The sequence below is a fragment of the Streptomyces filipinensis genome (assembly GCF_014649495.1).
Taxonomy (GTDB): domain Bacteria; phylum Actinomycetota; class Actinomycetes; order Streptomycetales; family Streptomycetaceae; genus Streptomyces; species Streptomyces filipinensis.
Genome location: NZ_BMTD01000001.1, coordinates 1 through 57,671, shown reverse-complemented (window position 1 = coordinate 57,671; position 57,671 = coordinate 1). Strand labels below are relative to the sequence as shown.

Below are 57,671 nucleotides of genomic sequence, written 5' to 3'. Positions count from 1 at the left end.
CTGTCCGGGCTGACCCGCGCGGTGCTGGCGCAGCTGGCCGCGCTGCACTCCCCCGACCTGCTGGAGATCGTGCTGATCAGTGCCGACCGCGCCCGTCCCGTGGAGGAGCGCACGGCGGAGTGGTCCTGGCTGGGCTGGCTCCCGCACGTCCGGCCGGCCCATGGCCAGGACTGCCGGCTGCTGCTCGCCTACGACCGCGAACAGGCGGCGGCCCGCACGGAGGAGCTGCTGCGCCGGGTGGAGGACCACGCGGCGACCGGCCGAAGCGCGGCCCACCCCGGCCGCGTCCCGGCATCCGGCACCGTGCCGGCCGCCCCCGCTCCCGGCGAGCCGTCCGCCACGCCCGGCCCACGCCCGGCCCCCGCCGCACAGGGCGCTTTCCCGGACAGCCCCGCCCCGTCTCCCGCGGCCGCGCCCCCCATCCGTCCGGGAGCCTCCGCACCAGGCCCCGCCTTGGGCACCCCTGGCGCCCACCCGGCCCCCGCCAACGTCCACGGCACCCCCGCGCCCAGCGACCCGTCCGGTGCGGCCGCGCCCCACATCCGCCCGGGTGCCACCGCACCAGGTCCCTTCCCGGAGGCCCCCGCGCACGCCGGCCCGTCCGGCAGCTCCGGTCACCCCGGCGGCCCGGCGCACCCCTCCGGGGCCCCCGGCGCTCCCACCGACCTCGCCCCCGGCTCCGGCTCCGGTCCCCACGCCGGCCCTCCACACCCCTCCGAAACCCCCGCCGCCCCGGCCCCAGGCCCCCTCTCCGGCCGGCCCGGCACCCCCGCGCCCGTCTCCGCGGAGCTCGGCCCCGGCCACCCGGGGGACCCCGCCCCGCCGCACCACCCCTCGGCCGCGCCCACCGCCCGGACCGGCGACGTCGCCCGTCGCCCTTCCTGGGCCAGGGAGGAGGCGGGGCTCGGCGCGGGCAGCGGGTTCCCCGGGCCCTACACCGTCGTCGTCGTGGACGGAGACCCCGGAGGGACCGCGCTGCGGGAGGCCGTGGCGCGACTCGCCTCCGCCGGGCCGCGGGCCGGCATCCATGTGGTGTGTCTCGCCGAGACCGAGCCCGCCTCGCCCGCCTCCCCGGTGTCCCTGACGTACGAGGCCGCGTGCGCGGTGACGCCGACGTTCCGGCACTGCGGTGCCGTGGCGCTGCTCAGCGGCGATGTCGCGACGGCACTGCAGCTGATGCGGGTGGCGCCGAGCGGGCCGGTCGGACCGGGCTCGCCGGCCACCGTCGACGCCGTGTCCCCCGCGTGGGCGGAGCGGTTCGCGCGGGCGCTGGCACCGCTGCGGCCGGACACCCCGGCCGGCGAGCGGGACACCCGCGTGGCCACGCCGCTGCCGCAGTCGGCGCGGCTGCTGGACGAGTTGGGGCTGGCCCGGGCCACCCCGGCGTCACTGATGGCGCGCTGGGCGGACGCGACGGACGACCCGCAGGCGCTGGGCGGACGGGCCCGGGCGGTGCTCGGTGCCGGACCGCGCGGGCCGCTCACCGCCGATCTGGTGGCCGACGGACCGCATCTGCTGATCGAGGGGCCGGCCGGCAGCGGTCGTACGGAGTTGCTGCGGGCCGTGGTGGCCTCGCTGGCCGCCGCCGAGCGGCCGGACCGGTTGGGCGTGGTGCTGATCGACGGCCGGGACGGCGTCGGGACGGGCGCGGCACACGGTGAGGGCCTGCGGATGTGCACCGACATACCGCATGTCACCACCCACCTCGTGGCCAACGACCCGGTGCGGATGCGGGAGTTCGCCCAGTCGCTGGCCACCGAGCTGAAGCGGCGGGCGGAGCTGCTGGGCCGCTCGGACTTCACCCGGTGGCACACGGGGCGTGAGGTGTCGGGCCGGATCGTGCCGCAGCGCACCCCCTCGAACGGTGACATAGAGGCGCCGCCCAGTTCGACCCTGCGGCTGCGGCCGGGCGCGGCCGCGCGGCAGCATGCCGAGGCCGTACCGCCGCTGCCCCGGCTCGTGGTCGTCGTCGACGACCTGGACGCGCTGGTCTCGCCCCCGCTCGGCTCGCCGGGCCGCCCCGCCGCCGGGTCGGTGATGCGCGCGCTGGAGGCGGTGGCCCGGGACGGCGAGCGGCTGGGTGTGCATCTGGTGGCGGCGGCCGGGACGGGGGGTCGTACGGCGGAGACGGAACCGGCGCGGCGGGCCACGCTGCGGGCCCAGCTCGACGCCCCGCAGCAGGGGCCGGAGGAGCCGGTGCCGGGGCGAGGACGGTTGGTGTACGCCGACGGGCGGGCCGTGGGTTTCCAGGGCGGCCGGGTGACGGGCCGTATCCCGCGCACCGCGACCCAGCGGCCCACGGTCGTCCCGCTGGACTGGCAGCGCATGGGCGACCCGCCGGCCCGCCGGCCCGTACGGGAGCTGGGCAACGGCCCCACCGACCTGGCCCTGCTGGCGAGCGCGGTGCAGCGTGCGGCGCGGGAGGTGTCCGCGGCGGAGGTTCCCTCGCTGCTCTGAGCGGAACCAGCCGCAATCGGTACGCATACCTCCCTGATCACGAGCCGGTCACGATGAGCCGCCGGACGGCGCAGGCGCTCTTGCCGCGCTTGTGCAGCCCGGCGTACACCGGAGCGCACGGACACAGTTCTGACGTTCAACGGAGAACGACGAACGGGGAAGTGATGCGCAGCAAGAGCAGCACCATCCGGACCCACAGGACCGTCACCGCACTCGCCGCGCTGCTCGCGGGAGCCCTCGCGCTCAGCGCCTGCTCCAGCAGTGACAAGGACAGGAAGGGCAGCGGGGAGAAGACCGGCGGGGCCACCGGCTCCACCGTCAGCCTGCCGAAGCTGAACGGCGCCAGTCTGGAGATCGCCGCCGTCTGGACCGGTCAGGAGCAGAAGAACTTCAAGCAGGTCCTGGCGGAGTTCGAGAAGCGCACCGGCGCGAAGGTCACCTTCGTGCCCGCCCAGGACCCGATCATCAACTTCCTCGGCTCGAAGATCGCCGGTGGCCAGCCGCCGGACGTGGCGCTGCTGCCGCAGCCCGGCGCCATCAGGCAGGCCGTACAGCGGGGGTGGGCCAAGCCGCTCGGGCCCGAGGCCCTGAAGGAGCTGCGGAAGAACTACTCGCAGGGCTGGCAGGACATCGGCAAGGTCGACGGCAAGCAGTACGGCGTCTACTACAAGGCCGCCAACAAGTCGCTGATCTGGTACAACGCCAAGGTCTTCGAGGGCGCGGGCGCCAAGGAGCCGAAGACCTGGAAGGACCTGCTGGGCACGGCGCGGGCGGTGTACGACTCCGGTGTCACGCCGTTCTCGGTGGCCGGCGCGGACGGCTGGCCGCTGACGGACTGGTTCGAGAACGTCTATCTGTCCCAGGCGGGCCCGGAGAAGTACGACCAGCTCGCGCAGCACAAGATCAAGTGGACGGATCCCTCGGTCAAGCAGGCGCTGACGACGCTGGCGCAGCTCTGGGGCAAGAAGGAATACCTCGCGGGCGGCCAGGACGGCGCGCTGCAGACGGAGTTCCCGGCCTCGGTCACCCAGACCTTCACCGGCGGTGACCAGCCGAAGTCCGCGATGGTCTACGAGGGTGACTTCGTCCAGGTCAACATCGGGGAGACCAAGGCGAAGGTGGGCACGGACGCGAAGGTGTTCCCGTTCCCGGCGGTCGGCTCCACCGCGCCGGTGGTCTCCGGTGGTGACGCGGCGGTGATCCTGAAGGACTCCAAGGCGGCGCAGGCCCTGGCCACCTTCCTCGCCTCCCCGGACGCGGCGACCATCCAGGCGAAGCTCGGCGGCTATCTCTCGCCGAACAGGAACGTGGCCGTCACGGCGTACCCGAACGCGGTGCAGCAGAAGATCGCCAAGGCGCTGATCGCGTCCGGCGACGACTTCCGTTTCGACATGTCCGACCAGGCCCCGCAGGCCTTCGGCGGTACCCCGGGCAAGGGTGAGTGGAAGGACCTGCAGGACTTCCTGAAGAACCCGGCGGACTTGGCGGGCGCCCAGGCGAAGCTGGAGAAGGACGCGGCGGCCGCGTACGGAAGCGGGAGCTGATCCGGCGATGGCGTCGGCGGCAACGGCGGCGGGGGCCCCACCGGGCCCCGCCGCACCCCGCGGTCGCAAGAGCGTGACCGGCACCCGCAGGACGGTGGCAGCGTTGTTCCTGCTGCCTGCCCTGGTGCTGCTCGGCGCGCTCGTGGTCTACCCGATCGGGTACTCGGTCATCCGCAGCTTCTACGGCGCCTCCGGCGACGGTTTCGCCGGCGTCGACAACTACCGGACGCTCTTCACCGACGACGGCATCCGCACCGCCCTGAAGAACAACGTCATCTGGGTGGTGTTCGCGCCCACGGTCTCCACCGCGCTCGGTCTGGTCTTCGCGGTGCTGACCGAACGGGTGCGTTGGGGGACGGCCTTCAAGCTGGTCGTCTTCATGCCGATGGCGATCTCGATGCTGGCGGCCGGGATCATCTTCCGGCTGGTGTACGACCAGGATCCGCACAAGGGCGTCGCGAACGCGGTGTGGGTGGGCGTGCACGACACCTTCGCGCAGTCGTCCGCGTTCCCCAGGGCCCACCCGGGGCGCGAGTCGCCGCTCGTCGCACAGAACGGCGGCTTCGTCACCCGGGCCACCGTCCGACCCGGGCAGCCGGTGGCCCTGCCCCTCGTGGGCGTCGCCCCCGACCAGATGCCGGACGGCGCGAGGAAGGCCGTGGCCGCGAGGCCGGAGCCGGGGAAGATCACCGGTACCACCTGGCAGGACTTCACGCGCGGCAAGGGCGTGGGGCGGCTCGGCGCACCCGACCCGTCGGAGCTGGGGTACGCGGGGATGCGGATCGAGGCGGTGAAGGACGGCACCGTGGTCGCCTCCACGACAGCGGCCGGCGACGGCACCTTCACGCTGCCCGCGTCCGCCGCCGGCGCCCACCTCAGGCTCCCCGCGAGCAACTTCCGGGAGCCGTACAACGGTGTCGAGTGGCTCGGCCCGGCCCTGGTCACCCCGGCGGTCATCGGGGCGTACGTGTGGATGTGGGCGGGCTTCGCGATGGTGCTGATCGCGGCCGGGCTCGCGGGCGTGCCCCGGGAACTGCTGGAGGCGGCGCGGGTGGACGGCGCCACCGAGTGGCAGGTGTTCCGCAAGGTCACCGTGCCGCTGCTGGCGCCGGTCCTCGCGGTGGTCACCGTCACGCTGATGATCAACGTGCTGAAGGTGTTCGACCTCGTCTACATCATCGCGCCGGGTTCCTCCCAGGACGACGCCGACGTGCTCGCCCTGGAGCTGTACCGCAAGGGCTTCGCGGAGAACCAGCCCGGCGTCGCGAGCGCGATCGCGGTGCTGCTGCTGGTGCTCGTGATTCCGGTGATGGCGTTCAACATCCGTCGGCTGAGGCGGGAGGGGCGGCGATGACCTGGCTGCTGGAGAAGATCAACGGTGGTCTGGTCCGCGTCTTCCTGATCCTGGTGGGCCTGTTCTGGCTGGTGCCGACGATCGGGCTGCTCGCCTCCTCCCTGCGTTCACCGGAGGACATGAGTGCGAGCGGCTGGTGGAAGGTCTTCACCAAGCCGTCCCAGTTGACGTTCGACAGCTACCGGAAGCTCCTTGAGAACGGGGACATCACCCACTCCCTGTGGAACACCGTGCTGATCACCGTCCCGGCGACCGTCCTGGTCGTCGTGATCGGCTCCCTCGCGGGCTACGCGTTCGCGTGGATGGAGTTCCCCGGCCGGGACTGGTGGTTCCTGGGTGTGGTGAGTCTGCTGGTGGTGCCGGTGCAGGTGGCGCTGATCCCGATCGCCGAACTGTTCGGCAGGATAGGACTGTTCGGGTCGACCCTCGGGGTGATCCTGTTCCACACCGGCTTCGGGCTGCCGTTCGCGGTGTTCCTGCTGCGGAACTTCTTCGCGGAGATCCCGCGCGAGCTGCTGGAGGCGGCCCGGCTGGACGGCGCCGGTGAACTGAGGCTGTTCGCACGGGTGGTGATGCCGCTCGGCGGGCCGGCGATCGCGAGCCTCGGCATCTTCCAGTTCCTGTGGGTGTGGAACGACATGCTGGTCGCTCTGGTGTTCACCAAGTCGGGCACCCAGCCGATCACGGTCGCACTGCAGACGCAGGTACGGCAGTTCGGGAACAACATCGACGTGCTGGCGCCGGGCGCGTTCATCTCCATGGTGATCCCGCTGGCGGTGTTCTTCGCGTTCCAGCGGCAGTTCGTGTCCGGGGTGATGGCGGGCGCGGTCAAGTAGTAACAAAAGCGACACTTTTCGGGGGGCGGGCCTTAAGCGGCCCGCTCCTCGACGTTCACCTCATGTCCCCCACATGCCGTACGAACCGTAACCAATTCACTCCATCGGCCGTTTCCGGTCAGAACCCCGCGCCGACCGACGACCCTTGGATGTCCCTTGCCCAGGTTCAGTGTCATTGTCCCCGCGTACAAGGTCCAGGCGTATCTCTCCGAGTGCCTGGACTCGGTGCTCTCGCAGTCGTATCCCGATCTGGAACTGATCGCCGTGGACGACTGTTCACCGGACGCCTGCGGGGCGATCATCGACGAGTACGCGGCCCGTGACACGCGCGTACGGCCCGTGCACCTGGCCGCGAACCAGGGGCTCGGGCGGGCCCGGAACGCGGGGATGGCCGAGGCGAGCGGCGACTACCTGGTCTTCCTGGACAGCGACGACACGCTCACCCCGGACGCGCTGCGCGCGATCGCCGACCGGCTCAAGGAGTCCGGCGAGCCCGACGTCCTGGTGTACGACTACGCGCGCACGTACTGGGACGGCCGGACGGTCCGCAACCAGCTCGCCGCCCCGCTCACCGAGCAGGGCCCCGCGCCGTTCCGGCTGGAGGACCGGCCGGGGCTGCTGAGGGTGCTGATGGTGGCCTGGAACAAGGCCTACCGGCGGGAGTTCGTCGAGGAGAACGGCTTCGGGTTCCCGCCGGGCTACTACGAGGACACCCCCTGGACCTTCCCGGTGCTGATGACGGCGGAGTCGATCGCCACGCTCGACCGGGTGTGCGTGCACTACCGGCAGCGCCGGCAGGGCAGCATCCTCGGCACCACCAGCCGCAGCCACTTCGACCTGTTCGAGCAGTACGACCGGGTGTTCGGCTATGTCGAGGAGCATCCCGAACTGGCGCGGTGGCGCCCGGAGTTGTTCCGCCGCATGATCGACCACTACGCGACGGTGTTCACCAAGCGGGGCCGGCTGCCGCGCGGCAGCCACGGGGAGTTCCTGTGCCGGGCCCGCGCCCACTACCGCCGCTACCGCGTCCCCGGCACCCGGATGCGGCGGCGGAACATCCTGGTCCGCTTCGGCCTGCACCGCACGTTCCGCGCCCTGCAGCTGGCCTCGGTCGTGCGCCGGCGCACACTGAAGGCGGCGGTGAAGCTGGCCCGCGCCCTGCGCACCGGCGCGCTGCGGCTGCACTACCGGATCCAGCTGCGGCTGCCCGTCCGCTCCGACCGGGCGGTGTTCGCCTCCGGTGCGGGCCGCGGCCACGGCGGCGACCCGGGCGCCCTGGAGGAGGCGTTCCGCGCGCACGCCCCGCACGTCCGCACCGCGTGGATCGCCCGGCCCGAGCACCAGCACACGCTCCCGCCGGGCCCGCGCCGGCTGCGGCCCGGCACGGCCGCCTACTGGACGGCGCTGGCCCGCTCCAGGTTCCTGGTCACCGACGACGACCTGGACCGGGGGCTGCGCAAGCGGCCGGGGCAGCTGGTGATCCAGACCCGGCAGGGCACACCGCTCAAGCACATGGGCCTGGACCTCCAGGAGCGCCCGGCGGCCGCCCGCGGCACCGACTTCGCCGGCCTGCTGCGCGGGGTCGACCAGTGGGACCTCGTCCTGTCCGGCAACCGGCACTCGACGCTCGTCTGGGAGCGGGTCCTGCCGGGCCGGTACGACACGCTGGAGTACGGGTCGCCGCGCAACGACGTCTTCCAGCGGGCGACCTCCGCGGACGTGGCCCGGCTGCGCGAGTCCCTGGGCATCCCCGAGGGCGCGGTCGCGATCCTGTACGCACCGACCTTCCGCGATCATCTGCGCACCCAGCGCCCGCTGCTGGACCTGGAGCGGATCGCGCGCCGCCTCGGCCCGCGCTTCGTGATCCTGGCCCGCCCGCACCCCACCCGCGGCGGCCCGCTCGGCACGGGCACCCGGATCATCGACGTCGCCGGCCACCCGAGCGTGCAGTCGCTCTGTCTGGCCTCCGACGCGCTGCTCACCGACTACTCGTCGATCATGTTCGACTACGCGGGCCTGGACCGGCCGATCGTCGTGCACACCGAGGACTGGGAGGCGTACGCGGCGGCCCGCGGCACCTACTTCGACCTGCGCGCCTTCCCACCGGGCGCGGTCGCGCGCAGCGAGGACGAGCTGATCGACATCTTCGCGACCGGTCACTGGCGCGGCTCGCGGTCGGCCCAGCTGCGGGCGGCGTTCCGGGAGCGGTTCTGCCCGTACGACGACGGACGCGCCGCCGAGCGGATCGTCAGGCATGTGGTGCGGGGCGAGACGGACCTGCCGCCGGTGGTCCCGCTCGCGGAGCGCGAGCCGGTGCCGTCGGCCTGCACACACTCCCCGCTGGCCACCGTGCCGCAACCTTCCGGTCCCCTCCCCGTCACCGAGGGGCGCTGAACACCGTTGGTCCCCACGGGAGTTCCCCTGCCCCTCGGCTCGACACGGCCCACCCCGAGCCGGCCGTTCACCTGGCGTCCGGCGGGGCGGCCCGGTCGCGTGGCACGCCTCGCCCGCAGGACGCGCGTCCGTAAGACAAAAGAAAGAGCAGAATGCCCCGCTTCAGCATCATCGTCCCCTCCCATGGGGTCGCCGCCCGGCTGTCCCAGGCGCTGGACTCGGTTCTCGGCCAGTCCTTCGGCGATCTGCAGCTGATCCCGGTCTGCGACGCCCCCGACTCCCCGGCCGCCGCGGTGGCCGACGGACACGCACAGCGGGACTCCCGGGTGACCCCGGTCGAATCGCCGCCGTCCGCCGGTCTGAGCGGGGCGCGCAACGCCGGGATGCGGGCGGCGACCGGCACGTATGTGCTGTTCCTCGACGGCGACGACCTGCTGCTGCCGGGCGCGCTCGCGGCGCTGGACGCCCGGTTGACCAAGACCGCCGACGTGGACGTGCTCTACGTCGAGCACGAGCGCGTCCCCTGGTGGGAGGGGGAGCCGACCAACCCGGCCGCGCCGCTGCTCGCGGGGGCCCCGGAGGGCGCCTTCGCCCCGGACGACCTGCCGGAGCTGACCGGCGTGCAGCTCCCGGCGTGGAGCGCGGTCTACCGCCGCGCCTTCCTCACCGAGCACCGGCTCGCCTTCCCCGACAGCCACTTCACCGACCTCGGCTGGGGCGGGCTGACCACGCTCGCCGCCGGACGGATCGCGGTGCTGCGCCGGGTCGTCGTACGGCACCGGCTGCGCCGGCAGGGCAGCCGGCTCAATCTGCCGGGGCCGCACCAGCACGCCCTGCTCGACCAGGTGGACCTCGTGCTGACCCGGGCAGCCGAGGCCGCGCTGCCCGCCGAGCGGATCCGGCCGCTGTTCGAGCAGCTGTTCTCCCAGGTGCTGAAGACCGCGTCCCGGCCGGAGCGGCTGCCGGCCGGGCACCGGGCGTTCTTCCGTCGCGCGGCCCGTCTCTACCGGCGTCACCGGCCGACCGGCTTCCGGCCGCCGGGCGGCAGCCTGGGCGTGCAGCACCGGCTGCTGGCGACGGGCGCGTACACCGCGTTCCGCGGTCTGCGCGGCGCCAACCAGGTGACGTCCGGGGCCGCCGAGCGGCTGCCGCGCCCGCGCATGCTGCGCACCCGGCTGCGCTACGCCCGCGACCTGCACCGCCCGCTCGACCCGAACCTGGCCGTGTACTGCGCCTACTGGGGCCGGGGTTACGCCTGCAACCCGGCCGCGATCCACGCCAAGGCCCGCGAACTCGCCCCGCACCTGCGCGCGGTGTTCCTGGTCGAGTCCGGCCAGGAGCACGCCCTGCCGAAGGACGTGGACTACGCGGTGATCGGTTCGCGCCGCTACTGGGAGGTGCTGGCCCGCGCGACGTACCTGGTCAACAACGCCAACTTCGCCGAGGGGGTCGTCAAGCGGCCCGGCAGTGTGCACCTGCAGACCCAGCACGGCACCCCGCTGAAGACCATGGGCGTGGACCAGTCGTCGTACCCGGTGGTGGCCGCCCGGACGGGCAGCTTCACCCGGCTGCTGGGCCGGGTGGACCGCTGGGACTTCAACCTCTCCTCCAACCGCCACTCGACCCAGATGTGGGAGCGTGCCTTCCCCGGCTCGTACGAGCATCTGGAGTACGGCTATCCGCGCAACGACGTGTACTACACCGCGACCGCCGAGGACGTGGCGCGGATCAGGCGGCGGCTGGGGGTCCCCGAGGGCAAGACCGCCGTGCTGTACGCGCCGACCCACCGCGACCACCACACCGGTTTCGAGCCCGGGCTGGACCTGGAGGCGTTCTGCGCGGCGGCCGGCGAGGACGTCGTCGTCCTGCTGCGCGCCCACTACTTCTACGACCGGGGCCGCTCCGAGGGCTCGGACCGGATCAGCCGCGTCATCGACGTATCCGCGCACCGCTCCTCGGAGGATGTGTGCCTGGCGGCGGACGCGCTGGTCACCGACTACTCGTCGATCATGTTCGACTACGCCAACCTGGACCGGCCGATCGTCGTGTACGCCGACGACTGGGAGGTCTACCGGGAGACGCGGGGCGTCTACTTCGACCTGATGACCGAGCCGCCCGGCCCGGTCGCGCGCACCCCGCAGGAGCTGGCCGCCGTCTTCCGCGACGGCTCGTACGCGGGCGAGGAGGCGAGGGCCCTGCGGGCCGCGTTCCGGGAGCGGTTCTGCGACTTCGACGACGGGCGGGCCGCCGAACGGGTCGTACGGCGGGTGCTGCTCGGTGAGCCGCCGGAGGCGCTCCCGCCGGTGATCCCGCTCGCGGAGCGCGTTCCCGCCCCCGCCGCCGCGACCCTCGTGAGGAGCTGACCCGCCGTGCCCCGCTTCAGTCTGATCGTGCCCTGTTTCAAGGTGCAGGGCTTTCTGCGCGAGTGCCTGGACTCGGTACTGCTGCAGTCCTTCAACGACTTCGAGCTGATCGCCGTGGACGACCGTTCCCCGGACGGCTGCGGCGCCATCCTCGACGAGTACGCCGCGCGTGACCCGCGGGTGAGGGTGCTGCACCTGCCGGAGAACGTGGGCCTCGGGCGGGCCCGCAACGCGGGGATGCCGCACGCCACCGGCGACTACCTGTTCTTCCTGGACAGCGACGACACCCTCACCCCGGGCGCGCTGCGGGCCATCACCGACCGGCTGGCCGAGGCCGGGGACCCGGACGTGCTGGTCTTCGACTACGCGCGTACCTACTGGTGGGGCGGCACCCGGCGCAACGCCCTCGCCCACCTCCTCGGCGAGGCCGGCCCGGACCCGTTCACCGCCGAGGAGTTCCCGCAGATCCTGGATCTGCTGATGGTGGTGTGGAACAAGGTGTACCGGCGGGAGTTCGTGGAGTCGGAGGGCTTCGCGTTCCCGCCCGGCTACTACGAGGACACCCCCTGGACCTTCCCGGCCATGCTCAGCGCCCGCCGGATCGCCACGCTGGACCGGGTCTGCCTGAACTACCGGCAGCGCCGGCAGGGCAACATCCTGTCCACGACCAGCCGCAAGCACTTCGACATCCACGACCAGTACGAGCGGGTCTTCGCGTTCGTCGGGCAGCGGCCGGAGCTGGCGCGCTGGCGGCCGTATCTGCACCGCAAGATGGGCGAGCACTGCCTGGACATCCTGGCCAAGCCGGACCGGCTGCCGCCCGCGGACAAGGCCGAGTTCTTCCGGCGTACGGCGCGGATGTTCCGCGCGCACAAGCCGGAGGGCGCCCTGGTCGACGGCGAGCTCCGCATGCTGGAGGGCTCCTGGACGGCGTACCGGGTCAGGCGGCAGGTGGCGCGGGCCGGGCGGGAGACGGCTCGGCGGGCGGCCCTGGTCCGCGGCTCGGCCGCCGCGCGGGCCCGCTCCGGCTGGGCGTTTGTGCACACGCACCGCCCGCTGGACCCGCGTCTGGTGGTCTACTCGGCGTCCTCGCACCGGGGGATGCTCGGCGACCCGGCCGCCGTGTACGCCAAGGCCCGCGAGATCGCCCCGCAGCTGCGCGGGGTGTGGGTGGTCCGGGACGCGGAGACCGCCGCGCAGCTGCCGCCCGGCGTGGAGCACGTGCTCGTCGGCTCCCGGCGCTATCTGGAGGTCACCGCGCGGGCGGGGTTCTTCGTCAACGACGTCAACTGGCCCGGCACCCTGGCCAAGCGGCCCGGCAGCGTGCACATCCACACCCACCAGGGCACCCCGCTGAAGTACATGGGCGCCGATCTGCGCGACAAGCCGGGCGCCCGGCTCGGCTTCGACGTGCCGCAGATGCTGCGCCGGGCCGACCGCTGGGACTACAGCCTGGTCGCCAACCGCCACTCCGAGCTGATGTGGGAGCGCGCCTACCCCTGCCACTTCACCTCGCTGCGCACCGGCAGCCCGCGCAACGACGTGCTGGTGAACGGCGGCCCGAGCGGCTTCCGCGCACGGCACGGCATCCCCGCGCACCACACGGTGGTGCTGTACGCGCCGACCCGCCGGGACTACCGGCGCGGCGGGCACGTGGACCGGATCGACCTGGCCCGGTTCGCGGCCGACCTGGGCGAGGGGCGCACCCTCGTGGTGCGGCTGCATCCGTCGCTGGCCAACGGTCCCGCGCGCGGGACGGGCCTCGCGGAGCTGGCCCGGCGCGGGGTGGTGGTCGACGCGACCGAGGAGCCGCGCGTGGAGGACGTCCTGCTCGCGGCGGACGTGCTGGTCACCGACTATTCGGCCGTGATGTTCGACTACGCCAACCTGGACCGGCCGATCGTGGTGCACGCCGACGACTGGCCCGCGTACACGGCGAGCCGGGGTACGTACGTCGACGTCACCGCCGAGCCGCCGGGCCATGTCTCGCGCTCTTACCGGGAGCTGGCCTGGCTGTTCGCCTCGGGGGCCTGGCGGGACGAGGAGTCGGCGCGGCTGCGGGCGGACTTCCGGGCCCGGTTCTGCGAGTTCGACGACGGTCTGGCCGCCGAGCGCGTCGTACGGACGCTGCTGCTGGGCGAGCCGATGACCGGCGCGGGCACGGTGCGGATCCCCGGCCAGGCGACCGGCCGGGACACGCTGACCTCGGCGTAGCAGCGCGTGACGAGGGTGCCGGCCCCCCGTCCGGCACCCTCGTCACGGCTGTCCCGCGGGCTTACTCGATGACGAGGTCGACGTCGATGTTGCCGCGGGTGGCGTTGGAGTACGGGCAGACCTGGTGGGCGGTCTCGACCAGCTTGCGGCCGGTCGCCTCGTCCACGGTGTCGGGCAGCTCGATGCGCAGCGTCACCTTCAGCCCGAAGCCCTCGCCCTGCTTGCCGATGCCGACCTCGGCGGTCACCGCCGCCTGGCTGACGTCCACCTTCGCCTGCCGGCCGACGAGACCGAGGGCGCTGCCGAAGCAGGCGGCGTAACCGGCGGCGAAGAGCTGCTCGGGGTTGGTGCCCTGGCCGTTGCCGCCCAGCTCCACCGGCGGGGCCAGCTGGAGGTCGATCTTGCCGTCGGAGGAGACGGCGCGACCGTCACGGCCGTGGGTGGCGGTGGCGACAGCGGTGTAGAGCGCGTCCATGAAGACCATCCCTTAACGAAATCGGGTTCCGGCGGCCCCTGTCCTGACCGCCTGACGACCACAAGTAGAGCACACAATTAAGTTGTGCACAACTAAATTGGTCGCAAGAGCTACCCTGGAGCCATGACCGACACGGAGTGGCTGCGCCTGGACCGCCAGATCTGCTTTTCGCTGCACGCGGCGTCCCGCGCCTTCAACGGCGTCTACCGGGTGATCCTCAAGGACCTCGGGCTGACCTACCCGCAGTACCTCGTGATGCTCGTCCTGTGGGAGCAGGGCGACCTGCCCGTCAAGGCGCTCGGCGAACATCTGCGGCTCGACTCCGGCACGCTGTCCCCGCTGGTCAAGCGGCTGGAGGGGATCGGCCTGGTGCGCCGGGAGCGCAGCGCGCAGGACGAACGCTCGGTGCGGGTGCGGCTGACCGAGGAGGGCGTGGCACTGCGCGAGCGGGCCCTGGAGGTGCCGCGCCGGATCATGGGCGCGACCGGCTTCGACCTGACGGAGATCGCCGAGCTGCGCGAACGCCTCGACCGGCTCACCACCGCACTGGACGCGGCAGCACTGGCGGAAGGGCGCTAGGCGCGCCGGCCGGCCCGGCCAGGTCCTTCCGGACGTACAGCCGTACGGACGTCCTCCCCCGAAGGACGTCCTCCCGCTCGGTGAAGTCCCTGCGCAACACGGCGAGTTTGGTGCGCTCGACGGGGTTGCGGGGGCTCCAGCGCCCGGCCAGCAGGTCCTGGTCGGCCACGATCCACACCCGGTCCAGCCGGGCCAGCCTGCGCCGCACCTCACGGACTCCGGCCTCCCGCCCGTACAGGGTCCCCGACTCGGCCGCACCCCGCACCAGCGCCACATCCCGCGTTCCCCGGAACGCCCCCGGATAGGCAAGGGCCACGTTGCGGACGCTGACCGGCAGGAACACCACCGGGTCGCCGGGCCGCACCTCCCGCGCCACCACCCGGGAAACGGCCCCCAGATCGTCGGGCCGGGTACCGGGATCGCGATCCGCGCGCAGGAGCGGGAACTGGAGGAGAAAGAGGAGAAAGGCGAGACAGACCCCTAAGGCACCGCCTGGGGCGGCGAGCGGGGACCTCGGCGTGGAAGGCCCTTCCGGCAGCACAGGGCGCCCCGGGCGCCGGCTGCGGGCGTGCAGCCGGCCCACCGCCCCGGCCACCCGCTCGGCCCCGGCGGCGACCAGCAACGGCACCCCGCCCAAGGCGTACAGCACGTACCGGTCGACGTACAGCGGCGAGAGCTGGGACGCCAGCATCAACACCGTCGGCGGTACCACGGTCAACGGCAACGCCACCCCCGGAAGAGTGACGTCCCCCCGCCGCCCCACCAGCCCCGCCACCCCGGCCAGGGCGAGCCCCAGACACACCCAGTACACCGAGTCGGCAGGCCCGAGAAACCCCCGCAGCAGCCCCTGGACCGAAGCCGCCGTGGGCCTGCGCAGCCATGCCACCTGCGCCGCCTGCCCCCGGGACACCACCACCATAGGCAGCAGCGCGAGCAGGATCCCGCCCGCCGCACACCCCCAGCCCCGCCACACCCGCACCCCCGCCCGGGCCAGCGCCAGCGACCCCGCGTGGGCGCACAGCAGCAGCACCGCGAACTCGTGCAGCCAGCAGGTGAGGCCGAGGACGGCCCCGTACGCCCACCAGGAGCCCCCCTGCACCGCCCGCACGAGCAGCAGCGTCGCGCCCGTGGCCCCGGCGGCCACAAGGGCGTAGGAGCGGCCCTCCTGGGAGTAGTGGCCGGCCATCGGCGCGACGGCGTAGAGCAGCCCCGCCCACAGTCCGACGCGCGGCCGGGCCAGCCGGGTGCCGAGCGCCGCCACCAGCGCGGCCGTCGCCGCCGCCGCGCACACCGACGGCAGCCGCAGCAGGACCTCGCCGGGGCGCACGGCGAGGACGGCGTGCACGAGCAGGTAGTACAGACCGTGCACGGCGTCGACGTCGTGCAGCAGCCGCCAGATCTGCGGAACGGTACGCCGCCCGACCTGGAAGCTGACGGCCTCGTCCCGCCACATCCCGCCCCGGTCGAGGCCCCAGAGCCCGACCGCGGACATCACCAGCGCGGGCGTGCACACTGCGGCCCGGCGGCGGTGGTGCGCCCGGTCGCCCTTCGACGCGCGCCCCGTCCCACCGGCCGCTGCGACGGCTGTCGCTGCAGCCGCCTTGCGCGACTGCGGTTCCACAGGAAGCCCGACGTTCACCATGGCCCGATCTTTTGTGATTAGCCAACCTTTTAGCGGTCATGACGGCGTATCGGCATGGATACACCATCCATGCGACTTAGGCTCCCATGTCGATGAACCGTCTCCGTGTCACCCCCGGCCCGGTCCTCGCCGTCCCCGCTCTCTGGCTCACCACGCGCGCGCTGATGCTGTGGCTGCTCGTCCACGACAGCGGCCCGCTGCTCGGCGGGGGTTCGGTGGCACGTGAGGTGTGGCGGCTGTACTTCCGCTGGTACGGCGTGCTGGCGCACGGTTCCTTCCCGGCGCACGACACCCTGTGGCAGTACCCGCCGGGCGCGGGCGGGGTGCTGATGGCGCCGAGCCTGTTGCCCTGGTTGACGTACTTTCAGGCGTTCGTGGTGCTCACGCTGGCCGGGGACGCGCTGGTCACGGTGGCACTGGTCCGCGCGGGCACGCGGGCCGGGCGCAGCCTGCTCGGCGCGGCCCTGTGGACGGGCGGGCTGCCGCTGCTGCTGCACATCCCGCTCGCCCGCTACGACGTCCAGGTCACCGCCCTGGCCGTGCTCTCCCTGCTGGCGCTGGACCGATCCCCCCGCGCGGGCGGGGTGTTGGGGGCACTGGGCGCGCTGGTGAAGGTGTGGCCGGCGCTGGTGCTGCTCGGCACGCCCCGGGGGCGGGTGACGCGCGGGGCGTGGGGGTGGGCGGCCGCCGCCGGCACCCTCGTACTCGGCGTTCTCGCCGTGTTGTTCGACCACCCCCTGTCCTTTCTGCGGCAGCAGGGCGGGCGCGGGGTGCAGATCGAGTCGCTCGGCGGCACGGTGCTGAACCTGGCGCGGCAGGCCGGCTGGCCGGGCCGGACGCGCTACCGGTACGGCGCCGTCGAACTGGTCGGCCCGCATGTGCAGGCCGTCGCCGTCGCCTCGCTGGCGCTGACGGCGGCCGCCTTCGCCCTGCTGGTGCTGTGGCGGGTGCGGGCACGGCACTGGAACGAGGCCACGCCGTACGACGCGGCACTGAGCGCGGTGCTCCTGTTCACGGTCACCAGCCGGGTGATCAGCCCGCAGTACATGATCTGGCTGCTCGGTCTGGCCGCCGTGTGCCTGACCTCCCGGCACACCAGCCAGCGGCCGGTCGCGGCGCTGGTCCTGACGGCGACCGCGCTGAGCACCGTGGTGTTCCCGATGTACTACCGTGAGGTGATCGACGGCACGTGGACCGGCTGTTTGCTGATGCTGACCCGCAACGGGGTCCTGGCGTCCGCCGCCGTGCTGTCCTTCGTCCGGTTGTGGCGGGCTGCGGGAGCGGATGGAAAGAACCTGCGAACGACGGAACCCCGGCCCGATTCCCACCGTCTTCCGGACCGGGTGCTAAGCATCTCTTAACGGAGTATTACTGAGCATTTCTACACTCCCGGCCCGTGGACCCGATGCGACCTGAACCGCCTGACACACCAGACCGGCCCGATCCGCCCGACCGGCCGCACGCCGCCGACCCCGCGCCCGCACCGCGGGTCGGTGTGGTCGTCATCGGCTACAACGACCGCGCCCATGTCGGCGACGCCGTGCGTTCGGCGCTCGCCCAGGGGCCGGCGGTGGCCGAGGTCGTCGCCGTGGACGACTGCTCCACCGACGGCAGCGCCGAACTGCTCGACCGGCTGGCCGCCGGCGAGCCCCGGCTGCGGGTGGTGCGCCGGCCCGAGAACAGCGGCGGCTGCGGCAGCCCGCGCAACACCGGGATCGACGCCGTGACCACGCCCTACGTGATGTTCCTGGACAGCGACGACGTGCTGCCGCCCGGTGCGGTGGACGCGCTGCTGACGGCGGCCACCGAGGCGCACGCCGAGGTCGCGAGTGGACTGTGCGTGCGCCGGGAGCTGCCCTCAGGGCGTGAGCAACCCTGGCAGGCGCCCCTCTACACGGAGCCCACGACCCTCGCGCGCCCCTCCCAGCGGCCGCGTCTGGTCCACGACACGCTGTGCGTCAACAAGCTGTACCGCACCGACTTCCTGCGCGAGCACGGCATCCGCTTCCCGGAGGGCCGCTTCCTCTACGAGGACATCGTCTTCACCGCACGCGTGCTCGCCGCCGGTCCCCGCATCGCGCTCGTACCGGACCGCGTGTACGTGTGGCATGTGCGCCGCAACGCCGAGCGGCTGTCGCTCTCGCTGGACCGGGAGCACATCGACAACTGGCAGGCACGCGTGGAGGCGTGCGCGCTGGCGTACGACGTCCTGCTGAGCGCCGGGCAGAAGGAGCTGGCGCGGGCGGTGCGAGCCAAGTTCCTCGACCACGACGTGCGCATGTACGCGCGCGAACTGGGGTTGCGTGACGCGCCCTACCAGCGCGCGTGGTGGGCGCACACCCGGGAGTACCTCACGCGCTACGACACCCCCGACTGGGAGCTGAACCCGACGGCTCCCGGCCGCCTCATCGCGCGGGTCGTGCTGGAGTCGCCCGAGCCGCGCGACCTGCCCCGGCTGCGCGAGCTGGCCGCACGCCCGGCACGCCTGCTGCCGCCCTACGCCCGCACACCCGACGGTGCCCCCGTCTGGTCCGCCGGCCTTCCCCAGGTCAGCCTCGCGCCGTTCCTGACCCGCCCGGTCGCCGTCCTCCCGCTCGCCCTCGACGCGGAACTGCGTCCACGCGCGCGTGCCTCGCTGCTGCGCCTGCGGCTGCACGAGCTGTACGGCAGAGTGGGCGAGGCGGGCCCGCACGAGGTGGACGTGGAGTGGGCCGCGCGCGACGACGAGCGGACGCGCGGGCGCACGACGGTTGCGCTCGCGCCCTCCGGGACGGACAGCTGGTCGGCGGAGCTGCCCGTCGACCTTTCCGGGCTCGGGGCGGGCACCTGGGACCTGCGGGTGACCGTGCGCTTCGCGGACGGCACGCAGCGGGAGGCCACGGCGCACGCCCTGGCGGGAGCCGGCCGGCTGCGCCGGCGTGCCGTCCCGAGCATCCGGCACGGCGTGCTTCTGGTGCAGCCCTACGCCACGCACTCCGGCGCACTGGCCGTGCGGGTGGCGACCGGCGTGCGCGGGGTCGTGCGGGTGGCACGCGGCCGGCTCCGCCGCCTGGTGCGCTGAGCCGCCCGGTGCGTCACCGGCGCGCCCGCTGCTTGACTGAGAGACACCCACTGGACGAGAGACGCCCCCGGCCGCACCGAGCGGCCGGACGGGCCGACTGACGAGGGGACGGCCGCAATGACCTGGCTGATCACCGGCGGTGCCGGATACATCGGGGCACACGTCGTACGGGCGATGGCCCAGGCGGGCGAGCGCACGGTCGTCTACGACGACCTTTCCTCGGGCGTCGCCGAGCGCGTACCGGCGGAGGTCCCCCTGGTGCGGGGATCCGTCCTGGACGCGGACCTGGTGGCCCGCACGCTCGCCGAACACGAGATCAGCGGGGTCGTGCATCTGGCGGCGAAGAAGCAGGTGGGCGAGTCGGTGGAGCGCCCGCTGCACTACTACCGGGAGAACGTCGAGGGTCTGCGCGTCCTCCTGGAGGCGGTGACGGCGGCCGAGATCCCGTCCTTCCTCTTCTCCTCCTCGGCCGCCGTCTACGGGATGCCGGACGTCGACCTGGTGACGGAGGAGACGCCGTGCCGGCCGCTGTCCCCGTACGGCGAGACCAAGCTGGCCGGCGAGTGGCTGGTGCGCGCGACGGGCCGGACGTCCGGCATGTCGACGGCGTCCCTGCGCTACTTCAACGTGGCGGGCGCGGCCGGTCCCGAACTCGCCGACACCGGCGTGTTCAACCTGATCCCGATGGTCTTCGAGAAGCTCACCGAGGGCGCGCCGCCGCGCATCTTCGGCGACGACTACCCGACCCCGGACGGGACCTGCGTGCGCGACTACATCCACGTGGTCGACCTGGCCGAGGCCCATGTCACCGTCGCCCGCGCCCTGGCCTCCTCGCCCGGCACCGACCTGACCCTCAACATCGGCCGCGGCGAGGGGGTGTCGGTCCGCGAGATGATCGACCGCATCAACGCGGTCACCGGCTACGACCGCGCGCCGACCGTCACCCCGCGCCGTCCCGGCGACCCCGCGCGCGTCGTCGCCGCCGCCACCCGCATCGCCACCGAGCTGGGCTGGCAGGCCAAGTACGACGTCCAGGACATGATCACCTCGGCCTGGGAGGGCTGGGTACGGCACCACCCTGCGGCGGCGCGGTCCTAGTCGCGCCCGGCTGCGGCGGCGGGCGTCTCACAACGCCTTGAGCGCCCCCGCCGTGGCCCGGGCCAGCTTCTCCAGGTAGCCCTTCGGCGGCTTGGGCGAGCGGATGACCACCGCGCGCCAGTACAGCGGCCCGGAGATCAGATCGAGCGCGAGGTCGGGATCGACCCCCGTCCGCACCTCCCCCCGCTGCTCCGCCGCGGCCACGATCTTGCTGGCCACACCCTCCTGGCCGTCCCGCAGGGCCTTCTGGAAGGCGTCGGCGATGTCGGGGTTGCGGGCCGCCTCCGCCTGGAGGTCGGGGATGATCTGCGAGGCCACGGGGTGGCGCAGGGCACGGGAGGTGACCTCGTACAGCAGACGCAGGTCGCCCTCCAGGCAGCCCGTGTCCGGCACCGGCAGGCCCAGCACCGCCATCGCCGACACCACGTCCAGCACCAGGTGCAGTTTCGAACGCCAGCGCCGGTACACCGCCGTCTTGCCGACACCCGCCCGCCGCGCGATGCCCTCGATGGACATGCGCGCGTATCCGACGGCCGCCAGTTCCTCAAAGACCGCCGCGCGGATGGCCTCGGTCACATCCTCCCGGAGTACGGCGGCCCCGGCGGGGGTCCGGCGGCGCGGACGCGTCGGGGGCTCGTCGGCGTTGGTGGTCATGACCCACAGCATAGGCCGTTACGACGAAACGGTTGCGTTCCGACGTCGATTGGTTCTACGCTCACGTTGCGACGATACGGTCCCGTTCCGACGTAAGAGAACGTGAAGAGAAGCGTAAGGAAACACGCGAAGCGAAGGAAGTCGTCGGACGGACCTGTACGACGCGACCCGGCTGCCGGCCGGACGCGCCACCCCCTCCCCCCGAGCGAAAGCAGCGGATGTGAGCCAGGTCCTCGACACACCGCCCCCCACCCAGGCCTCGGCCGACGACGATCTCGCGGCGCTGGCCGCCCGGCACGGCCTGTCGGTCAGCGGCGCCCGCCCCTCCCTGCCGGAGTACGTCCGCCAGCTGTGGGCCCGGCGTCACTTCATCACCGCCTTCGCCACCGCCAAGCTCACCGCGCAGTACAGCCAGGCGAAGCTCGGCCAGATCTGGCAGGTCATGAACCCGCTGCTGAACGCGGCGGTCTACTACTTCATCTTCGGCGTGCTGCTCGGCACCAGCCGCGGCGTGCCGGACTACATCCCGTTCCTGGTGACGGGCGTGTTCATCTGGACCTTCACCCAGAGCTCGATCATGGCCGGCACCCGCGCGATCTCCGGCAACCTCGGCCTGGTCCGCGCCCTGCACTTCCCGCGCGCCGCCCTGCCGATCTCCTTCTGCCTCCAGCAGCTCCAGCAGCTGCTGTTCTCGATGACCGCGCTGGTCGTGATCATCCTGTCCTTCGGCATCCCGGTCACCCCGCGCTGGCTGCTCGCCCTCCCCGCGCTGGTCCTGCAGTCCGTCTTCAACGCGGGCGTGTCGATGATCATGGCGAGGTGGGGCGCCAAGACCCCGGACATCGCCCAGCTGATGCCGTTCGTGCTGCGCACCTGGATGTACGTGTCCGGCGTGATGTGGAGCATCAGCAAGCTCACCAAGAAGGACCACCTGCCGCACATCGTCACGGTGCTGCTGGAGACCAACCCGGCCGCGGTCTACATCGACCTCATGCGGTACGCGCTGATCCACAGCTTCCACGGCAAGCAGCTGCCCCCGCACGTCTGGGCGGCGGCCACGGGCTGGGCCCTGCTCGCCGGCATCGGCGGCTTCATCTACTTCTGGAAGGCTGAGGAGACGTACGGCCGTGGCTGAGCAGACCGAAGCAAAGATCCCCACCGTCATCGCCGACGGCGTCGACATCGTCTACCGGGTCAACGGCACGGGCGCCGGCCGTGGCACCGCCACCGCCGCCCTCAACCGCATCATGCGCCGCAAGCAGGCCGAGAAGGCGGCGGGCGTCCGCCGGGTGCACGCGTTGAAGAAGGTGTCGTTCGTCGCCTACAAGGGCGAGGCGATCGGCCTCATCGGCACCAACGGCTCCGGCAAGTCGACGCTCCTGAAGGCGGTCGCCGGGCTGCTCCCCGTGGAGAACGGCCACATCTACACCCACGGCCAGCCCTCCCTGCTCGGCGTCAACGCCGCGCTGATGAACGACCTCACCGGCGAGCGCAACGTCCACCTCGGCGGGCTCGCCATGGGCATGTCCCGGGAGCAGATCAAGGAGCGCTACGACGACATCGTCGAGTTCTCCGGGATCAACGAGAAGGGTGACTTCATCACCCTGCCGATGCGCACGTACTCCTCCGGCATGGCCGCCCGGCTGCGGTTCTCCATCGCCGCCGCCAAGGACCACGACGTCCTGCTCATCGACGAGGCCCTGGCCACCGGCGACCGCAAGTTCCAGGTGCGCTCCGAGGAGCGGATCCGAGAGCTGCGCGAGCACGCGGGCACGGTCTTCCTGGTCAGCCACAACAACAAGTCGATCCGCGACACCTGCGAGCGGGTCCTGTGGCTGGAGCGCGGCGAGCTGCGCATGGACGGGCCGACGGAGGACGTCATGAAGGAGTACGAGGCCTTCACCGGCGACAAGAGCGACAAGAAAGCCGCCCCCAAGAAAGCGGCGTAAAAGTAACCGGAAGAGAAACCCGGGGTCGCGGAACCCCCTCTTCCTCCCTGAGCGTCTCTCACCAGAGCGTCTCTTACCCCGAGCGCGGTCATCCCTTTCATCCGCTTAGTGACAGTATGTTATGAAGGGTGCCCCGAGCCGACGAGCCGAAGGAGTCCACTGCGATGCCCCAACTCAGCGTCATCGTCTACGGACCGAACGCACAGGGGCATCTGACAGAGCTGTTGGGCTCCCTGGAGGCCCACCCGCTCCCCGACGCCGAGGTCGTCGTCGCCGCCGTCGGCGACTGGGCGCGGGAGACGGCCGAGGGCCACGCCCCCGAGACGGTCGTCGTACCGCTGCCGGAGGGCACCCGTGACGCGGCGGCGCGGGCCGCCGGCGCCGCCCGCGCGACCGGCCGCTGGCTGCACTTCGTGCACGCCAAGGACGGCCTGCCGGCGGGCGCCGCCCGGCTGATCGCCGAGCGCACCGCCGAACTGGACGCCGCGGACGACACGGCGGCCACGGGCGCCGGAGTGGACGTCCTCCTCTTCGACCACGTCGGCACCACCTGGCAGACCGCCGCCACGCCCTCCCGCGACGGCCGCCTGCTCGCCGCCGTCGGCCGCGAGGCCCTGCCCCTGGACGAAGCCGCCGACCTGCTGCGCCTCACCCCGCTGCTCGGCAACCGCGCCCTGCGCGCCGGCTTCTGGCGGGCCCACGAGGAGCTGCTCACCTCCGAGGACGAGCCGTACGCCGCGTACACGGCCCTGCTGCACGCCGGCCGCGTCGCCTGCCTGAACCAGGCGGCGTACGAGAACCGCGAACTGCGCCCCGAGAGCCTGCCGCCGCGCGCCCCCGAGGACCGGTTCGCGCTGATCGAGCGCTACGAGTCGCTGCTCGCGCTCACCCAGGACCGCCGCGCCGCCCGCGCGGTGCTGTACGACCTGATGATGCGCGACCTCGTGCGCACCTTCGCCGGTGAGAACCTCCCCGACGCGGTCGCCCGGGAGTTCTTCCGCCGCGCCTCCCTCGCCGCGGTCCGCTGGCGCCCCGCGAACCACGAGCGCCCGGCGGGCGTGGAGGGCGTACGGCACGCCCTGCTGGAGGAGGGCGCGTACACCAAGTACCGCGCCTTCCAGGCCGCCAACCGCACGCGCCGCGCCGCCAAGAAGGCCGTACGGACCCGCAAGCGCCAGGTCGGCGCCAAGCTCCGCGACCAGCAGTACCGGCGCGCCCTGAGCCGCCCCGTCGACCCGGACCTGGCCGTGTTCGCCGCCTACTGGGACCGCGGGGTGGCCTGCAACCCGGCCGCGATCGCCGCCAAGCTCGCCGAACTCGCCCCGCACATCCACCAGGTGTGGACGGTGTCGAAGGAGAACACGGCCCTGCTGCCGCCCGGCACGGACCACGTGGTCCCCGGCACGCGCCGCTACTGGGAGACCCTGGCCACCGCCAAGTACCTGACGAACAACGTCAACTTCCCCAACGCGGTGGTCAAACGCCCCGACGCCGTCCACATCCAGACCCACCACGGCACCCCGCTCAAGCGCATGGGCCTGGACCAGATGGAACACCCGGCCGCCGCCAAGGGCCTGGACTTCGCCGCGCTGCTGGCCCGCATCGACAAGTGGGACTACAGCGTCAGCGCCAACAGCCACTCCACCCGTATGTGGGAGCGCGCCTACCCGGCCCGCTACACCTCCCTCGACCACGGCTATCCGCGCAACGACGTCTTCTACACGAGCGGCGCCGCGCAGGTCCGCGCCGCCCGCGAGCGCCTCGGCATCGCCCCGGGCAAGACGGCCGTCCTGTACGCGCCCACCCACCGCGACTACGAGGCCGGCTTCACCCCGCGCCTGGACCTCGCGGCCCTCGCCGACCGGCTCGGCGAGGACACGGTGCTCCTGGTCCGCGCCCACTACTTCTACGGCGGCGCCGCCTCGCCCCTCACCGGTCTGCGCCGCTCCGGCCGGATCATCGACGTCTCCTCCTACGACCCCGTCGAGGAGCTGTGCCTGGCCGCCGACGCGCTGGTCACGGACTACTCGTCGATCATGTTCGACTACGCCAACCTCGACCGCCCGATCGTCGTCTACGCCGACGACTGGGAGACCTACCGCACCACCCGGGGCGTCTACTTCGACCTGATGACCGACCACCCCGGCCAGGTCGCCCGCACCCAGGAGGAGCTGACGGAGATCTTCGCCTCCGGGGCCTGGCGCGACGAGAGCGCGGCGAAGGCACGGGCCGCCTTCCGGCGCCGGTTCTGCGAGTACGACGACGGCCGCGCCGCCGAACGGGTCGTACGACGGGTGTTCCTGGGTGAGCCGGAGGAGTCGCTGCCCCCGGTGATCCCGCTTGAGGAACGCACCCCCGCCCCGACCCCCGAGGAGGCCTCGGCATGACGCACGCGACGACCACGACCCCTGACGTCACGGTCACCGTGATCGTCTACAACGACGCGGCCCGCCTCCCGCGGGCGGTGGCGTCCCTGTGCGCGCAGACGCACGCGAACATCGAGATCATCATCAGCGACGACCACTCCACGGACGACACGCCGACGGTTGCGCGCCGGCTGGAGGCGCAGGACGAGCGCATCCGCTATCTGCGCCTGCCGGAGAACAGCGGCGGCTGCAGCGCCCCGCGCAACCGGGCCATCGAGATCGCCCGGGCGCCGTATCTGATGTTCCTCGACAGCGACGACGAACTCCCCTCCCGCGCGGTCGAGTCGCTGCTCGCCGCGCACCGCGAGCGCGAGGTGGACTTCACCATGGGCGCGGTACGCCGGGTCCGGGTGGACAACGGCCGCCGTACGACATGGATGCCGCACCTGGTGGCCGAGCGCCGCACGGTGGACGGCATCGAGGCTGACCCCCGCCTGCTCTTCGAGCACCTGTCGACGAGCAAGATGTACGCGCGCGCCTTCCTGGACCGTCACGAGCTCCGCTTCCCCGAGGGCATCCACTACGAGGACCAGCTGTTCTCGGCGCAGGCCTACTGCCTGGCGAAGGCGTTCACGATCATCCCGGACCCCGTGTACGTCTGGTACATCGACCCGTACGCGGCGGCGGCCTCGGCGTCCATCTCCAACCAGCGGCACAAGGTCACGAACGTCCGCGACCGGGTCCATGTGCAGCGGCTGATCGACGACTTCCTGGTGGAGAGCGGGCACGCGGGGCTGCGGGAGGACAAGGACTTCAAGTTCCTCAAGCACGACTTCCGGATGTACGCGGGCGACCTGCCCTACCGGGACGAGGAGTGGCTGAACTCGTTCGCGGACATCATGAACCCCTACCTGGACACCCTGTCTCCCGGCGCCTACGCACGCCTTCCCCGCGCGGAGCGGGTGGTGCTGGAGCTGCTGCGGCAGGGCCGGCTGGGCGACGCCCAGCTCGCGGCGCGCGGCCTGGGCCACGGGGTGGCACCGCGGCAGATCACGGCCGACGCGTCCGGAGTGCCGTACTGGGGCGACAGCGTGCCCCGCGACGACCGCGGCCTGGCCGAACTGGAACTGTCCGACCTGGAGTTGGACACGCGTCCCTTCTCCAGCGCGCAGTTCCGCCATGAGATCGTCGAGCTGACCCCCGGCAAGGGCGCCTCGCTCACGCTGGCCATCCGCACCTACGACCCCGGGCTGCGCCTGCCGGTCGGCCCGCAGCGCGCCGCCCTGCTCCTGTCGCCGGGCAACCGCCGCATGACGGTTCCGTTCCGCCTCGACCCGGTCCGCCCCGGCGTCTTCGAGGGCACGGTCCGGCTGGACCTAACCGCGGCCCCGGTCCCCCTCCAGGGCTTCGCGGGCGTGCGCCACCCGCTGGTCCGCCTCCAGCAGCAGGGCCTGGCCAACTCCAGCCTCCTGCTGGCACCGCTGGCCTTCCCCACCCTCACGGCCCGCATCGACTACCGCTCCGGCGCCACCCCGCACGAGGTCACCGTCGAGCCGGAGGGCCGCAACCCCGGCCGCCTGCAGATCCGCTGGCGCCCGGTGGGGCTGACGTCGCGTGTCGTGCGGCCGGTGGTCCAGCGGGTGGCCCGCCCCCGGGTCCGCAAGGCGGTGAAGCTGCTGTCCAGCGTGCTTCGCTGAGAGGGCCGGTCCCGAAGCGCCGTTGAACGCGAAGGGGCGCGGGGAAGTGCGGGGCCACCCTGGCCGCACGCGCAGTTCCCCGCGCCCCTTCGGCGCGCCCCGGCCCCGCCTCGGCTCAGCGCACCACCCGGTACAGGACCTGGCCGCCCGGGCCCACGGTCACCTTCCGCAGCCCCGGACCGGTCAGGCTCTCCGGTCCCACGACCCACTTCACGTCGTACCCGCGCACGATCCCGGCCCGGTCAGCGGCAGAGGTCCCCGCGGCGAAGTACCGCGCCACCGCCGCCTCCCGCCGCGCAGCGTCCCGCAGAAACACATCGGGATACCCCGGCGCCACGGTGTACGCCCCGTACGCGGGAATCTGCCGCGCGGGAAACGTCCGGGCCATGACCACGTCCCCGTACTTCACCCAGGGCGTGATCCAGTGGTATCCCACCCACGGCGTCCGGTACCTCGCCGCGACCGGCGAGGGCAGCGCGGCCCTCCCCGTCACGTACCCGAGCGTTCCGATCTGCGTCCACGCCCCCACGGCCAGCGCGGCGCACAGCACGCACGCCCACCCCGCGCGCACCGCGCGCCGCCCCGCCGACACGACCTCCAGCGCGGCCGCGAGCTGGGCCGGGATCAGGGCGGCGGGCAGGGCGCGGCCCCACGAGTAGTGCCCGGTCAGCCCGCCCGCGGCGAACACCAGCGCCCCGAGGACGAAGAACAGGACCAGGGGATCCCAGCGGTCCCGGCGAAAGCGCAGCACCAGCGCCGCGACCCCGAGCAGCACCAGCCCGAACCGCGCGGCCAGGTCCTCGTACAGCGGCTTGTGGATGGCCTCCAGGTCCGCGCCCGCGGAGAAGAGCGAGAAGAAGTCGTAGTACGGCCACAGCCACAGCAGGAGCAGGCCCAGGGCCGGCGCGGCGGCCAGTCGCGGCAGCACGGCCCGGGCCGGTCGCGCCGCGATGACCGTCGCCAGCGCCCCGAGCGAGGCCACCACGCCCGTGAACTGGTGGCACAGCAGGATCAGCGCCCACAGCGCACCCAGCCACAGCCACGTCCCCCACGCGGCCTCCTGCCGCACCGCCCGGCTGAGCCAGGCCCAGAAGTGGAAGGTGAGGCCGAGCGCGAGGACGCTGGGGTACGACACCGTCAGCGCCAGGGAGTTCAGGCCCAGGAAGCCGGACCAGTTGAACAGCAGAGTGCCCCACAGGAAGAGCAGGCTGAGCAGGGCCAGCGCGGGGGCCATGGGGTGGGCGCTGAGGGTGCGGACGTAGCGCCGGACACCGGTGACCAGCAGACTCAGGCCGACGAGCGCGGCGATCCGCAGGACCACGAACACCGACAGCCCGGTGAGCTTGGCGGTCACGCCCAGCACCAGCATCCACGGTGAGTAGTAGGGGCTCGGTGTGTCCGCGTCGACCAGCGGGTTGCCGGGATGCAGCAGATCGTGACGCAGGCGCTGGATGGTCGCCGCGTGCATGCCGAGGTCACCCGCCCACGGCAGGCGGACGACCACCAGGAGCAGCAGCACCACGACGAGCGCGGCGGCGGCCGGCGGCAGCGCCCGGCCGGCCCGCGCGGCGCCGGCCGGCGGCCCGGTGCGGCTCACCGGCTCGGCCTCAGGCGGTACGGTGCGCATCCTGCTGGAACACCCAGGTGCGGTAGACCAGGAAACGGAAGGCGGAGGCGAGCACGATCGACAGTGCCTTCGCCGTGTTCGACCCCAGCACGCTGTGCAGGCCGAACCCGTGGTAGCCGACCCAGAACAGGCCGATTTCCATCACGACCCCGAGGCCGCTGAACACGAAGAACAGCATGATCTGGCGGCGGGTGCGCGAGGCCCGGTCGCGATAGGCGAAATAGCGGAAGCCCAGGTAATTGGTCGCCATCGCGATACAGCTGGCCAGGACCGTCGCGGTCATCGCCTGCCAACCCAGGCCGTGCAGCAGCAGGTTGAAGACCAGGAAATTGACCAGGACACCGCTGCCGCCGACGATCCCGAATTTCACGACCTCCAGCACGACACGCGTGACGGGCCGGGCCGGGGCCGGCGCGGATGCGGACGCGGGGGGCGCTGCCGGGCGGGTCTCGGTGAGAGGAACAGTCACACCGCAGACCCTATCCGAAAGGCGCCGATTAGCAGGAAACGGTAAATTCGCTGATCGTTTTTCGCTAAGGGTCGGCAAGAAAGGGAACGCCCCGGGCCGATTTCACGTCGGCCCGGGGCGCTCACTGCCGTGGGGCACTCACTGCCCCGCGGTTCACGAATGCGTGCGCAGCAGCGTCCGCATCGTCCGCATCGCCACCGAGAGGTTGGCGAGGTCGAACGTCTCCGAACCGCGGATCTCCTCCAGGGTGGTGCGCGCCCGGCTCAGGATGGGCGCGTTCTTCTGTTCCCAGGCCTTGAAGCGCTGCTCGGGCGTGGAGGTGCCGTTGCCGACCGCGAGGACGTCCGCGGTGAGCGCCGCGTGGGCCGCGTACAGGTCCTCGCGGATGGAGGCACGGGCCATGGACTGCCAGCGGTCGTTGCGGGGGAGCTCGATGATGCGGTCCATCAGCTGCGTGATGCTGAGCCGGTCGGCGAGGTCGTAGTACACCTCGGCGACGTCGAGCGGCTCCTTGGCCATGCGGTCGGACACCGACACGATGTCGAGCGCCGGGAAGGCGGAGGAGAACCCGGCCACGCGCGTGGCCAGTTCGTCCGGGACGCCGGCCGCGGACAGCTCGTCGTACACGTGCTGGTACCACTCCAGGTCCGCGCCGCGCAGCAGCTTCGGCAGCTCCTGCCAGACGCGCTCCACCCGCTCGGCGAAGAACTCGACGGTCTCGGCGAGCTCCAGCGGCTGCGGCCGGTTGTTGAGCAGCCAGCGCGTGCCGCGCTCGACCAGCCGGCGCGAGTGCAGCCGGATCCGGGTCTGGACGGCCGCGTCGACCCTGTTGTCCAGGCCCTCCACCGCGTCCCACACAGGCGCCGAGCAGAAGATCGCGCGGGCCGCGGTCTGGGCCCGGACGATCTCCTCCAGGGAGGCCCCGGTCTCCTCGCGCAGCCGGTGCAGATACGTCGTACCGCCCGTGTTGACCGTGTCGTTGACCAGCACGGTCGTGGTGATCTCGCGGCGCAGCGGGTGGTTGTCGATCGCGTCGGCGAACCGCTCGCGCAGCGCCGTCGGGAAGTAGGCGTGCAGCAGCCCGCGCAGGTACGGGTCGTCCGGCAGGGTGGTGGCCAGCAGCTCCTCGGCGACCGTGATCTTCGTGTACGCCAGGACGACGGCGGTCTCCGGGCTGGTCAGGCCCTGGCCCTGGCCGAGGCGCTCGCGGATCTGGCGGTCGGTGGGCAGGAACTCCAGCGCCCGGTCCAGGTGGCCCTCGCGCACCAGGTGGCGCAGGAACCGCTGCTGGGCGTGGAGCATGTCCTTGGCCTGGAACAGCGCGTTGGCCAGGGCGGTGTTCTGCGCGTAGTTGTTGCGCAGGACCAGCGCGCCGACCTCGTCGGTCATCTCGGCGAGGATCTTGTTGCGCTGCTTGACGGTCATGTCGCCGTCCGCGACCAGGCCGTTCAGCAGGATCTTGATGTTCACCTCGTGGTCGGAGGTGTCCACGCCGGCGCTGTTGTCGATCGCGTCGGTGTTGATCTTGCCGCCGTGCATGGCGAACTCGATCCGGCCGAGCTGGGTCAGGCCCAGGTTGCCGCCCTCACCGACGACCTTGACCCGCAGGTCCTTGCCGTCGACGCGGATGGCGTCGTTCGCCTTGTCGCCGACGTCCGCGTTCGACTCGACGGACGCCTTCACATACGTGCCGATGCCGCCGTTCCACAGCAGGTCGACCGGCGACTGGAGGATCGCCTTCATCAGGTCGGCCGGGGTCATCTTGGTGACCTTGTCCTCGATGCCGAGGGCCTCGCGGATGTGGGCGTTGACCGGGATCGACTTGGCGGTGCGCGGGAAGATGCCGCCGCCCGCCGACAGCAGCTCGGTGTTGTAGTCGGCCCAGCTGGAGCGGGACAGCTCGAACAGGCGGCGGCGCTCGGCGTACGACGTCTCCGCGACCGGGGTCGGGTCGATGAAGATGTGCCGGTGGTCGAAGGCCGCGACCAGGCGGATGTGCTCGGAGAGCAGCATGCCGTTGCCGAACACGTCACCGGACATGTCACCGATGCCGACGACCGTGAAGTCCTGGCTCTGCGTGTCCACGCCCAGCTCGCGGAAGTGCCGCTTCACGGACTCCCAGGCGCCGCGCGCGGTGATGCCCATGCCCTTGTGGTCGTAGCCCGCGCTGCCGCCGGAGGCGAAGGCGTCACCGAGCCAGAAGTTGTACTTCTCGGCGACCCCGTTGGCGATGTCCGAGAAGGTCGCGGTGCCCTTGTCGGCGGCGACGACCAGGTAGGTGTCGTCCCCGTCGTGCCGGACCACGTCCTGCGGGGGCACGACCTCGCCGGCGACCATGTTGTCGGTGATGTCGAGCAGTGCCGAGATGAACGTCTTGTAGCTGGCGATGCCCTCGGCCAGCCAGGCGTCGCGGTCCTGCGCCGGGTCCGGCAGCTGCTTGGCGACGAAGCCGCCCTTGGCGCCGACCGGCACGATGACGGTGTTCTTCACCATCTGCGCCTTGACCAGGCCGAGGATCTCGGTGCGGAAGTCCTCACGCCGGTCGGACCAGCGCAGACCGCCTCGTGCGACCTTGCCGAAGCGCAGGTGCACGCCCTCGACGCGCGGCGAGTACACCCAGATCTCGTACGCCGGGCGCGGGGCCGGCAGGTCCGGGATGGCCTGCGGGTCGAACTTCATGGAGACGTAGTCGTGCGGCGTGCCGGCGGCCGCCTCCTGGAAGAAGTTCGTGCGCAGGGTCGCCTTGATGACGGTGAGGAACGACCGCAGGATGCGGTCCTCGTCCAGGCTCGCCACCTGGTCCAGGGCCGCGTCCAGCTCCTCCAGCAGGGCGTCCGTGATCTCCAGCCCGGCCTTCTGCCGGTCCGGCGACATCCGGGCCTCGAACAGCGAGACGAGGAGCCGGGTGGTGTGGACGTTGTTGCGGAGGGTGTCCTCCATGTAGTCCTGCGAGAAGGTCGAACCGGCCTGCCGCAGGTACTTGGCGTAGGCGCGCAGCACCATCGCCTGCCGCCAGGTCAGCCCGGCGCTCAGCACGAGCGCGTTGAAGCCGTCGTTCTCCGCCTTGCCGGTCCAGGTGGCGGCGAAGGCCTCCTGGAAGCGCTCACGGGCGTCGTCGCCGAGGTACTCCCCGCCGCCGGCGGCCCTCGGAATGCGCAGACCGAAGTCGTAGATCCAGGCGGTGGTGCGGTCCACACAGCGCAGCTCGTACGGCCGCTCGTCGGTGACCTCGACACCGAGGCGGCTGAGCACCGGCAGCACCTTGGAAAGGGAGACCGTGCCGCCCTTCTGGTAGATCTTGAACCGGCGCTCCTCGGGGCCGGCGCCGACCGGCTCGTACAGGCTCAGGCTGAAGGTCTTGTCCTCGCTGAGCTGCTCCAGGTGGACCAGGTCGGCGACCGCGGCACGCGGGGTGTGGTCGGCCTTGTAGCCCTCGGGGAAGGCGTTGTTGTAGCGGCGCAGCACCTCGGCCGCGCGCTCCTCGCCGCACTCGGCGGTTAGCGCCTCGGCGAACGCGTCGGCCCAGGAACGGGCGGCCTCGACCAGGCGGGCCTCGATGCGGTCCTTGTCGGCGTCCGACAGCTCGGGCAGCTCCGTGCCCGGCGGGACACGCACGACGAAGTGCAGCCGGGACAGGATCGACTCGGTGTTCCAGGCGGTGAAGTCGACGCTGACGCCGCCGAGCTCCTCCTTCAGGATGTCGATGATCCTGAGGCGGACACCGGTGGTGTAGCGGTCGCGCGGCAGGTAGACGAGGGCCGAGTAGTAGCGGCCGTACTCGTCCTGGCGCAGGTAGAGCCTGAGGCGTCGCCGCTCCTGCAGGTACAGCACGGACGTGACGATGGACTGCAGTTCGGCGACGGGCGTCTGGAACAGCTCGTCGCGCGGGTACGTCTCCAGGATCTGCAGCAGGTCGCGGCCGTCGTGGCTGTGGGGCGAGAACCCGGCGCGCTCCAGCACCTCGTCGACCTTGCGGCGGATGACGGGCACCCGGCGCACGGACTCGGTGTACGCGGCCGAGGAGAACAGCCCGAGGAACCGCCGCTCACCGACGACGTTGCCGTCCGCGTCGAACTTCTTGACGCCGATGTAGTCCAGGTACGACGGCCGGTGCACGGTGGCCCGGCTGTTGGCCTTGGTCAGCACGAGCAGCTTGTGCTCACGGGCCTTGGCGCGGGCGTCGGCCGGCAGCCGCTCGAAGGACGGGCTGACCGGGTGCTGCTCGTCCTCGGCGTGGTGCGGGTCGGAGCGCAGGATGCCGAGGCCGGTGCCGGCCACGGCGGCGAGCGTGTCGTCGTCGCGCAGCTGGTACTCGCGGTAGCCGAGGAAGGTGAAGTGGTCGTCGGCCAGCCAGCGCAGCAGCTCGCGGGCCTCCTCGGCCTCGGGCGCGGGCAGGTCGGCGGGAAGGGGCTCGCTCCGCATCCCGTCGGCGATCCGGGTCGCCGCGTCCCGCATCTTCTCCCAGTCCTCGACGGCCTCGCGGACGTCGGACAGCACGCGCAGCAGGTCGGCGGTGATCTGCTTCAGGTCGGCGCGGTCGGTCTCCCGGTCGATCTCGACGTGGATCCAGGACTCGAAGTGCGCGTCGTGCGGGAGCTCACCGCCGGGCGGGGTCGGCAGGACCTCGATCAGCTTGCCGGTGAGGTCGCGGCGGACCACGAACTGCGGGTGGACGACGACGTGGATGCCACGCCCGCGCCGGGTCAGCTCATTGGTCACCGAGTCGACGAGGAAGGGCATGTCGTCGGTGACGACCTCCACGACCGAGTGACTGCAGGTCCACCCGTTCTCCTCCACGGTCGGGGTGTGGACCCGCACGTTCGCCGTGCCCTGGGGGCGGTTCTCGGCGAGCCGGTAGTGCGAGACCGCGGCGCCGAACACGTCGACCGGGTCACGGCCGGTGAGGTCTTCCGGGGCGGTGTGCAGGTAGTAGCGCTGGAGGAACGCGAGCACGGACTCGCTGTCCGGGGTGTCCGGGGAGCCCTCGCCCGTGGTCCCGGTCGGTAGGTGCCCCCCGACCGGGCTGTTCTCAGCTACCCGGGCAGCCCTCTCGAGCAGCTCGGCCTTGGCTTCGTCCAGCTTGGTCTGCATTGTCCTCTGACTCCTGTCGCGCGCCGTTGCGTGACGTAGAAGGAAGTACGGTCTCTTTCCCTCCGGCTCGACGCCACGGCCCGGGGTGTCCGGTCCGCATCGACGCTATGCCGCGAGGTGAGATGCGCGGGGGGAATTCAGCCATTCTCGACACGCCCGTGGGGTGTGACGCTGCTCTCGGCGTCGCCGTGTCCAGGGTTGTCCTCGGCGTCCCGGGGGCTCCTGCGGCCCCGTCCCGCCCGCGAAGACCAGCGACCGCCGCCCGGTCACGGAGGTGTTCCGTGCAACCCGGGCGCAGGGCAGGGGCAGGATCGCCCCCGCGAGATATCGCGCTGATCACGCCACAAGGCTATCGCTCCTCACCCCGGACCCGTCATGAGCCGTATGTGTACAAAACCGAGGGGTGAAGTTTGACGTTCTGCACAGGGGTCGGACGGGGGGTGGTGGCGTATCCGGTCGGACGGGGCCCATGGGGTCGCCGGGGCGCCGGCGGCGGAGCCGGGCGGCGGTGTCCGGTCGCGTCCGGTCGCGGGGGCAGAGGCCCGACCGCACTCTGGGAACAGGGCGCTCCGACCACCGGTGAGGCGCCGAGGCCGTCGCCGGAACCGCCACGGCCCCCTTGGCAAGCACGCCCGGTCTTGGCACCTTGACCTGGGGCAGTGCGTCCCGCCCAGGAGTACCGGAACACCGGAGCACCCAAGGAGCCGACATGTCCGCGAAGATCCTGATCGTCACCGGCGACGCGGCGGAGTCCCTGGAGGTCCTCTACCCGTACCAGCGCCTGCGCGAGGAAGGCTACGAGGTCCATATCGCGGCCCCCTCCCGCAAGACACTCCGCTTCGTCGTCCACGACTTCGAACCCGGTTACGACACCTACACCGAGAAGCCCGGCTACACCTGGCCCGCCGACCTGGCCTTCTCCGACGTGGACCCCGGCGAGTACGCGGCGGTCGTCATCCCCGGCGGCCGGGCCCCCGAGTATCTGCGCAACGACCCCGAACTCCGCAAGATCCTCAAGGCGTTCTTCGACTCCGACAAGCCGGTCGCCCAGATCTGCCACGGTCCGCTGCTCACCGCGGCGATCGACAGCCTGCGCGGTCGCCGGGTCACGGCGTACCCGGCGCTGGAGCCGGACATGCAGGCGGCCGGAGCGGGCTTCCAGGACAGCGAGGCCGTGGTCGACGGCACCCTCGTCTCCTCCCGGGCCTGGCCGGACCACCCGGCCTGGATGCGCGAGTTCCTCAGGATCCTCCGCACCAAGGCACCGGTGACCTGAGGCAGCCCCCGGCCCGGCTGGCGCGCGCCACACCGCCACGGGAGCCGCGCCACCCAAGCGCCTCCCACCCCCGAAGGAGCACCCTCCCCCACCACCGCTGCGAGCAGTCCCGCCACCCAGGCCATCCCACCTGGCATAGGCGTCCCCCACCACCGCTGCGAGCAGTCCCGCCACCCAGGCCACTCCCACCCCCGGAGGGGCGCTCTCCCCCGCCGCCGCTGCGGGCAGCCGTGCCGCTGGGGCGGCACGGGTGGGCGCAGCGGCACCTCGCCGGCGCGGGCAAGCGGACCGACCCGGTGGTCGGCTACAGCGCCCCACACCTTCGAACACCGGCGAGCGAAACGAACCCCGCTGCGGCACAGGGCACCTGACACACCCCGCTAAGCCGCTATGCGCTGCGCTTCCTCCACCGCCTCGGCCAACGTGTCCACCACCGGCGCCCCCACCCCCTCCAGACTGGCCCGGCTGTGCGACCCCCCGGTGTACAGCACGGCCCGCGCCCCCACGCCCCGCGCCGCGACCGCGTCATCCGCCGCGTCCCCGATCACCACGGTCCGCGCGGGCTCCACAGACCCGCTCAGCGCCTCCAGATGCCGCACCATGTGCGCGGCCTTGCTGCCCCCGGACGGCCCCGTACGCCCGTCGACCCGCAGGAAATGCGCCTCGATGCCGAACCCCCGCACGAGCGGCACCAGTTCCTCGTGCACGTACATGCTCAGCAGCGACTGGCTGTGCCCCGCCGACCGCCACCCCGCGAGCAGCTCGGCCGCGCCCTCGGTCAGCCCACACCGCACCCGGTGCTCGGCGTAGTACCGGTGGAAGACCCCGTCCATCAGCTCCCACTCGGCATCGGTCGGCAGCCGGCCGATCAGCCGCTCGTAGAACTTCGGCACCGGCACGCAGTACAGCGACCGGTACTGCTCCAGCGTGATCGGCGCGATCCCCAGCTCGGTGAAGGCCGCGTTCGTCGCCCCGATGATCGCGTCGTTGTCGTGGAACAGGGTGCCGTTCCAGTCCCAGACGATGTGCGCGCTCTGCTGCATCCCCATGCCAAAGACCGTACCCGCCACCACCGACAACGACGGCTGCCGCCCGCTCGCTCCGGCAGGCGCGCTTCGACCAGCGCGCTCGGCCGGACCACGCGACGAGAGCGCGCGACCAGGTCAGCGTCGGTCCGGCCCGGTCAGGCCCGTCCGACCAGGTTGGGAATCTCCTGCGTGGCGTACCACAGCAGCTCGTGATCGTCCGCCGCGTCCACGACGGACTGCGCGTCGTCGTCCCCGCCGTCGGCCGCCTCCAGCGCCTGCGCCGCCGCGGCCACGTCCTGCTCCGCGTCATCGGCGTCGACATGCACCGCGGCCGCCTTGGCGAGCGGCACGGTCACCGTCACGCTCACCTCGCCCAGAGCGGCCGGGTCCAGCCCACGGTCCGGGCCGACGCCCGCCGCGCCGTCGGCCACGTCCACGGCGACCACGACCCTGCGCCGTGGCGCACCCGGATCCGCCGCGAGCAGCCGCAGCGAGGCCAGCGCGGCCCGGCTCAGGGCCGCGTACTCCAGCTCCTCGATGTCCTCGGAGGCGTACCACTCGCGCAACGCGGGCGTGACGGCATACGCGGCGAAGGGGCCGCTCCCCAGCTCACCCGTCTTGTGCGCCTCGGCGAGACCGGGGAGGGTCAGGGGGACGTAGACGCGCATGCTGGCCGCTCTTTCCTGCTCAAAGGCTCCGCTGGGCCCCCGGGAGGGCCGGCTGCCGCGTCTCCCGGAGGGCCTTCAGGATACGTGCGCCCGTCCCCTTTCGGGTCTGTGCCCACACCCGTGCAGCCGTCCACCGCGGGCCACGAATTCACCCGGAGCACCCGCCACATCGCAGCGTCCGACCGATCCCGCATCCCTCGGATAGGTGAACTTCTCCGCCCCCGCCGAGGCGTGCCCGCCGTCCTTGCCACCCCGCTCCCCGCCCCCGTACAAGATCCCCACCAGCGAGTTACCGTCCGGTATCCACCGGGCCCGCCGAACGGGGACCCCATGAACAAGGTCATGAGCCGCACCACGAACAGGGCGACGAGCCCCGGCCCCCAGCCCCGCCCGCGCCACCGCCCGCCGACCCGCCACGACACCCGCCGCCCGGCAGGAGCCCCGCCGAGGATCCCGCCCCGCCGTGCGGCGGCCCCACAGACCGCGCCCACGACCCCTCCCGCGCCCACAGCCCCGGAGCCGGCCCGCGCTCGCCCGTCCGCCGCGCCGTCCGCCGCGCCGGAAACGGCTCTCACGCCGCCCCGGACGGCCGTACGGCAGCCTCGCCCCACCGACCTCTTCGCGGACCGCCTGCTGGCCGTCCTGAGCGGTCAGCGGCCCGTCCACTGGATGCTCCGCCACACCGCGGGCCCCGCCTACGACGACCTGATCCGCCTCGCCGAACGCAGCCCCCTGCGCACGCGAGGCTCCCGCCCCCGCGTCCACGACATCGGCTACTACGTCCCCCGCGACGGCGCCCTGGAGGTCTTCGCCCGCATCGCCGCCGGCGAACGGCTCCGCGCCCTGGCCTTCCGTCTGGAACTCGGCCAGGACCTCCGCTGGCGCTGCACAGCGGTGGAAACCGGCCCGCAGCAGCCGTAGCCGCGGACAGCCCGGGCAGACCCACCCCGGCCCAGACACGGCGAAGGGCCGGGTCCCGAAAAGGAACCCGGCCCTTGCGAAAACGGCTGGAGCGCCGTGGGCTGGCCGCTACTTCTTGCGGCGTCGCCCGCCCTTGGCCTGCCGTCGCCGCTCAGCCCGCGTCAGCCCGTCCGACTCGGACCGCACCGGCTCGTCGTCCTCCAGATCACGCTCCACGATGCCGCCCTCACCGTCCACGGTCGGCGCCGAGAAGTGCAGATCCCGCCGCTGCGGAACGTCCAGCCCCTTCGCGCGGATCTCCGGACGCGCACCGGCCTGCGCCGGAACCGTGTCGTGGACGCCCTCGCCGACCGGCTCCGTCTCCTCGACCGGGACCTCCTCGACCTGCTGCTCGACCTGGACCTCCAGGTTGAACAGGTAGCCGACGGACTCCTCCTTGATGCCGTCCATCATCGCGGTGAACATGTCGAAGCCCTCACGCTGGTACTCGACCAGCGGGTCCTTCTGCGCCATCGCGCGCAGGCCGATGCCCTCCTGGAGGTAGTCCATCTCGTAGAGGTGCTCACGCCACTTGCGGTCGAGGACCGACAGCACGACCCGGCGCTCCAGCTCCCGCATGATCTCGGAGCCGAGCTGGGACTCACGAGCCTCGTACTGCTCGTGGATGTCCTCCTTGATGGACTCGGAGATGAACTCCGCGGTGAGACCCGCCCGGTCGCCCGCGGCCTCTTCCAGTTCCTCGACGGTGACCTTCACCGGGTACAGCTGCCGGAAGGCGCCCCACAGCCGGTCCAGGTCCCAGTCCTCCGGGAAACCCTCGGCGGTCTCGGCGCCGACGTAGGCGTCGATCGTGTCGTCCATGAAGTGCTGGACCTGCTCGTGCAGGTCCTCGCCCTCCAGCACGCGCCGACGCTCGCCGTAGATGACCTCACGCTGGCGGTTGAGGACCTCGTCGTACTTCAGAACGTTCTTACGGGTCTCGAAGTTCTGCTGCTCGACCTGCGACTGCGCGGACGCGATCGCGCGCGTGACCATCTTGTTCTCGATCGGGACGTCGTCCGGCACGTTGGCCATGGACATCACGCGCTCGACCATCTGGGCCTTGAACAGACGCATCAGGTCGTCGCCCAGCGAGAGGTAGAAGCGGGACTCGCCAGGGTCTCCCTGACGGCCGGAACGACCGCGCAGCTGGTTGTCGATGCGCCGCGACTCGTGCCGCTCGGTACCGAGGACGTAGAGGCCGCCGAGGTCCTTGACCTCTTCGAACTCGGCCTTGACCGCCTGCTCGGCCTTCTCCAGCGCGGCGGGCAGCGCCGCGGCCCACTCCTCGATGTGCTCCTCGGGGTCGAGGCCGCGCTGACGCAGCTCCGCCTCGGCGAGGTCGTCGGGGTTGCCGCCGAGCTTGATGTCCGTACCACGGCCGGCCATGTTGGTGGCCACGGTCACCGCGCCCTTGCGGCCGGCCTGGGCGACGATCGACGCCTCGCGCTCGTGGTGCTTCGCGTTGAGCACCTCGTGCTGGATGCCGCGCTTGCTGAGCTGCTGCGAGAGGTACTCCGACTTCTCGACGGACGTGGTGCCGACGAGGATCGGCTGGCCCTTCTCGTGCTTCTCGGCGATGTCGTCGACGACCGCCTCGAACTTGGCGACCTCGGTGCGGTAGATCAGGTCCGACTGGTCCTTGCGGACCATCGGCCTGTTCGTCGGGATCGGGACCACGCCGAGCTTGTAGATCTGGTGGAACTCGGCGGCCTCGGTCATCGCCGTACCGGTCATGCCGGAGAGCTTGTTGTAGAGGCGGAAGAAGTTCTGCAGGGTGATCGTGGCGAGCGTCTGGTTCTCGTCCTTGATGTCCACCCCTTCCTTCGCCTCGATCGCCTGGTGCATGCCCTCGTTGTAGCGGCGGCCGGCGAGGATACGGCCGGTGTGCTCGTCGACGATCATGACCTCGCCGTCGATGACGACGTAGTCCTTGTCCTTCTTGAAGAGCTCCTTGGCCTTGATGGCGTTGTTCAGGTAGCCCACGAGCGGGGTGTTCACCGACTCGTAGAGGTTGTCGATGCCCAGCCAGTCCTCGACCTTGGAGACACCGCTCTCGTGGATGGCTACCGTGCGCTTCTTCTCGTCGACGTCGTAGTCGCCGGTCTCCTCGACGCCCTTGAGCGGGTTGCCCGCCTCGCCCTTCTTCAGGCGCGTGACCAGCTTGGCGAAGTCCCCGTACCACTTGGTGGCCTGGTCGGCCGGGCCGGAGATGATCAGCGGCGTACGGGCCTCGTCGACCAGGATGGAGTCGACCTCGTCCACGATCGCGAAGTTGTGGCCGCGCTGCACCAGCTCGTCCTTCGACCACGCCATGTTGTCGCGCAGGTAGTCGAAGCCGAACTCGTTGTTCGTGCCGTAGGTGATGTCGCACGCGTACTGCTCGCGGCGCTGGGCCGGCGTCATGTTGGCCAGGATGCAGCCGACGTCCAGGCCCAGGAACTTGTGGACGCGGCCCATCATCTCGGAGTCGCGCTCGGCCAGGTAGTCGTTGACCGTGACGATGTGGACGCCGTCTCCGGACAGGGCGTTCAGATACGCGGGCAGCGTGCCGACGAGGGTCTTGCCCTCACCGGTCTTCATCTCGGCGACGTAGCCGAGGTGGAGCGCGGCGCCACCCATCAGCTGCACGTCGTAGTGCCGCTGGCCGAGCACGCGCTTGGCGGCCTCACGGACGGTGGCGAACGCCTCGGGGAGCAGGTCGTCCAGGCTCTCACCATCGGCGTAGCGCTGCTTGTACTCCTCGGTGAGAGCCCGCAGCTCGGCGTCGGAGAGGTCGACGAAGTCCTCTTCGATGGAGTTGACCTGGTCCGCGATGCGGTGCAGCTTGCGCAGGATCTTGCCTTCGCCTGCACGCATGATCTTCGAGAGGACGGACACGGGGGTTTGTCTCCTTGCCGGTCGGGCCTGGGACGGTCGGTTTCCATTTCACGTACTGAGCAACGGCCATCGTATGCGAGGACCCGGCTGGGCCGGGAGGCCTGGCGGCCCGACGGCTGCTTCACCCAGGACAACGGACGGGGCACGGCGATAGTGCCGCATCGGCGCGACGAATTGCGCGAACTGTGATCGCGTGCTCACGCACAGCGAAAACCTGTGGCCTGTCGGCGGGCAGCCGAGCACAATCGGCCGATGGAACCCCTCACGCTCCCCACGGACCGCCTGGTCCTGCGCCCGGTCGGACCGCATGACACACAGGCGGTGTACGACGCCGTGCAGGACCCCGACATCCAGCGCTGGACCACGGTGCCCTCGCCGTATCTGCCCGAGCACGCGAGCGGCTTCACCGAGCAGCTGGTCCCCGACGGCTGGTCGGACGGTTCGATGTTCACCTTCGGCCTCTTCCTCGCCGGCGGGGAACTCACGGGCATGCTCGCCCTCACCATGCGCTCGCTCGGCACGGCGGAGATCGGTTTCTGGGCGGCCAAGGAGCATCGCGGCCGCGGCTACGTCACGGAGGCCACGCTCGCCGCGTGCCGGTGGATCTTCACCGAGGTCGGCGTCGACCGGGTCGAATGGCGCGCCGAGGTCGGCAACCACGCGTCCCGCACGGTGGCCGAACGCGCGGGCTTCACCATCGAGGGCACCCTGCGCTCGGCGATCAACAACAAAGGGGTGCGCCGGGACTGCTGGGTCGGCTCCCTGCTCCCCTCGGACCTGGGGCTGGCGTCCACTGCGCCGTACCTGCCCGCCCGCGCCCGGTGAAACCGCAGCTCAGCACGGACTGTCAGTGGCACCCTCTATCGTCCGGGGCATGACGACCCTGCCGCGCCCGACCACCTCCCTCACCGCGGACGACGCCCGCCGTATCGCCCTGCGGGCCCAGGGCCTGCTCGGCGCGCCCGACCGGCGGGGTGGAGTCCGCGGGGTGCTGCGCCACCTCGGCGCGGTCCAGCTCGACACCATCTCGGTCCTCGCCCGCTCCCATGAGCTCATCCCCTACGCCCGGCTCGGCGCGGTGGGCCGCACCGCGGTCGAGACCGCTTACTGGAAGTCCGCGTCCACGGGCGTGTCGCCCTCGCGCCCGCACGCCTTCGAGTACTGGTCGCACGCGGCGTGCATCCTGCCCATCGAGGAGTGGCCGCACTTCGCCTTCCGCCGCCGCGCCTACCGCGACCGCCCGCACTGGAACCACGAGCTGCCCGAGGGCGCCTACGAACAGGTCATCAAGCAGCTGCGTGCGGAGGGCCCGCTGACGTCCACGGAGCTGGGCGGCGCGAAGAAGACGAACGAGTGGTGGGACTGGTCCGGCACCAAGGTCGCCGTGGAGCGCGCACTGATGTACGGCGAGGTGGTGTGCGTCGAGCGGCGCGGCTGGAAGCGGGTGTACGACCTCGCCGAGCGCGCCGTCCCGGACGCGCTGCTGCACGACGAGCTGGACGACGGCGAGTGCCTGCGCCGCCTGGTCCGGCTGGCCGGCGAGTCGCTCGGGGTCGGCACACGCGCGGACATCGCCGACTACCACCGCCTCAAGGGCGAACAGGTCGACGCGGTCATCGCCGACTCGGGCCTGGTGCCGGTCGAGGTCGAGGGCTGGGGGAAGCCCGCCTGGGCGGACCCGGCGGCCCTGGCGACGCCCCCGCGCGGCCGTCACCGGACCACGCTGCTGTCGCCGTTCGACTCGCTGGTCTGGGAACGGGCGCGCACGGAGCGCATCTTCGGCTTCACCCACCGCCTGGAGGCGTACGTCCCCAAGCCGAAGCGGGTCTACGGCTATTTCGCGATGCCGGTGCTGGCGGGCGGCCGACTGGTCGGGCGGGTCGACCCGGCCCGCGAGGGCCGCACCCTGGTGGCCAAGCAGGTCTCCCTGGACGGCCCGAAGGCGGTCCCGGCCCTCGCCCAAGCCCTGGTCGAGGCGGCCACGTGGGTCAACTGCACGGACGTCCGGGTGGAGCGGGTGGACGCACCCGGGCTGCGCGAGCCGCTGACGCGGGAGCTCGCCCGCGCTCTCGCCTAGAGGCCACGAGCGCTACCGGATCTCCAGGATCTTCTCCCGCATCGCGTAGACCACGGCTTCCATCCTGGAGTGCAGTTGGAGCTTCTCCAGGATGTTGCGGACGTGGTTCTTCACGGTGTTCTCCGAGATGAACAGCTCCTTGGCGATGTCCCGGTTGTTCATCCCGGTGGCGACGAGCTTGAGGACTTCCAGTTCCCGGTCGGTGAGCCGCGGCGCGGGCACGAGCCGCCGCTCGTCGGTGCGCTGGATCATCGACTTGAACTCGGTCAGGAGCTTGGAGGCCATGGACGGGCTGATCTGCGACTGTCCGTCGGCCACCGCGCGGATGGCGGTCGCCACCTCGTCCGTCGAGATCTCCTTCAGCAGGTATCCGGTCGCGCCCGCCTTGATCGCGTCGTAGAGGTCGGCCTCCTCGTCGCTGATCGTCAACATGATGATCTTCGCGCTGGGGGCGACCTCCTTGATGGAGGTGCAGGCCTCGATCCCGCCGCGCTTGGGCATGCGGACGTCCATCAGCACGATGTCGGGCAGCAGGTCTGCGGCCTTGTCCACGGCTTCGGCGCCGTCACCGGCCTCGCCGACGACCTGGATGTCCTCCTCGGCCGCGAGCACGATCTCCAGTCCGCGCCGGAAGAGGGCGTGGTCGTCCACGACCAGGACTCTGATCGGCTCCGCGCGTACGGAGCCCGTGTCCGGCCGCATGCCGATGACTCCGTCGTCGCCATCCTCGTCCCGCATCGGTCCGAAGGTGTCCGCCATCGTTCCTCCCCCTGAGGCTGTGGCCTGTGGTCCTGTGCCATCGCCAACCCAAGGCAGCGGCCCACCGGTTGGGCCGGTCCGGCCATGATTTCATGCCCGGGCGGCACAGGGGTGACGTGCGGGGCGTGAAGTGGTCGCACACAGGTGCCCCTGGGGGCGCACACGCGCTTCCAGGGGCACCGGTTCGGCTCGGGCCGGGATGTCAGCCGCCCAGCGTGCCACCCGCCGCGGGGGTCTGCGCCTCGGCGACCATCGGGTCCGTGCTGAGGTGGATCACGCCGTAGTCGTAGGCGTGCCGCCGGTAGACGACGCTCGGTTCCTTCGTCTCCGCGTCGACGAACAAGTAGAAGTCGTGGCCGACCAGCTCCATCTCGTAGAGGGCCTGGTCGAGGCTCATCGGGGAGGCGACGTGGGTCTTCTCGCGGACGACGAGGGGTCCGTCACCCTTGACCTCCAGCGAGCCGATCTTCTTCGTCGGCACCCCCTCCGTCTCTTCCTCGTGGACGGGAAGGCCGTTGCCGTTCAGCGTCGCCGCGCCCGGGACGTGGTCGGCCACCTCCGCCGCCGGGATCCGGCGTGCGCCTCGCCGCGAGAAACGCTTGTCGTGCTGCTTGCGCAGCCGCGCGTCCAGCTTCTCCGCCGCAAGGTCGAGTGCCGCGTACGGATCGCTGGCCGCCGCCTCCGCCCGGATCACCGGACCGCGGGAGCGGAGCGTGATCTCCACTCGATCGCAACGGTCGGCCTGTCGGGGGTTCGGCTCCTTGGACACCTCGACGTCGAGGCTGATCACCTTGGCATCGAGCCTCTGGATCTTCTCCAGCTTCAGCTTCTCGGCCACGTGCTTGCGGAACCGCTCGGGCACCTCGGTCTTGCGGCCCTTGACGACGATGTCCACGCAGAACTCCGTTCCCGGATCGCTCCGCCCGCTCGGCGGAGCATCTCCCTTTCGCACCAGGTCCGGTGAGCACCGGACCTCGGACTCGGTGACTTCCACCTCCTCCTCCCCCATGGGCGAGATCTCCACCCCACCGGCCCGGGTGATAGCCGAAAACCCGTGCACGGCATTCCGATATGAGAGGGACGGCCTGCGGCTTTCCTCACAACCGAACATATCTCGCCCGGACGGATGTCGTCACCCTCTACTCCGGCGTACCTCCGTTCAGGTGAATTACCCCTCCCACTACCAGCAACGATGCAGGTAGGCGGTCAGTTCCTGTTTATTTCGAAAGAATCCCGCGGAGCGGCGATCACAGCTGCAAGGAGCGCATGCCGGGGGGTGTTCAGCGGTGGCTTTTCCGGTGCACCATGCACCCACTGCTCGCTCTCCGTCCGCGCCGCGATCCGTTGTTCATCCCTTCCTTCCCGAGTTACGGCCCCGTACACGGCCGTTCTCACTCGACTTCGCTCCCCTGCCGCCTCCCGAAGGGCCCGCGCCGCCTCCGCGAGGCTGGCGCCCGTCGTGATCAGGTCGTCGACGAGCACGACCCGCCCGGCGTCGAGCAGCCGCCCGCCGCCCGCCGTCACCTCCAGCGCACCGTCGAGATTCGCCAGGCGCCGCCGCGCGTCGAGCCCTGCCTGGTCCAGCACCGGCCGACGCTGGCGCAGCACGGCCGCCACCCTGGCCGACGTCCCGGTGCGCCGTAGTTCCCCTGCCGCCGCGAGCGCCATCCGCCGCACCGGATCGTGCCCGCGCGCCCGAACGGCCCACCGAGCGGAGGGCACGGGGACGAGCAGCACGGTCCCGGAGCCGCCGGCACCGGTACCGGCACCGGTCCCGGCGCCGCACCGGCCGAGTCCGGCCCGCACAGCCCCCGCCAGAGCCGCGCCCAGCTCTCCCGCGAGGGCCAGCACGCCCCGCTCCTTGTGGGCGAGAAGCAGTGAGCGCACCTCCTCGGCGTAGGGAGCCGCCGCATGCACCGCCGGCAGCCCGGCCGGCTCCGGCACCGGCCGCACCCGGCGCGGCTCGCGACCGCACAGCGCGGCCCGGCAACGCGGGCAGAGCACCGTACGAGGTGCCCCGCAGCCCGCGCACTCGGCCGGCAGCACCAGGTCGGTGAGGTCCCGCCACCACCCCCGCATGTCCACCACTGTGCCAACGACGCAGCCGCCCTGCCACCCCTGTGGAAAACCGCCTGTGGACAACCCCGGGTCCCGCGCACCGCCCATCACCCACATGGGGGAACAGGCGGGGCGCAGCACCACGCTCAGCCCGGATAGACCGGTGCCGACCCGTCCTTGTCCACCTTCTGCCACTGCGCTCCGGACGGCAGCCGCACGATCCCGTCGTCCGAGTAGGCCACCAGCGGCACCCGCTCGTCCTCGGACGCGGCGATCGCCCGCACCCCGGGCAGCGCACCGGGCGCCGGGCCGTCGAGCGTGGCGCCGTCGACCTGGACGTACCGCATCTGCAGCACGCCGCCCTGCTCCCGGCCGACGACCAGCAGCCTGCTGTCCCCGGCCCACGACAGGGCGCTGACCTGCTCCAGGTCGGGAGCCGCCGAACGCAGTTCCACCACCGAGGTGCCCTGTCCGGTCCCGTCGTCGCGCTGGATCCGTCCGATGAGCAGGGACTGCTTGCCGTCCTTCTCCACCACGAGCGCGATCCGCACGCCGTCGGCGGCGACCCGCGCGTCCTTGATCTGGCCGGACAGGTCCGGAACCGCGACCTCCCGCGGTTTGGCGGCACCCTGCTCCATGACGTACAGCCGCCGATGGTCCGGGTCCCGGTCGGCCACCCACAGGTCGCCGCGGGCGTCCCAGCTCGGTGTCGTCAGCCGGTCGGCGGGGGTCGGGCCCTGGCTGGTCACCACGGCGTCCCCGAGCGAGCCGCCCGACGCCAGCGACGTCACGTACAGCGACCTGCCCTGGTCACCGACGCCCGCCGCCGTGTGCTCGTCCCGCGACACCGCCACCGACTCAAGCGCCTTGTCCCCCTCACCCAGCGGACCCGGCACCGGGACGGCGCTGGTGCCGGTGCTCCCCGTCGGTATCCGCACCAGCCGGTGCTTGCCGTCGAGGAAGTACAGGTTCTCCGGGCTCTTGGCCGATCCCCGCCAGGCGAGGGACTCGGCGCGCTCCTCGCTCAGGTCGCACAGCCGGTGCCCGCCGACGCCCTGCAGCTCCACCGACTCCAGCGTCGGCGCCAGGTTCCGCAACGTGAACAGCACCTGCGTCGCCATCTCGGTGCACTTGGGCCCCGTGACCTGGGACGCCTTGAGGTTCAGCGGCACGGTCAGCTTGTTCTGGTCGTCCGGTGCCAGCCCCGATGCGTCCTTCTGCAGTGTCGTACCGGTAGGGAAGCTGGATCGGACGACCGGCCTGAGCCAACGGGTGGGACCGCCGATCAGCGAGCGGACCATCTGCGTCATCGGATCCACCTTGCTGCGCACGAACACCGGGTCGGCGACCGCCACCGGCTGTCCCGCCGCCCCGACCGCCGCGTCGGAGGCGAAGTAGTACTTGTCGACGGCCGTGTAGTTGCGCTGGAAGTCCGACTTGCCCATGACGACACCGTTGGGCAGCCCGTCGATGCGCCACTGCCCGTTCTTGGGGTTCCGCGTGAGGTGGACCTTCTTACGGAAGGCCCCGCCGGCCGGCTGGTACGCCAGCTGCGCGTCCACGGTCGCGACCCGGCTGCCCGCCAGCACGCAGGTGACGCTGCTGCTCGGCTCCGTACCGCCGCCCGCCCGGCAGTCCGGCTCGATGCTCGGCCCGTTGGCGAGGACCGTGGTCGACTGCTCCGGCCGCCAGTGGCTCGCCGCGTCCGACGCCAGATACTTGCGTGCCGTGTCGTAGTCCGGGTCGTCGCTGGTCAGCGCCTCCAGGAAGCCCTGCATGATCTCGGCGGGACCGGCTCCCTCGGCGGGCGGCATGGCGAACACCCGGACGCGGGTGTCCTGCCGCGGTGTGGACTCCACATTCCGCAGATCCCCGCTGTCGGGCATCGAGGCGCACCCGGCCAGCAGTACGGCCCCCAGGGCGGCGTACGCCACCGCGCGTCCCGACCCGGGCCGGGCGCCCCCCTTGCGGTCAGCGCCCACGAAATGCCTCCCCTGGCTCGGTCGAGTCCTCCGCTTGGGCCGCATCCGGCCGGGTGGCGCCCGCTTCGGGTGCCGGAGGTGTGACGGGCTTGTCGTCCGTACGCTGCGTGCCACCGGTGGGCCGGGGCACAACGCGCGCGCCGTTGCCGTTGCCGGGCAGCGCGGCCGGGTCCGCGGTGACCGACCGCGGCGCGATCGGGGCGCGCGGCGGCAGCGCGGGCGCCTGGACGCCACCCTGCTGGACCGGTACGGTCGCCCGCTTCTCCTCGCCCCCGCCGGGCAGACCGGCCTCGTCGAGACCGCGGTTGCGGCGCGAGTCCTTGGGCTCCAGCGGTATCGGGGAACCCCGCAGCGGCTCGTCCGCGGTCCGGGGCAGCGTCAGCCGGAACTGGGAGCCGCCGCCCGGCTCACCCCAGGCCTGCAGCCAGCCGCCGTGCAGCCGTGCGTCCTCCAGGGCGATCGACAGCCCGAGGCCCGTACCGCCGGTGGTACGCGCGCGTGCCGGGTCCGCACGCCAGAAGCGGCTGAAGACACGCGTCGCCTCGCCCGGCTTGAGCCCCACGCCGTAGTCGCGCACCGCGACGGCGACCGCGCCGCCCGCCGCGGCGAGCTTGACGACCACGTCCCGGCCTTCGCCGTGCTCGACGGCGTTGACCACGAGGTTGCGCAGCACGCGCTCCACACGGCGGGCGTCGGCCTCGGCGACGACGGGCTGCTGATCGCCGATCACGCGTAGGTGCGTTCCCTTGCGCTCGGCGAGCGGCTCGGCGCCGCTGACCACACGCCGGACGACCTCCCTGAGGTCTATCGGCTCGGCCTCCAGCGCCGCCGCGCCCGCGTCGAAGCGGCTGATCTCCAGCAGGTCCGCGAGCAGTGACTCGAACCGGTCCAGCTGGTCGGCGAGCAGCTCGGCCGACCGCGCGGTCACCGGGTCGAAGTCCTCGCGCGCCTCGTGGATGACGTCGGCGGCCATACGCACGGTCGTCAGCGGGGTGCGCAGCTCGTGCGACACGTCCGAGACGAACCGGCGCTGCATCCGGGACAGGTCCTCCAGCTGCTGGATCTTCACCTGGAGGTTCTGCGCCATCTTGTTGAAGGCCTCGCCCAGGCGCGCGATGTCGTCCTCGCCGGTGACCTTCATCCGCTCCTGCAGCCGCCCGGCGGACAGCCGCTCGGCGATCCCGGCCGCCATCCGCACCGGCGTGACGACCTGCCGCACCACCAGCCAGGCGATGGCACCGAGCAGCACGACGACGAACAGCCCGGCGGTGGCCAGCGTGCCCTTGACCAGGCTCAGGGACTTCTCCTCCTGCGTGAGCGGGAAGAGGTAGTACAGCTCGTACGGCCGCCCGTTGGGGTCGTTGACCTGCTTGCCGATGACCAGCGCCGGCTGCGGGTCCTTGTCGTTGGAGTACACGATCTGGGTGTAGCTCTGGGCGGCGGTCATCCCGTTGTTGACCCGCTCGCGCAGGTCGGCGGGCACGCTGGAGGTCGGGTTGACGTTCCCGGAACCGCGCGGGCTGCGACCGCCGCCGCTGTCGTCGCCGACCGGCAGCGTGACGACGTCGAAGGCGCCCGCGCCGCCGCTGGACAGCGACTCCACGAGGTCACTCATCCACTGGATGACGTTCTGCGACTGCCGGCCGTCCACGGTCGCCGTGCCGTCGGCGGTGCCGGCCCCTGCGGCCGCACCGGTACCGGCGCCACTGGCCGCCTCGTCCGCCTTCTGCTTGGCCACCGCGAAACCGCCCGTGGCCTGGCTCTGCGAGGCCTTCACCTTCGCGTCGAGCAGGCCGTTGCGCACCTGCCCGATCACGACGAAGCCGAGCAGCAGGACGACGCCCAGCGACATCACCAGCGTCGTGGCGACGACCCGCAGCTGGATGTTGCGCCGCCACAGCCGCATCACCGGCAGCAGCGGTCGGCGCACCCAGCGCAGGAACAGCCTGATGACCGGGCTGCCCTGGACCCCGCCCTCCAGCAGCCCGCCCTCGAAGAGATTCCTCAGCCGCGCACCAGCCGTCCGGCCGACAGGCCGCCCCGGACGGGCCCCGGACCGGCCGGGAGCCGAAGCGGCGCTGTCCCCGGACATGTCAGCTCGGTCCGGCCTTGTAACCGACACCACGGACGGTCACCACGATCTCCGGCCGCTCCGGGTCCTTCTCGACCTTGGAGCGCAGCCGCTGGACGTGCACGTTGACGAGCCGCGTGTCGGCCGCGTGCCGGTAACCCCACACCTGTTCGAGCAGCACCTCACGCGTGAACACCTGCCACGGCTTGCGGGCGAGCGCGACCAGCAGGTCGAACTCCAGCGGGGTCAGCGCGATCGACTGCCCGTCCCGCTTCACGGAGTGCCCGGCCACGTCGATGACCAGGTCACCGATGGTCAGCTGCTCCGGCGCCGGCTCCTCCGACCGCCGCAGCCGCGCCCGGATCCGGGCGACCAGCTCCTTCGGCTTGAACGGCTTGACGATGTAGTCGTCGGCGCCCGACTCCAGGCCCACGACCACGTCGACGGTGTCGCTCTTCGCCGTGAGCATCACGATCGGCACCCCGGACTCCGCCCGGATCAGCCGGCACACCTCGATGCCGTCCCGTCCGGGCAGCATCAGGTCCAGCAGCACCAGATCCGGCTTGGTCTCCCGGAAAGCGGCCAGCGCCTTGTCGCCGTCGGCTACGAAAGACGGCTCAAAACCTTCACCACGCAGCACGATCCCGAGCATCTCGGCCAGTGCGGTGTCGTCGTCGACGACAAGGACTCGTCCCTTCATAAACGACATCATCCCATTCTCATAACAGCGACAGGTGCCCTGGTGAGGGAGGTCACTGGCCGGTGACCTTAGTCGTACCGGACCGTCACTGTCTGCCCCTGCCCGCCGACGTCGATGTCACGGACGCCGGCTTGACGCCGCTCAGCCGGTGACCAGGGTCCGCCGGTCGCCATCACCCTCGTACAGGCACGGGACGGACGAGACGGACCTGGTGAGTCACGCGGCAGGCCTGCCGATCACCGCAGGCGCAGGGGCCGTTGCCGACGATCGGCGCGACCTCGTCCGATCAGCTCGTCGCCACCTGGCGCGACCTGGCACACAGCTCCGCAAGAGCCTCGGCCGTCACGGGTGAAACGGCTCCCTCCTCGGTGACGATGGCCGTCACCAGCTCGGGCGGCGTCACGTCGAACGCCGGGTTGTACGCCTGGGTCCCCAGGGGCGCCACCGGAATCCCGCCTCCCGCTCCTGTCGCCGACACCTGAGGCGCTGTGACCTCGGTCACTTCGAACCCGGCTCGCTGCTCGACCTCGATGGACGCACCGTCGGGAGTGTCCGGATCGACCGTCGTGACAGGCGCCACCACGATGAACGGCACATGGTGGTACCGCGCCAGCACCGCGAGCGGATAGCTCCCCACCTTGTTCGCCACCGAGCCGTCGGCCGCGATCCGGTCCGCCCCGATCAGAACCGCGTCCACCTCACCCGCCGCGAACAGCGAACCCGCCGCGTTGTCGGTGAGCAAGGTGTACGCCATGCCGGTGCGGGCCGCCTCGTATGCCGTCAGGCGAGCGCCTTGCAGCAACGGACGCGTTTCGTCCACCCACAGCCGCCGCAGCCGCCCCTCGCGGTGCGCCGCCAGAGCCACCGCGAAGGCCGTGCCCTCGCCGCCCGACACCAGCGAACCGGAGTTGCAGTGGGTGAGAACCCGGTGCCCGCCCCCGGGCAGCAACTCGTCCAGAAGCGCCAGACCGTGAGCCGCCATCCGCCTGCTGGCCTCGGCGTCCTCCCGGTGCAGCGCCCGCGCGGCGGCGAGCGCGGCGGTGGCCGCCGCGGTCGGATCGCCGGTCTTCACCAGCGCTGCCTGGTGCGCGGCCCAGGCCCGGCGCACGCCGGCGGACAGGTTCACCGCGGTGGGCCGTGCGCCCTCCAGCGCCCCTGCCGCCTCCGCCACGTCGAAGCCGCGCGCGGCGGCGAGCGCGACACCGTACGCGCCCGCGATGCCCAGCAGCGGCGCCCCGCGCACGGCGAGCGAACGGATCGCCTCCACCAGCGCCGGCGCGTCCGTGCACACCAGCTCGACCTCCTCGGCCGGCAGCCGCGTCTGATCGAGAAGGACCAGCACAGGGCCTTCGGGTGGTTCCTCCCATCGGATCACAGGTATCTCGGTCGGCCGCTTGTCCCAGTCGGTTCGCGCCTGCTGATCAGCCATGCGGTCAGTCTGCCCCGGATCCGGCGGACAATTGAAGGGATCCGGCCCCCACCGTGGCCGGTCCCCCGGCGACCACCCCATGGCACGATGGCTGCCAACCTGCCGCCGCGACCGCGGACGGGCACCGAGAAGGAGCTTCGATGACAGACACTCCGGGCTGGGCCTCGCCCGGATCCGCCCCGTCGTCCGAGGGGCGGGAACCCGGCGCGTCCGACCCCGCCGAACCTGCCGACCGCCCCGGCGACACCGCCCCCGCGCCGCAGCCGGACGCCAACGCGCAGGGCCCCGGCGTGAAGTGGACCAAGGAGCAGCCGCCACCCGGCCAGTGGTCCGCGCCCACCGGTGCCCCCAGCCCTAACCAGCCCCCGCCGCCCGGCCCGGGCTGGGGCGGCCGACCGCCCACGGGCCCCGGCCCCGGCGGCTACGCGGGCCCGCCCCCCGGCCACGGCGGCTACGCAGCCTGGGGCGGTGGCTGGGGCGGTCCCCCGCCCGCCGCCAAGCCCGGCGTCATCCCGCTGCGCCCGCTCGGCGTCGGCGAGATCCTCGACGGCGCCGTCTCCACCATGCGCACCTACTGGCGCACGGTGCTCGGAGTCTCCCTCGCGGTCGCTCTGTTCACGACAACCACCCTCGTCGTCGTACAGGGTTACGTCCTGAACAACGCCCTCGCCCAGGTACAGCTCGGCAGCCGCGACGCCAACCCCGAGGACGTCTACCGCGCTCTGCCCGACATCATGATCGGCACCGGTGTCGTCGCCGTGATCGCCGCGGTCGCCGTGATCATCGCAACCGCCCTGCTCACCACCATCACCAGCCGCGCGGTCCTCGGCAGGCCCGTCAACATCGCCGAGGCCTGGCGCGACGCCCGCCCGCAACTCCCGAGGCTGTTCGGCCTGATCCTCCTGCTGGGACTGATCGTCGTCGGCGTGATGGCCGCCGGGGTGCTGCCCGGCATCCTCGTCGTGCTCGCCGGCGGCAGCGCCGCCGCGGGAGCGGGCCTGCTGGCCCTGGGCCTCCTCGGAGCCGGCGTCCTCGCGACATGGCTGGTGATCCGCTTCTGCCTGGCCACGCCCGCCCTGATGCTGGAACGGCAGAGCATCGTCAAGGCCATGAGCCGCTCCGCGAAGCTGGTGCGCGGCTCCTGGTGGCGCACGTTCGGCATCCTGCTCCTCACCGGGCTCATCGTCAGGATCGTCCAGGCGCTCGTCTCCATCCCCTTCACCGTCATCGGAGCCGCCGTGAGCGGCGACGGCATCAACGACCTGCTCGGCACCGGCGGCGGACACCCCAGCTGGATGTCGCTGATCATCCAGGGCGTCGGCGCCCTGATCGGCAGCACACTCACCCTGCCGATCAGCGCGGGCGTCACCGTGCTGCTCTACATCGACCAGCGCATCCGCCGGGAGGCCCTCGACCTCGAACTGGCCCGCGCCGCCGGTGTCCAGACCCCCGGCACCGGCACCCCCGGTCCCGTCCCCGGGAGCTGATGCGGTGAGTCTCACGGGGGGAGCGCTCACGGCGGCGGCCTCGTCCGGCGCCCGCGAAGCGGTCGTACGAGGTCTGCTGCGCGCCGCGGACACCGCCCTGCGCGCAGCAGACGGCTCGGGAGACGAGCCGCCCCTGACCACTCCCCGCGATCCCGCGCGGGAGGCGGCCCGCCGCGAGCTGTCCAAGCGGATGTACCACGAGAACGACCCCGGACTGCTCCAGCGCGCGCTGAACGCGTTCTGGGACTGGCTCGACCGGCTGTTCAGCTCGGCCGCCTCGGCGACACCCGGCGGCACCGTCGGCCTGGTCGTCGTGGTCCTGTTCGTCGTCGCCGTCCTGGCCGCCCTGTGGTGGCGCCTCGGCACCCCGCGCCGACAGCCCTCCTCCGCCACCGTCCTGTTCGACGACCGCCCCCGCAGCGCCGCCGAACACCGCGCGGCCAGCGAGGCACACGCGGCCCAGGGACACTGGAACCAGGCCGTCCAGGAACGCATGCGGGCCATCGTCCGCTCCCTGGAGGAGCGCACCCTGCTCGACGACCGCCCCGGCCGCACCGCCGACGAAGCAGCGGCCGAGGCCGGCCGGACGCTCCCCGCGCACACGGACCGGCTGCGCACCGCGGCCCGCGACTTCGACGACGTGACATACGGCGGACGCAAGGCGACCGAGCAGTCGTACCGCCGCATCGCCGAACTCGACCGCGACCTGCAACGCACCAGGCCCGCCCTCACCCACAGCACCACCAGCGCGGCCCACAGCACCCACCAGGGGACCGCCGAGTGACCGCCCGGGCCACACTGCCGACGACCTCCACCGCGCCCACCGCCCGCCAGGTGTGGACGCGCACACGAGGCATCACGCTCGCCGTCGTGCTGATCCTGGCGGCGGCCGTCGCCATGGCGGCCGTACGCTCCACCGCCCGGCACGGAGAGCTGGACCCGCGCTCCGCCGACCCCTACGGCAGCCACGCCATCGCCCAACTCCTGTCCGACCGGGGCGTTTCCACACGGGTGGTCACCACGCTCGACGCGGCACGCTCCGCCGCCGGGCCGGACACCACGCTTCTGGTCGCGGTGCCCGACCTGCTGACGAGCCGACAACAGACCCGACTGCACACGGCCACTGCGGCATCCGGCGGGCGCACCGTCCTCGTCGCGGCCGGAAGCTCGTCCGTACAACGACTGGCCCCGGGAGTGACCGCGGACCCGGCCACCAGCGCCGGCACCACACTCGCCCCCGACTGCGGCCTGCCCGAAGCCCGGCGCGCGGGCAGCGCCGACACCGGCGGGATCCGCTACACCACCAGCCGTCTCGACGCCGACTCCTGCTACTTCAGCGCGCGCCTCGCCACCCTGCTGCGCACCCCCGCGGCATCCGGGCACGGCGACACCGTCGTGCTCGGCGCACCCGACATCCTCTACAACGACCGCCTCGACCAGCAGGGCAACGCCTCGCTGGCCCTCCAACTCCTCGGCTCCCGCCCCCATCTGGTCTGGTACCTCCCCTCGCTCTCCGACGCCGCGGCCACCGACACCGGCGACCGGAAGGACTTCCTCGACCTGCTCCCCTCGGGCTGGCTCTGGGGCACCCTGCAACTGTTCGTCGCAGCGGTCCTCGCCGCCTTCTGGCGGGCACGCCGCTTCGGCCCCCTCGTGCCCGAAAAGCTCCCCGTCGCGATCCGCGCCTCCGAGACCGCCGAAGGCCGTGCCCGCCTCTACCGCAAAGCCAACGCCCGCGACCGCGCAGCCGCCGCTCTTCGCTCCACCGCCCGCACCCGCCTCGCCCCCCTCGTCGGCGTCCCCGTCACCCAGGCGCACACGCCCGAGGCCCTGCTCCCCGCCCTGTCCGCCCACCTCTCCGGCGACGGACAGGCCCTGCACTCCCTGTTCTTCGGACCGCCGCCCGGCGACGACGCGGCCCTCATCGCACTGACCGACCAACTCGACGCCCTCGAAAGAGAGGTACGCCGTTCATGATGGACCCGACCACTGACAACGCCGGGACCACCGGGGACGCGGCCACCGCCCGCGCATCCCTGGAAGCCCTGCGCGCCGAGATCGCCAAAGCCGTGGTCGGCCAGGACCCCGCCGTGACCGGCCTCGTCGTCGCCCTCCTGTGCCGCGGACACGTCCTCCTCGAAGGAGTCCCCGGAGTCGCCAAAACCCTGCTCGTCCGCGCCCTGGCATCCGCACTCGAACTCGACACCAAGCGTGTCCAGTTCACCCCGGACCTCATGCCGAGCGACGTCACCGGCTCCCTCGTCTACGACACCCGCACCGCCGCGTTCTCCTTCCAGGAAGGCCCGGTCTTCACCAACCTCCTCCTCGCCGACGAGATCAACCGCACCCCGCCCAAGACCCAGTCCTCCCTCCTGGAAGCCATGGAGGAGCGCCAGGTCACGGTCGACGGCACCCCGCGCCCGCTCCCGGAACCGTTCCTCGTCGCGGCGACCCAGAACCCGGTCGAGTACGAAGGCACCTACCCCCTCCCGGAAGCCCAACTGGACCGCTTCCTGGTCAAACTGACGATCCCTCTGCCGTCCCGGCAGGACGAGATCGACGTGCTGACCCGCCATGCCGCCGGCTTCAACCCGCGCGACCTGCGCGCCGCCGGCGTACGCCCCGTCGCCGGACCCGCCGACCTGGAAGCGGCCCGCGCCGCCGTCGCGAAGACGACCGTGTCTCCCGAGATCACCGCCTACGTCGTGGACATCTGCCGCGCCACCCGCGAGTCGCCCTCCCTCACGCTCGGCGTCTCCCCGCGCGGTGCCACCGCCCTTCTGGCCACCTCACGCGCCTGGGCCTGGCTGACGGGCCGCGACTACGTCATCCCCGACGACGTCAAAGCCCTCGCCCTGCCCACCCTGCGCCACCGCGTCCAACTGCGCCCGGAGGCGGAGATGGAAGGCGTGACGGCGGACTCCGTCATCAACGCCATCCTCGCCCACGTCCCGGTCCTCCGCTGATGGCACTCACCGGACGCGCCGCCCTCCTCGCGGCCCTCGGCTCGATTCCCATCGGCATCCTGGAACCCGGCTGGACCGGAATCCTCGCGGTCAACGGCCCGCTGGCCCTCGCCTGCGTCTGCGACTACGCGCTCGCCGCCCCGGTACGACGGCTCGTCCTGTCCCGATCCGGGGACACCTCCACCCGTCTGGGCGAGACCGCCGACGTCACGCTCACGGTCACCAACCCGTCCCGCCGCCCCCTGCGGGCACAGCTGCGGGACGCCTGGCCTCCCAGCAGCTGGCAGCCGGGCACCGAGACAGAGGCCTCCCGCCACCGTCTGACCGTCCCCCCGGGCGAACGCAGACGCGTCACCACCCGACTGCGCCCGACCCGCCGCGGCGACCGCCACGCCGACCGCGTGACGATCCGCTCGTACGGCCCCCTCGGCCTGTTCTCCCGCCAAGGCGCCCACAAGCTGCCGTGGTCGGTACGCGTCCTGCCCCCGTTCACCAGCCGAAAGCATCTCCCGTCGAAACTCGCCCGACTGCGGGAACTCGACGGCCGCACCAGCGTGCTGACACGCGGTGAGGGAACGGAGTTCGACAGCCTGCGCGAGTACGTCCCCGGCGACGACACCCGTTCGATCGACTGGCGAGCCACCGCCCGCCAGTCCGCTGTCGCCGTCCGCACCTGGCGCCCCGAACGCGACCGGCACATCCTGCTCGTCCTGGACACCGGCCGCACCTCGGCCGGCCGCGTGGGTGACGCACCACGCCTCGACGCCTCCATGGACGCGGCACTTCTCCTCGCGGCACTGGCCTCCCGGGCCGGCGACCGCGTGGCCCTGCTGGCGTACGACCGCCGGGTACGGGCCCTTGTCCAGGGCCGCTCGGCGGGTGACGTGCTGCCGGGCCTGGTCAACGCGATGGCCGCGCTGGAACCGGAGCTGGTCGAGACCGACGCTCGCGGACTCACCGCGGCTGCCCTGCGAACCGCTCCTCGCCGCTCTCTGATCGTGCTGCTCACGACGCTCGACGCGGCCCCGGTGGAAGAGGGCCTGCTGCCCGTACTGCCTCAGCTCACCCAGCGGCACACGCTTCTGGTCGCCTCGGTGGCGGATCCACACATCGCTCGCATGGCCGAGGCCCGAGGAACCACGCAAGCGGTGTACGAGGCCGCGGCAGCGGCTCAGGCCCAGAGCGAGCGCCAGCGCACTGCCGAGCAGCTACGACGGCATGGGGTGACCGTCGTCGACGCGACACCGGAGGATCTGGCGCCGGCACTGGCGGACGCGTATCTGGCTCTGAAGGCGGCGGGTCGGCTCTGATCTCTGATCTGTTTCGGCTCCGCCGCCCTCCGGGGAATGCGTGCCGTAAACGCAGAAAGGCCCACGCCAGATGGCGTGGGCCTTTCTCAAAAATTGTTCGGCGGCGTCCTACTCTCCCACAGGGTCCCCCCTGCAGTACCATCGGCGCTG

40 protein-coding genes (1 of these 40 running past the window's edge) are annotated in these 57,671 nt (G+C 72.0%); 24 read left to right on the top strand and 16 right to left on the bottom strand.

Features of this window, described 5'->3' with window-relative positions; genetic code table 11:
• The 7 genes from IE244_RS00200 to IE244_RS00170 all read left to right on the top strand — a co-directional run.
• Window positions 1-2,457, top strand: partial view of an FHA domain-containing protein gene (locus tag IE244_RS00200; RefSeq protein ID WP_191871361.1) — the 3' portion only. Its footprint begins 1,683 nt before the window's first position; the window shows 2,457 of its 4,140 coding nt (coding positions 1,684-4,140); its start codon lies off the left edge, out of view; it ends in the stop codon at window positions 2,455-2,457.
• Window positions 2,458-2,621: 164 nt separating this feature from the next.
• Window positions 2,622-4,001, top strand: coding sequence for an ABC transporter substrate-binding protein (locus tag IE244_RS00195; RefSeq protein ID WP_191870579.1), 1,380 nt, complete (start codon window positions 2,622-2,624; stop codon window positions 3,999-4,001).
• Between the two features lie 7 nt (window positions 4,002-4,008).
• A complete protein-coding gene (locus tag IE244_RS00190) occupies window positions 4,009-5,355 on the top strand; it encodes a carbohydrate ABC transporter permease (protein ID WP_191870578.1) in 1,347 nt (448 codons plus the stop codon).
• A complete protein-coding gene (locus IE244_RS00185) occupies window positions 5,352-6,191 on the top strand; it encodes a carbohydrate ABC transporter permease (RefSeq protein WP_191870577.1) in 840 nt (279 codons plus the stop codon). The genes IE244_RS00190 and IE244_RS00185 overlap by 4 nt, the downstream gene beginning before the upstream one ends.
• A 156-nt stretch (window positions 6,192-6,347) precedes the next feature.
• The gene (locus tag IE244_RS00180) at window positions 6,348-8,585 is read left to right on the top strand and encodes a bifunctional glycosyltransferase/CDP-glycerol:glycerophosphate glycerophosphotransferase (protein WP_191870576.1); all 2,238 of its coding nucleotides are present in this window, start codon (window positions 6,348-6,350) and stop codon (window positions 8,583-8,585) included.
• A 152-nt stretch (window positions 8,586-8,737) separates the two neighbouring features.
• The gene (locus tag IE244_RS00175) at window positions 8,738-10,948 is read left to right on the top strand and encodes a bifunctional glycosyltransferase/CDP-glycerol:glycerophosphate glycerophosphotransferase (RefSeq protein ID WP_191870575.1); all 2,211 of its coding nucleotides are present in this window, start codon (window positions 8,738-8,740) and stop codon (window positions 10,946-10,948) included.
• A 6-nt stretch (window positions 10,949-10,954) separates the two neighbouring features.
• On the top strand, window positions 10,955-13,162 hold the full coding sequence (locus IE244_RS00170) for a bifunctional glycosyltransferase/CDP-glycerol:glycerophosphate glycerophosphotransferase (protein ID WP_191870574.1): 2,208 nt from the start codon (window positions 10,955-10,957) through the stop codon (window positions 13,160-13,162).
• A gap of 61 nt (window positions 13,163-13,223) precedes the next feature.
• Here IE244_RS00170 and IE244_RS00165 read toward each other — a convergent pair whose 3' ends face one another.
• Complete coding sequence (locus tag IE244_RS00165) at window positions 13,224-13,637, bottom strand: organic hydroperoxide resistance protein (protein ID WP_031159360.1); 414 nt, start codon at window positions 13,635-13,637, stop codon at window positions 13,224-13,226.
• Window positions 13,638-13,760: 123 nt separating this feature from the next.
• On the opposite strand from IE244_RS00165, the gene IE244_RS00160 reads away from it, so the two are divergent.
• Window positions 13,761-14,216, top strand: a complete 456-nt coding sequence (locus tag IE244_RS00160) for a MarR family winged helix-turn-helix transcriptional regulator (protein ID WP_191870573.1) — start codon at window positions 13,761-13,763, stop codon at window positions 14,214-14,216.
• Here the strand turns inward: IE244_RS00160 and IE244_RS00155 are convergent.
• Complete coding sequence (locus tag IE244_RS00155) at window positions 14,173-15,858, bottom strand: glycosyltransferase family 39 protein (protein ID WP_308436248.1); 1,686 nt, start codon at window positions 15,856-15,858, stop codon at window positions 14,173-14,175. The two genes, IE244_RS00160 and IE244_RS00155, sit on opposite strands and share 44 nt — an antisense overlap.
• A gap of 92 nt (window positions 15,859-15,950) precedes the next feature.
• On the opposite strand from IE244_RS00155, the gene IE244_RS00150 reads away from it, so the two are divergent.
• The 3 genes from IE244_RS00150 to galE all read left to right on the top strand — a co-directional run bounded on the left by IE244_RS00150 (window position 15,951) and on the right by galE (window position 20,017).
• The gene (locus IE244_RS00150; protein WP_191870572.1) at window positions 15,951-17,219 is read left to right on the top strand and encodes a glycosyltransferase 87 family protein; all 1,269 of its coding nucleotides are present in this window, start codon (window positions 15,951-15,953) and stop codon (window positions 17,217-17,219) included.
• Window positions 17,220-17,263: 44 nt separating this feature from the next.
• The gene (locus tag IE244_RS00145; RefSeq protein ID WP_191871359.1) at window positions 17,264-18,919 is read left to right on the top strand and encodes a glycosyltransferase family 2 protein; all 1,656 of its coding nucleotides are present in this window, start codon (window positions 17,264-17,266) and stop codon (window positions 18,917-18,919) included.
• A 117-nt stretch (window positions 18,920-19,036) separates the two neighbouring features.
• Window positions 19,037-20,017 (top strand): UDP-glucose 4-epimerase GalE, encoded by a 981-nt coding sequence (gene galE / locus IE244_RS00140; RefSeq protein ID WP_191870571.1) that lies wholly within the window; start codon window positions 19,037-19,039, stop codon window positions 20,015-20,017.
• A 27-nt stretch (window positions 20,018-20,044) separates the two neighbouring features.
• Here galE and IE244_RS00135 read toward each other — a convergent pair whose 3' ends face one another.
• On the bottom strand, window positions 20,045-20,671 hold the full coding sequence (locus IE244_RS00135; RefSeq protein ID WP_191870570.1) for a TetR/AcrR family transcriptional regulator: 627 nt from the start codon (window positions 20,669-20,671) through the stop codon (window positions 20,045-20,047).
• 220 nt (window positions 20,672-20,891) lie between these two features.
• On the opposite strand from IE244_RS00135, the gene IE244_RS00130 reads away from it, so the two are divergent.
• The 4 genes from IE244_RS00130 to IE244_RS00115 all read left to right on the top strand — a co-directional run bounded on the left by IE244_RS00130 (window position 20,892) and on the right by IE244_RS00115 (window position 26,683).
• Window positions 20,892-21,806, top strand: a complete 915-nt coding sequence (locus tag IE244_RS00130) for an ABC transporter permease (protein WP_191870569.1) — start codon at window positions 20,892-20,894, stop codon at window positions 21,804-21,806.
• Window positions 21,799-22,620, top strand: coding sequence for an ABC transporter ATP-binding protein (locus tag IE244_RS00125; protein WP_191870568.1), 822 nt, complete (start codon window positions 21,799-21,801; stop codon window positions 22,618-22,620). Before IE244_RS00130 ends, IE244_RS00125 begins: the two co-directional genes overlap by 8 nt.
• Window positions 22,621-22,784: 164 nt before the next feature.
• Window positions 22,785-25,007, top strand: coding sequence for a CDP-glycerol glycerophosphotransferase family protein (locus IE244_RS00120; RefSeq protein ID WP_191870567.1), 2,223 nt, complete (start codon window positions 22,785-22,787; stop codon window positions 25,005-25,007).
• Window positions 25,004-26,683, top strand: a complete 1,680-nt coding sequence (locus tag IE244_RS00115) for a glycosyltransferase family 2 protein (protein WP_191870566.1) — start codon at window positions 25,004-25,006, stop codon at window positions 26,681-26,683. The genes IE244_RS00120 and IE244_RS00115 overlap by 4 nt, the downstream gene beginning before the upstream one ends.
• Before the next feature lie 115 nt (window positions 26,684-26,798).
• Here IE244_RS00115 and IE244_RS00110 read toward each other — a convergent pair whose 3' ends face one another.
• The 3 genes from IE244_RS00110 to IE244_RS00100 form a co-directional block, all read right to left on the bottom strand.
• The gene (locus tag IE244_RS00110; RefSeq protein ID WP_229853891.1) at window positions 26,799-28,310 is read right to left on the bottom strand and encodes a hypothetical protein; all 1,512 of its coding nucleotides are present in this window, start codon (window positions 28,308-28,310) and stop codon (window positions 26,799-26,801) included.
• Window positions 28,291-28,692, bottom strand: a complete 402-nt coding sequence (locus tag IE244_RS00105) for a GtrA family protein (protein WP_229853890.1) — start codon at window positions 28,690-28,692, stop codon at window positions 28,291-28,293. The genes IE244_RS00110 and IE244_RS00105 overlap by 20 nt, the downstream gene beginning before the upstream one ends.
• A 240-nt stretch (window positions 28,693-28,932) precedes the next feature.
• Window positions 28,933-33,870 carry an NAD-glutamate dehydrogenase gene (locus tag IE244_RS00100; RefSeq protein WP_191870564.1) on the bottom strand — a complete coding sequence of 1,646 codons (4,938 nt, stop codon included), beginning with the start codon at window positions 33,868-33,870 and terminating at the stop codon, window positions 28,933-28,935.
• Window positions 33,871-34,579: 709 nt separating this feature from the next.
• Here IE244_RS00100 and IE244_RS00095 point away from each other — a divergent pair.
• Window positions 34,580-35,146, top strand: a complete 567-nt coding sequence (locus IE244_RS00095; RefSeq protein ID WP_191870563.1) for a DJ-1/PfpI family protein — start codon at window positions 34,580-34,582, stop codon at window positions 35,144-35,146.
• A 380-nt stretch (window positions 35,147-35,526) separates the two neighbouring features.
• Here IE244_RS00095 and IE244_RS00090 read toward each other — a convergent pair whose 3' ends face one another.
• Window positions 35,527-36,195, bottom strand: coding sequence for an HAD family hydrolase (locus tag IE244_RS00090; RefSeq protein WP_191870562.1), 669 nt, complete (start codon window positions 36,193-36,195; stop codon window positions 35,527-35,529).
• 134 nt (window positions 36,196-36,329) lie between these two features.
• Entirely contained in the window at window positions 36,330-36,842 is a 513-nt protein-coding gene (locus IE244_RS00085) for a DUF6912 family protein (RefSeq protein ID WP_191870561.1), read from the bottom strand.
• A gap of 330 nt (window positions 36,843-37,172) precedes the next feature.
• Here IE244_RS00085 and IE244_RS00080 point away from each other — a divergent pair, with 330 nt between their 5' ends.
• Window positions 37,173-37,763 (top strand): Rv3235 family protein, encoded by a 591-nt coding sequence (locus IE244_RS00080; RefSeq protein WP_191870560.1) that lies wholly within the window; start codon window positions 37,173-37,175, stop codon window positions 37,761-37,763.
• A 108-nt stretch (window positions 37,764-37,871) separates the two neighbouring features.
• Here IE244_RS00080 and secA read toward each other — a convergent pair whose 3' ends face one another.
• Window positions 37,872-40,682, bottom strand: coding sequence for a preprotein translocase subunit SecA (gene secA, locus IE244_RS00075; RefSeq protein ID WP_191870559.1), 2,811 nt, complete (start codon window positions 40,680-40,682; stop codon window positions 37,872-37,874).
• Between the two features lie 252 nt (window positions 40,683-40,934).
• On the opposite strand from secA, the gene IE244_RS00070 reads away from it, so the two are divergent.
• Window positions 40,935-41,507 (top strand): GNAT family N-acetyltransferase, encoded by a 573-nt coding sequence (locus tag IE244_RS00070; protein WP_191870558.1) that lies wholly within the window; start codon window positions 40,935-40,937, stop codon window positions 41,505-41,507.
• Window positions 41,508-41,556: 49 nt separating this feature from the next.
• On the top strand, window positions 41,557-42,759 hold the full coding sequence (locus tag IE244_RS00065; protein WP_191870557.1) for a winged helix-turn-helix domain-containing protein: 1,203 nt from the start codon (window positions 41,557-41,559) through the stop codon (window positions 42,757-42,759).
• A gap of 12 nt (window positions 42,760-42,771) precedes the next feature.
• On the opposite strand, the gene IE244_RS00060 is transcribed toward IE244_RS00065, so the two are convergent.
• The 7 genes from IE244_RS00060 to mtnA form a co-directional block, all read right to left on the bottom strand.
• The gene (locus IE244_RS00060) at window positions 42,772-43,518 is read right to left on the bottom strand and encodes a response regulator (protein WP_031159318.1); all 747 of its coding nucleotides are present in this window, start codon (window positions 43,516-43,518) and stop codon (window positions 42,772-42,774) included.
• Between the two features lie 202 nt (window positions 43,519-43,720).
• Complete coding sequence (hpf, locus tag IE244_RS00055) at window positions 43,721-44,413, bottom strand: ribosome hibernation-promoting factor, HPF/YfiA family (protein ID WP_191870556.1); 693 nt, start codon at window positions 44,411-44,413, stop codon at window positions 43,721-43,723.
• Between the two features lie 311 nt (window positions 44,414-44,724).
• Entirely contained in the window at window positions 44,725-45,597 is an 873-nt protein-coding gene (locus IE244_RS00050) for a ComF family protein (RefSeq protein ID WP_191870555.1), read from the bottom strand.
• Between the two features lie 125 nt (window positions 45,598-45,722).
• Window positions 45,723-47,558: an LpqB family beta-propeller domain-containing protein gene (locus tag IE244_RS00045; protein ID WP_229853889.1), complete on the bottom strand. Its 1,836-nt coding sequence runs from the start codon at window positions 47,556-47,558 to the stop codon at window positions 45,723-45,725.
• Window positions 47,548-49,650, bottom strand: a complete 2,103-nt coding sequence (gene mtrB / locus IE244_RS00040) for an MtrAB system histidine kinase MtrB (RefSeq protein WP_191870553.1) — start codon at window positions 49,648-49,650, stop codon at window positions 47,548-47,550. Before mtrB ends, IE244_RS00045 begins: the two co-directional genes overlap by 11 nt.
• A gap of 1 nt (window position 49,651) precedes the next feature.
• On the bottom strand, window positions 49,652-50,341 hold the full coding sequence (mtrA, locus tag IE244_RS00035; RefSeq protein WP_191870552.1) for a two-component system response regulator MtrA: 690 nt from the start codon (window positions 50,339-50,341) through the stop codon (window positions 49,652-49,654).
• 274 nt (window positions 50,342-50,615) lie between these two features.
• Window positions 50,616-51,758, bottom strand: a complete 1,143-nt coding sequence (gene mtnA, locus IE244_RS00030; protein WP_191870551.1) for an S-methyl-5-thioribose-1-phosphate isomerase — start codon at window positions 51,756-51,758, stop codon at window positions 50,616-50,618.
• 140 nt (window positions 51,759-51,898) lie between these two features.
• Between mtnA and IE244_RS00025 the strand changes: the two genes are divergently transcribed.
• From IE244_RS00025 to IE244_RS00005, 5 genes are read left to right on the top strand one after another with little or no spacing between them, the layout of a single operon-like run.
• The gene (locus IE244_RS00025) at window positions 51,899-53,245 is read left to right on the top strand and encodes a DUF7847 domain-containing protein (protein WP_191870550.1); all 1,347 of its coding nucleotides are present in this window, start codon (window positions 51,899-51,901) and stop codon (window positions 53,243-53,245) included.
• A gap of 4 nt (window positions 53,246-53,249) precedes the next feature.
• On the top strand, window positions 53,250-54,029 hold the full coding sequence (locus tag IE244_RS00020; protein ID WP_191870549.1) for a DUF4129 domain-containing protein: 780 nt from the start codon (window positions 53,250-53,252) through the stop codon (window positions 54,027-54,029).
• Window positions 54,026-55,222: a DUF4350 domain-containing protein gene (locus IE244_RS00015; protein ID WP_191870548.1), complete on the top strand. Its 1,197-nt coding sequence runs from the start codon at window positions 54,026-54,028 to the stop codon at window positions 55,220-55,222. The genes IE244_RS00020 and IE244_RS00015 overlap by 4 nt, the downstream gene beginning before the upstream one ends.
• Complete coding sequence (locus tag IE244_RS00010; protein WP_191870547.1) at window positions 55,222-56,211, top strand: AAA family ATPase; 990 nt, start codon at window positions 55,222-55,224, stop codon at window positions 56,209-56,211. The genes IE244_RS00015 and IE244_RS00010 overlap by 1 nt, the downstream gene beginning before the upstream one ends.
• Window positions 56,211-57,521 carry a DUF58 domain-containing protein gene (locus IE244_RS00005; RefSeq protein WP_191870546.1) on the top strand — a complete coding sequence of 437 codons (1,311 nt, stop codon included), beginning with the start codon at window positions 56,211-56,213 and terminating at the stop codon, window positions 57,519-57,521. Before IE244_RS00010 ends, IE244_RS00005 begins: the two co-directional genes overlap by 1 nt.
• Window positions 57,522-57,671: the final 150 nt, after the last annotated feature.

Coding starts and splice junctions, on each gene's coding strand:
- IE244_RS00195 (WP_191870579.1), top strand. CDS start 2,622: ATGCGCAGCAAGAGCAGCACCATCCGGACCCACAGGACCGTCACCGCA.
- IE244_RS00190 (WP_191870578.1), top strand. CDS start 4,009: ATGGCGTCGGCGGCAACGGCGGCGGGGGCCCCACCGGGCCCCGCCGCA.
- IE244_RS00185 (WP_191870577.1), top strand. CDS start 5,352: ATGACCTGGCTGCTGGAGAAGATCAACGGTGGTCTGGTCCGCGTCTTC.
- IE244_RS00175 (WP_191870575.1), top strand. CDS start 8,738: ATGCCCCGCTTCAGCATCATCGTCCCCTCCCATGGGGTCGCCGCCCGG.
- IE244_RS00165 (WP_031159360.1), bottom strand. CDS start 13,637: ATGGACGCGCTCTACACCGCTGTCGCCACCGCCACCCACGGCCGTGAC.
- IE244_RS00160 (WP_191870573.1), top strand. CDS start 13,761: ATGACCGACACGGAGTGGCTGCGCCTGGACCGCCAGATCTGCTTTTCG.
- IE244_RS00155 (WP_308436248.1), bottom strand. CDS start 15,858: ATGGTGAACGTCGGGCTTCCTGTGGAACCGCAGTCGCGCAAGGCGGCT.
- IE244_RS00150 (WP_191870572.1), top strand. CDS start 15,951: ATGAACCGTCTCCGTGTCACCCCCGGCCCGGTCCTCGCCGTCCCCGCT.
- IE244_RS00145 (WP_191871359.1), top strand. CDS start 17,264: ATGCGACCTGAACCGCCTGACACACCAGACCGGCCCGATCCGCCCGAC.
- galE (WP_191870571.1), top strand. CDS start 19,037: ATGACCTGGCTGATCACCGGCGGTGCCGGATACATCGGGGCACACGTC.
- IE244_RS00135 (WP_191870570.1), bottom strand. CDS start 20,671: ATGACCACCAACGCCGACGAGCCCCCGACGCGTCCGCGCCGCCGGACC.
- IE244_RS00120 (WP_191870567.1), top strand. CDS start 22,785: ATGCCCCAACTCAGCGTCATCGTCTACGGACCGAACGCACAGGGGCAT.
- IE244_RS00115 (WP_191870566.1), top strand. CDS start 25,004: ATGACGCACGCGACGACCACGACCCCTGACGTCACGGTCACCGTGATC.
- IE244_RS00110 (WP_229853891.1), bottom strand. CDS start 28,310: ATGCGCACCGTACCGCCTGAGGCCGAGCCGGTGAGCCGCACCGGGCCG.
- IE244_RS00100 (WP_191870564.1), bottom strand. CDS start 33,870: ATGCAGACCAAGCTGGACGAAGCCAAGGCCGAGCTGCTCGAGAGGGCT.
- IE244_RS00095 (WP_191870563.1), top strand. CDS start 34,580: ATGTCCGCGAAGATCCTGATCGTCACCGGCGACGCGGCGGAGTCCCTG.
- IE244_RS00090 (WP_191870562.1), bottom strand. CDS start 36,195: ATGGGGATGCAGCAGAGCGCGCACATCGTCTGGGACTGGAACGGCACC.
- IE244_RS00085 (WP_191870561.1), bottom strand. CDS start 36,842: ATGCGCGTCTACGTCCCCCTGACCCTCCCCGGTCTCGCCGAGGCGCAC.
- IE244_RS00080 (WP_191870560.1), top strand. CDS start 37,173: ATGAACAAGGTCATGAGCCGCACCACGAACAGGGCGACGAGCCCCGGC.
- IE244_RS00070 (WP_191870558.1), top strand. CDS start 40,935: ATGGAACCCCTCACGCTCCCCACGGACCGCCTGGTCCTGCGCCCGGTC.
- IE244_RS00065 (WP_191870557.1), top strand. CDS start 41,557: ATGACGACCCTGCCGCGCCCGACCACCTCCCTCACCGCGGACGACGCC.
- IE244_RS00060 (WP_031159318.1), bottom strand. CDS start 43,518: ATGGCGGACACCTTCGGACCGATGCGGGACGAGGATGGCGACGACGGA.
- IE244_RS00050 (WP_191870555.1), bottom strand. CDS start 45,597: ATGCGGGGGTGGTGGCGGGACCTCACCGACCTGGTGCTGCCGGCCGAG.
- mtrB (WP_191870553.1), bottom strand. CDS start 49,650: ATGTCCGGGGACAGCGCCGCTTCGGCTCCCGGCCGGTCCGGGGCCCGT.
- mtrA (WP_191870552.1), bottom strand. CDS start 50,341: ATGATGTCGTTTATGAAGGGACGAGTCCTTGTCGTCGACGACGACACC.
- mtnA (WP_191870551.1), bottom strand. CDS start 51,758: ATGGCTGATCAGCAGGCGCGAACCGACTGGGACAAGCGGCCGACCGAG.
- IE244_RS00025 (WP_191870550.1), top strand. CDS start 51,899: ATGACAGACACTCCGGGCTGGGCCTCGCCCGGATCCGCCCCGTCGTCC.
- IE244_RS00010 (WP_191870547.1), top strand. CDS start 55,222: ATGGACCCGACCACTGACAACGCCGGGACCACCGGGGACGCGGCCACC.
- IE244_RS00005 (WP_191870546.1), top strand. CDS start 56,211: ATGGCACTCACCGGACGCGCCGCCCTCCTCGCGGCCCTCGGCTCGATT.